This is a genomic window from Gordonia aichiensis NBRC 108223, assembly GCF_000332975.1.
Taxonomy (GTDB): Bacteria; Actinomycetota; Actinomycetes; order Mycobacteriales; family Mycobacteriaceae; genus Gordonia; species Gordonia aichiensis.
In genome coordinates, this window is record NZ_BANR01000010.1 from 1 (window position 1) to 57,671 (window position 57,671).

Genomic DNA, 57,671 nt, shown 5'->3' on the forward strand with positions numbered 1-57,671 from the left:
GATTGCGTCGTGATCGACGTCGACGAGACCGAGGTCCGCGTGATCGGCCTGGGGTCGTGGACCGACGCGGAGCAGAGCCGCGATTCGTTCGCGTTGTTCGGAAGTGAGGGGCGGTGCCTTCGCCAAGAGTTCGCGAACATGATCCTCGATGCGCGCAGCACTGAAATCTCTTCTGGCGCTAGCGACTTCATGGGATTCTGGACCGTATGTGCGCGTGGCGTAGGCCAGTTTGGCGCGAGCAGTTCGACTCGTGCGAGATGCACCAGACAAGGGAAGCCTCCAAAAGGCAGCAAGAAACTACCCTCCGATGAGAGGCTTAAAACGCGGTCGGCCTTTGCAGACTCAGGCGGCACTCAGAGGTGCGACACGCTAACCCGTTACTCCAACCCTAGCAGCAAGAGTGCGTAGCGAGATGTCGGTCAGATGGCGTGTTGAAGCCATATCGCACAGCGCCACGATGCGATCAAACGCTGCGGTCCCTCGGTGGACTTGAATGTTGACGCCGCACTTCCGCCACGAGCCTGCCGTATCCACCTTGCACGCACATTGCAAGCTGATGCGGTTGTAGTCGCTTTCATCTGGGTCCGGCCCAGAGACATTCTTGTGGTGTTGGCGGGATCGGAACTCGCGAGCGACAGTCCATCCGGATCGACCATCTGCATAGATTGTGCGCACCAATCGCGCGACGAACCACCTCTCGTGCGCTACACCGTTGCCTTCGCAATAGATCTCGAGAATATGCGTCATTTCCACTCCACATCAATAAACTCTGGTAGGAACCGCTTCTGCCCCCGCGGAGCCCTTTGAATCGTTACAGTCATGAGTGCGTCAATGACCTTGCCGCGCGCATCCGGGCTGAGCCGCTTCCACGCAGCAGTCAGGTCACTCTCACCGTCGAGTGGACTCACCTGCCTAGCTTCGGCGATCTGACGCTCAACCTTCTCGAGCTCAGCCCGAAGATCCCCAGTGCCGCGCGCCAACTGAGAGGCATCGATTACACCCGAGGCGAACAACGCGGCCAGTTCATCGAGACGTACACGAAGCCCATCACGCCTGGTACTCATCGCCGACGTGTCTGGTCGGCTACTGACCTCGACCCGCTGCGAACTCAAATGCCCAACCACAATTGCCGAAATGTATTCATCCAGCGCCCCTTGGTTGCGGCGCACGTGTCTGTCGAGACAGGCGTAGGACACCCTTTCTCCTGCGCGATGAACTTGCACACGTTTACCGCAGACACCGCAGCGATAGACCTGGGTGCCTTGGTATTTACGCTCGAAGGAGACGTTGTTTCGTCTGGCAGGGTCGCTAAGGATCGCCTCGACTGCGAGTTGATCGTCTCGGTCGACAATCGGTTCCCACTGCCCCCGCCCAACTACATCGCCGCGGTGGACAACCATTCCGGCGTGACGGGGGTTCAGCAGCACTCTCCTGACCGTAGTCCCGCCCCACTCCTGCCCTGTAGTGCGCGTGCGGTGGCCGGCAGCATTCCATTGCCGAGCAACACCTCGCAGTGTGCCGCCCGCGAGTATTTCTGCTGTTGCGGAGCGAATCGCCTGGGCCTCGGATTCGACGTGCAGGCCATCGGAGGTGAAGCCGAACGGAGTTTTTGTGGCGACCCACTCCCCCGCAGCGGCACGCTGGTCATTGGCCCGTTTGCGACGCTCCGAAGAGTGTTCGCTCTCTTGACGGGCGACACTTCCGAGGATTCGGGCAACCATTCGGCCAGCCGAAGTGGAGAGGTCGAGTGTGCCACTCGTGACGGTTCGTATCTCGACTCGTTGCTTGTCGACTAGCTCGATGAATCGCTCGAGCTCGATCGGCGAACGGTGTAGCCGGTCCGAGTGCCATGCAACAAGTCCCTGAATGTCGCCGGCCTCGATTGCGTTGAGCATCTCTTCGTACTGCGGGCGGCGCTTACCGGAGAAGGCCGAGGTGTCGTTGTCGACGAACACGCGGATGTTGTTCCATCCCAGGGTTTCTGCGAGCTTCCGGCAGTCTTGCTCTTGTCGGTCGACACCGAGCTCGGTACCTCGAGGGTCTGAGCTGATTCGGCAGTAGATGGCGGTCGACATACCAATGACGATAGCGCGTTTAGGTGTGTAACTGGACAAACAACACCCAGGAACGTTGCGCCGCCCTTGAAGTCGACGAGGACGAGGTTCAACTCGGCGGGTGAGTGCGTCGCCAGCAAGGACACGACGAGCGTGCGCAAGAACTCCGACTTCCCCGAGCCTGTTGCACCGATACATAATCCGTGCGGTCCTGTTCCGCCATGCGCGCTTTCTTTGATGTCGAGCTCGACCGGGGTTCCGTTCGGCTGAAATCCGATCGGCACACGCAGCCGTTCCCGGCCGACCCTTCCGCGCCACTCGACAGCGGGATCGAAGCGGGCGACGTCGTCGATGCCGAGGAGCGCGGGAAGACCCGGATCGCCCGCAGTGGCCTCGGAGTCCAGGTTGGCCATACTCGCAGCGGTCGCCACGTGGTATCGAGCCAGTTTGCGTGCGAGCGCGTCTGCCTCGGCGATCGTCAGCGCATCCATGTCGGCGAACTCCTCGACGCCGACAGCGCTTCGCGCACAGACTTTTTCGTCGCGGATTGCCAACTCGAGTCCGCGCCGCGCCGCGAGTCCGTCGGGTGGGGCGGACAGATCCAGAATCGTCACCTGCTCGGTACCCGCGTCGTTGAGGAGGCGTTCGTCTCCGACGACGTGCCCGTCGTCGATGATCACGACGAGGTGCACTCTTCCCGCAGTCGGCGGGGCGGACCGACTGAAACGACCGCGGTCGAGGAGTTCCGCGGCCAGTGAGGACTCGAGTTCGGCGAGCGACTCGTACACCATGCGCACTGCCCCCAGGCCGTCGCGCGCAAGTGGATGGCCCAGGTGAGGGAGCCATTTCGCCCAGTCCCACGCCTCACCGATCGGGTCGGCGGTGACGATCGCGATCCGCAGATGATCGGGGCCGTGAAAGACACACAACTCTGCCATCAGAGCGCGCACCGTACCGCGCGTCTCCTGCCTGGCGCCACCGATGTTGATCGCCGGAAATCCGCGAAGCGAGATCGACGTCGGCAACCGGTGTACCACCGAATGCGTTCGGACGAAACGGCGTAATGCCACCATCGACACGGGTTCAAGGTCTTCGGGCGGCCCGGTCTCGGGCGCCATCAGACGTGTCGCGAGCCCGTGTGCACCGACGCCGATCCGCACGTGCGCGAAGTCGGAGTCCGACGGACGTCGCTCCCACATCCTGCGGGTCCCGATCAACGCCGGTAGCGCACGCGGGTCGGGATGACTCCAGGTGAGCGCCGCACGCTGGTCATCGACGGTATCGCGAACCTGCTCCCGCAACTGCCCGAGATACCGGAAGTAGTCTTTACGCTCCTCGTTGAGTTCCGCGGCTCGTTTGCCCCCTCCCCGACCACTGGCGGCGAACATGCCGAACATGGACATGAGCATCATCAGCGGGAACATCATGAACAGAGGGTTGCTGAGGATGTTGCGGCCACCGGTCGCGAACATCAGAGCGAGCATCCCGATGACCGCAACGATCATGACCACCGGCAGCAGCTTCATCAGCAGGTTGCCGGGGACCACGCGCGGGACGTCGGGTGGCGGTGCGATGCTCAGCTCACCGCCGGGGGCGCGCGGTGCGGCGATCCGCGCACGACGCACGAATCCCTCGGTCGTCGAAACCAACTCATCTCCCCCACAGAACCCGGACACATGCTGCGCCTCATGGCTTCTAGGCCTGTTGAGACTTGGCTGGTCGTCGATGTCGTAGTTCGCTATGTTAGCTCCGAATCATCAGAAGAACGGACAAACATGACATCTGTGGATACGTCGAGGGTGGTCGGCCCGAACTCGGGCGGCGAGCACCGCGACAACCACGCCGCGCGGATCGAACCCGCCCTCGTACGCGTGTCCGTGCTCGGAGGAAACACGCAACTCGACGTCGGGCTCCCCGCCGCAGTCCCGGTGGCCCTGCTGATCGGCGAGGTCGTCGCGCAGATACAGTCACGTGTCCCCGTCCAGCGCGACCCCGACGTCGAATCCTCGACGCAACCTCCCGAACGAGCGCACCGTTGGACACTCGCGTTGGTCGGCCAAGAGCCGCTCGCACCGAACCGCACGTTGTCGGAGTCGGGTGTACGGGACGGCGATCTGTTGATGCTGCAGTCTGTCGACACCGGCGAGTCGCCGGTCTTGTTCGACGACGTCGTCGACGCGGTGGCTCGACTCAATGATTCGGTCTTCGCCGCGTGGTCACCTGTCGCCGCACGCTACACGGGATACGTTGCGACGCTTGTCGCCGCACTGGCCGCAGCTGCGTCGTTGACTCTCACTCGAGCGGGTGGGATGGGAAGCATTGCAGCCCTGTTCGGCGGTGTCGCGGCGTTGGTGTTCCTCGTCGCTGCGGCCGTTGTCGCCCGGCACTTCGACGACGCAACCTCCGCGACCGTTCTGTCGGCATCGGCCATGCCGTTCGCGTTCGCCGCGGGTCTTCTGGCGCCACCCGGCGCATTCGGTTCGGCCCACCTGGCGCTCGGGTGCGCACTGGTATTGCTCGCCGCGACCGTGTCATATCGCGTGACTGCAGTCGGTCCCATCACACACAGCGCGCTGACCACCGCGTCGCTGCTGGCAGGCGTCGGCGCGGGGGTGCAACTCCTCAGTGATATCGGTGTGGAGAAGGTGTCGGCGATCGTGGCCGCCATCGGCCTGCTGGCCGTCTGCATGGCCTCGCGCACGACCATCCTGCTGACCAAGCTGCCAGTTCCGCCCGTGCCCACGGCGGGTGCGCCGATCGATCTCGATGTGTTCGAACCAGCACCCGCGATCGAGGGAATCGGCGCCATCGGTGCCATCGCGCTTCCGAAAGTCGATGCACTCGAACGACGTTCACATCTCGCCAATGCGTATATGACCGGTATCGTCGGCGGCGCAACGGCCCTTACCGCGGCCGCAGCCTGCGGAACTGCTGCGCCGCTGGCCGGATTCCACGCCGTTCCGGTGGCGTACGCGATGGTCATCGGCACGGCCCTCTGCCTGCGTGGCCGTTCGCACAGCGATCTCACACAGGCCGCTACGCAGATTGCCGGCGGTGCGCTGACCGTGATCGCAGTCCTCATCGGACTGGCGGTCGGCAGCCCTTCGCCGTGGGCACTCGTCGGATTCGGTATCGGCACCGCACTTGCTGCGGGAGCCATGATCATCGGACGGCTTGCCGCCGTCCACGACTTCTCGCCGGTGCTCCGACGCAGCGCCGAACTTCTCGAGTACGCACTGTTGCTCACGGTCATCCCGTTGCTGCTGTGGATACTTGATCTGTACCGACTCGTGCGAGAGCTCTGACGTTGCCGCACACACGCCCTTCGTCGGTTGTGGCTGTGGTGATCTCATGTATCGCATTGCTCACGTACTCGAGTGAGGCTCCGGCGCTCGCGGTGACACCGCCGGTCATCGACGGCTCCGCACTTGTCAGGTCCGCACCGGTGGCACCGCCCGAGCCCACCGAACAACGCACGCTGTGTGCGACACCGATTGCTGCAGAGAGCTATTCGTCTGCGACGGGCGCACAGGCGATGATGCGATCAGCCGACATCTGGCGATTCGGCAGGGGTGCGGGTCAACGCGTCGCAGTCATCGACACCGGTGTGACGCCGAATCGACGGCTTCCCCGGCTGATCGCTGGTGGCGATTACGTATCGACGGGCAACGGGTTGTCGGATTGCGACTCGCACGGCACCCTGGTTGCCGGCATCATCGCGGGCTCGCCGAGCGATACCGACGCTTTCGCGGGTGTGGCACCCGATGCGTCGATCATCGCCATTCGCCAGTCGAGTACGGCTTTCGGCGCCAGGCGTTCTCGTGATTCGGATGATCCCCATATCGGCAGCGGCTACGGTTCGGTGCGCACTCTGGCCAACGCTGTGGTGCGCGCGGTCGATCTCGGTGCAACGGTCATCAACATCTCCGAGGTGGCGTGTGCCGCCGTGGGTACGAAGCTCAACGACCGCGCACTCGGCGCGGCGGTTCGGTACGCGCACACGCGAGATGTCGTTGTCGTCGTCGCGGCGGGTAATCTCACCCGTGACTCGGCGTGCTCGAGTCAGAACCCCATACCGAAGGGCGATGACCCGACAGGGTGGCGCTCCGTGTCGATGATCGCAAGTCCCGCTTGGTTTTCCCCATACGTGCTCACGGTCGGCTCGGTCGACGCCGCGAGCGGCGCGCCGAGCGACTTCAGCATCAACGGCCCGTGGGTGTCGGTGGCAGCACCGGGAACCGACGTCGTCAGTGTCGACGGCTCGGGACGAGTCGTATTTGCACAGCAGTCAGAGTCGGGTCCGGTCCCGTTGCGCGGCACCAGTTTCTCGACGGCCTACGTGAGCGGAATCGTCGCGCTCATCCGTGCCCGTTACCCGCACCTGACCGCCGCTGCGGTGATCGATCGTGTCACCAGAACGGCCCATGCACCGGGAACCGGGCGGGACACCCGCATCGGCTTCGGGGTGATAGATCCCCTCGCCGCCCTCACCGCGGAGCTCGACGATGCTCCACGCGCCGGAGCGGTCCCGCACGCGATCGCCGCACCGACGCGACCACCGGCTCCCGACCACACCGCTCGAAACGTCGCGGTGATCGGTGGTGGCGCGGCGATTGTGCTCGTCCTCGTCGTGCTCGCGCTCGCTCTGCCGCACCGTCGCGTACGCGCGCTCGACCCCGACGACTACTGAACGAAGCCCTACAGCGGTGGCCCTGCCGCGGGTGACCCGGCATCGGACCACCGCTTCCGATGACCTTCTGCTACTTGGCCGTTCGCGCGGGCCGCAGCTCGCGCGGCAACGCGAATGTCAGTGTCTCCTCGGCCGTGTTGACCTTCTCGACGGTGTCGTAGCCGCGCTCGGCCAGGTAGTCGAGTACGCCGCGCACCAGCACCTCGGGAACCGACGCGCCCGAGGTGACGCCGACCGTCGAAACGCCGTCGAGCCAGGCGTCGTCGATCTCGCGGGCGTAGTCGACGAGGTGTCCGTCCTTGGCGCCGTTCTGCACGGCGACCTCGACGAGGCGTACCGAGTTGGACGAGTTCTTGGACCCCACCACGATCACGAGGTCGCACTGCGGTGCCATGGCCTTGACGGCGACCTGCCGGTTCTGGGTGGCGTAGCAGATGTCGTCGCTGGGCGGATCGGCCATCTCGGGGAATTTCTCGCGGAGCCGACGCACGGTTTCCATGGTCTCGTCGACCGAGAGCGTGGTCTGCGACAGCCAGATCACCTTCGACTCGTCGCGCACCGTGACACCGTCGACGCTGTCGGGCCCGTCGACGATCTGGATGTGCTCAGGGGCCTCACCCGAGGTGCCCTCGACCTCCTCGTGGCCCTCGTGGCCGATCAGCAGGATGTCGTAGTCATCGCGGGCGAAACGCTTGGCCTCCTGGTGCACCTTGGTCACCAGCGGACACGTGGCGTCGATCGTCTTCAGGCTGCGCTCGGCGGCGGTCCGATGTACTTCAGGCGACACGCCATGAGCGGAGAACACGACGATCGCGCCCTCGGGAACCTCGTCGGTCTCGCCGACGAACACCGCTCCACGCTCGGTAAGCGTGTCCACGACGTGACGATTGTGGACGATCTCTTTACGCACATAGACGGGTGCGCCGTGCTTGTCCAGGGCGCGTTCGACGGTCTCCACCGCTCGGTCGACGCCCGCGCAGTAACCGCGCGGCTCGGCCAGCAGGACACGCTTGGATTCAGACATGGTTCCCAGGGTACGTGGTCGACGACCTACCGACCGTCGTGCGCCGGGTTGGTGTGACGCAGCCCAGATGGCAGAGTGTTGTCATGGTTCGCGCACCTTATCCTGCACGTATCGCCGCAGGTCTCATCGTCGTGGCACTCGAAGAGACCCGTCGACTACCGACTCGCCTGTTCACGCTGCCGATGACAGCGGTCAGTCAGACGCTGCAAGCCGGGATGCGGGCGCAGCAGCAGATCGCCGAACTCGCGATCAAGGGCGACGAGGCCCTGGACCTCATTTTCGACAAGGCCGACGAACAGCCCGAGTGGGCGCGTTTCGACGAGGACGAACTCACCGAGATCGACCCGGGGACACCCATCGAAAGCGCCGACAAACCCGGCGCCGAGGCCACGACCGCCAAGGTCACGACGCTGCACGCCGCGCCGGCGACCGTCACGAAACCCCCGACGACCGCGAAGTCCTCACCCGACACGCCTGCGACAACAAAGTCCGCTGCCAAGAAGTCCGCTCCCAAGAAGTCGACGCCCACGAAGGCGACACCCACGAAGCCCGCGTCCAAGGACTCGACACCCACTCCCAAGAAGTCAACGCCCACGAAGTCGACGCCCACCAAGTCGATGCCCACCAAGTCCGCGTCGACGGACTCGACGCCCGAGAACCCGGCACCGCGAGCCGACGCCGGGCGTTTTGCTCTCTACAGCTCGGCTCCGGCCGACCTGATCACGGGCGAGACGGCCACGCCCGGCGACGACCTTCCCGACGTCGACAAGCCCGAGATCGTCGAGTTCATCGAGTACGACACCCTGACCTTGGCGCAGCTGCGCGCCAAACTGCGTTCCGTCGATGTCGACGACCTCACAGCTCTCGTCGCCTACGAGACGGCGACCAAGAACCGTGCGCCGTTCGTCACCATGCTCGACAACCGGATCACCGCGCAGAACAAGCGCTCGCCCAGCTCGTGATCCCGGCGCAGGGGTCGCCGTCAGAAAATCCGGCGCAGGGATCGCCGTCGGGTGGCAGTTCCACGAGGACCGGAAATCGGGACAACGGCAACACCGCGGACAACCCGTGGCCGGTGCGCACCGTCAACCGCAAGATCGCCGAGTGGATCAACCGGCTCGGACAGATCTGGGTGGAGGGTCAGGTCACCCAGCTTTCTCGTCGTCCCGGAACACGCACGTCGTTTCTGACGCTGCGTGATCCGGCCGCCGACATCTCGATCACCGTCACCTGCAACCCCGATCTGCTGATGCGCACGGAGGTTCCGGTCACCGAGGGCAGCCACGTGGTGATGCTCGGCCGACCCGACTTCTACGCGGGACGCGGCACCATCTCGTTGCGCGTCACCGACATCCGTCCCATCGGCGTCGGCCAGCTGCTGCTGCGCATCGAGCGTCTCAAGCAACTGCTCGCTGCCGAGGGACTCTTCGATCCGCGGCTCAAACGTCCACTTCCGTTTCTGCCACGCGCGATCGGCCTGATCTCCGGGCGGGCGAGCGCCGCGCAACGCGATGTGATGTCAGTGGCGTCCGCCCGCTGGTCCCAGGCGCGTTTCGCGGTACGCGATGCACCCGTTCAGGGGCCGACGGCCGTGCCGCGCATTCTCGCGCACCTCGCCGAACTCGACGCCGACCCGGAGATCGACGTGATCGTCATCGCCCGCGGCGGGGGCAGCGTGGAGGATCTCCTCCCCTTCTCCGATGAGACGCTGCTGCGGGCCGTCGTGGCATGCACCACGCCGGTGATCAGCGCCATCGGGCACGAACCCGACAATCCGCTCCTCGACTACGTCGCCGACGTCCGGGCAGCCACCCCGACCGACGCGGCCAAGCGCGTGGTCCCCGACGTGACCGCCGAGCTGGCAGGCATCGCCGAGATGCGTCGACGCAGTGCCCACGCCCTCCGGAACTGGGTGCACCGCGAGGATCGGGTGATCGCGGGCCTGCGTGCGCGGCCGGTACTGGCCAATCCGTTCACCATGATCGACCGACGCGCCGACGACGTCGAGCGCATGCGACGCGACATCCGCCGTGACGTCACCCGGATGGTCGACGCCGAGGAGCGCCGCGTCGAGCATCTCTCTGCCCGCCTGGCCACACTCGGACCCGCTCAGACCCTGGCGCGCGGCTACGCCGTCGTCCAGCGCGTCGACGCCGGTGATCCCCATGTGGTGACCTCGACCGAACAGATGCCCGCGGGCGCCCGTCTCCGCATCCGTGTCGGCGACGGCGCCGCGTCGGCACAGGTCGCCACCCCGGCCGACGGACCCACAGAACCCGCCGAGAGCACCGACCACACGAAGAGGAGCACGAAGTGACCGGCCAAGCGAAAGGCACGTCCGCAACGCCGATTCCGGTGGAGCAGCTCGGCTACGAGCAGGCCCGCGACGAACTCGTCGAGGTGGTCACCGCGCTCGAACACGGTGGCCTCGACCTCGACGCATCGCTGGCGCTCTGGGAACGAGGCGAAGCACTGGCCACGCGGTGCGAGGAACATTTGACCGGAGCGCGCGACCGGATCGAGGCCGCGCTGTCGCACGAGGCCGACGATTCAGACGGTGGGGACTCAGACGTCGATGACTCAGCGGAGGACGAGTTCGACGACTGACCCGGCGCACGCCGCCGAGCCAGCAACTCGTTGTCGGGAAACCGCTGCCAGCAACTCGACGTCAGGAACTCGACGTCAGGAACTCGTCTTGGGCAACGGCTGCTGGGCCAACACCGACTGCGCCATCTGCGCCATCTCGGAATCGGGGCCGCGCGACATCACCGCGATCCGCACGTCTGACAGGTCGGTGATCCAGAACTTGTTGCCGTCGTGCGTCGAGTAGGCCACCCACGTGTGGCCGTCGATCTCCTTGGTGCCGGTTCCCGACGACACGTCGTCGCCGCCGAGTTTCTCGACGAGGTCGTCCTCTGACGCATTGGTCTGTGTGAGCTGGAGATACGCGCCGGTGCCGGTGACCCAACCGACGTTGCTCGACGTCGAGTTCGCGATCTCCTGGGTGCTGCCGGAGTTCGGTTTCCACCCCTCCGGGGTCGCCGGTCGTCGAATGGGAAACGGCATGATCCTGGCGTCGGCGGCCAGTCCGCTGCGGACGTCGTAGGCGGGTGTCTTGTCGTCCGACGCCGTGCCGGTGAGACCGACCGAGCAGTTGCCCGAGGCAATGGCGACGAGCGCGCAGACCGCGAGCAACGGGATCAGCGTCCAGATCATGTCCTTGCCGCTGGTCAGAATGCGGGGTTTGCTCGCCATGGGTCACGAGTATCCCAGTCGCCGAAGACACCTCGTGCCGCGCCCCTCGACGAGCGTGCCCGCCGCCACAACTCGCGTCCACGCCCGTGTCGTCGCCTCGCGGTACCGTTTCCTATGCGCGCGCTACAGCTCGTCGTGTCCCGTGTCGGTTGCATCGTCCGGTTCGGCGGCAGAGGTCGCATCGCCATCGCCGTGTTGTCGACGCTGATCGCGGCCGGAGCACTCGCCGCATGCGGCACCTCCGACGACCAACGCAACGGCATGGACGAGATCCGCTCGTCGGGAGTTTTGCGCGTCGGAACCGAAGGCACCTACGCCCCGTTCAGCTATCGCGATCCGACGACCGGTGAACTCGCCGGCTACGACGTCGACGTCGCGAATGCGGTGGCCGACAAGCTGGGGGTGCGTACCGAATTCGTCACCACCCCATGGGATTCCATCTTTGCCGGCCTCGAGGCAGGCCGATTCGACGTCGTCGCCAATCAGGTGTCGGTGACACCCGAACGCAAAGCGAAATACGACCTCTCCAAGCCGTACGCCGTGAGCGAAGGGGTCATCGTCACTCGCGCCGACGACAACTCGATCCGCTCGCTCGACGATCTGCGGGGCAAGACCACCGCGCAGTCGGCGACGAGCAACTGGGCCCAGGTGGCCAGGGACGCGGGGGCGAACGTCGAGTCGGTCGAAGGGTTCACCCAGGCGATCAAGCTGCTCAATCAGGGCCGCGTCCAGGCGACGGTCAACGACAGCGTCGCCGTCTACGCCTACTTCGCCGAGACCGGCGATACGAGTGTCAAGATCGCCGCCAAGACCGGGGACACGAGCGAGCAGGCATTCGCGGCCAGGAAAGACAGCGGCATCACCGGCGACATCAACAAGGCGCTCGACGAGCTCAGCGCTGACGGAACACTGTCGAGAATCTCGCAGAAGTACCTCAAAGCCGACGCGAGCGGCAGCGCGGCGGCCGGGCAACAACAGGCCGTTCCGCGAAGCACCTGGAAGATCATCGGCAACAACCTGTGGCCCATGGCAAAGGCCACGATCACCGTGACCATCCCACTCGCCGCGATCAGCTTCGTGGTCGGGTTGGTGATCGCATTGGTGGTGGCACTGGCCAGGCTCTCGGAGACGCGGGTGATCAACTGGCTGGCCCGGGTTTACATCTCGATCATCCGCGGCACACCGCTGCTCGTGCAGTTGTTCATCATCTTCTACGCGCTGCCCGAACTGGGCATCAAGGTGCCGCCGTTTCCCGCGGCCGTCGTCGCGTTCTCGCTCAACGTCGGCGGGTACGCCGCCGAGATCATCCGCAGCGCCATCCTCTCCGTCCCGAAAGGCCAGACCGAGGCGGCCCAGACGATCGGCATGAACTATCGCACGACGATGCGTCGGATCATCCTGCCGCAGGCCGCGCGCAACGCTGTGCCCGGCTTGTCCAATACGTTGATCTCGTTGGTCAAGGACACCTCTCTCGCGTCGACGATCCTGGTGACCGAGCTCTTGCGTGTCGCCCAGTTGGCCGCCGCACCGACGTTCGAGTTCTTCGCCCTCTACACCACGGCCGCGATCTACTACTGGATCGTGTGCCTCGTCCTGTCCGCACTGCAGAACAGACTCGAATCCCGACTGGGGAGGTTCGCGACACGATGACCGACCGTGACCAGAACACCAACCGCGGGCCGAGGACCGTCGACGCCGCGTCGCCCGAGCGCGTCGTCGACGTCGTCGGACTGGAAAAATCCTTCGGCGACAACCACGTCCTGCGCGGGATCGACTTCACCGTCGACCGGGGCACCGTGACCGTCATCCTCGGCCCCTCGGGGTCGGGCAAGACGACGATCCTGCGGTCGCTCAACGCCCTCGACATCCCCGATGCGGGCGTTCTCCGTGTCGGCGCGCGGACCATCGATTTCAGCGGGCAGTACACCAGGGCCGACATCGCCGCATACCGCGCGCAGAGCGCCATGGTGTTCCAGAACTACAACCTCTTCCCGCACAAGACGGTCCTCGAGAACGTCATCGAGGGTCCGGTCGTCGTGCAGCATCGGGACAGGGCCGACGCCGTTGCCGAGGCCGAACGACTCCTCGCGAGTGTCGGTCTCGACGACAAGCGCGACCAGTACCCGCACGAACTCTCCGGTGGTCAGCAGCAGCGCGCGGGAATCGTGCGTGCGGTGGCGCTCCACCCGCAGGTCCTGCTGTTCGACGAACCGACGTCGGCCCTCGACCCCGAACTCGTCGGCGACGTACTGAAGGTTCTCAAGGGTTTGGCCGAACAGAGCTGGACGATGGTCGTCGTCACGCACGAGATCCGGTTCGCACAGGAGGTCGCCGACCAGGTGTTGTTCGTCGACGGCGGGGTGATCGTCGAACGCGGCGGCCCCGACGAGGTGATCGCCCATCCCGCCGAAGACCGGACGCGTCAGTTCCTGCGGCGGATCCTCGACCCGCTCTGACCGACCCGCGACCCGCATGCGCTGCACCGACGGCTCCTGTGATCTTGCCGGGCGAGTGCGTTCGCCTCATCGCGACGTGAAAGGATGAGTGCCGAGTATCACGCACGCACCCCATGCCGAGGAGTCGATCGAACATGACAGCCGAGAACCACCAGGCACCCGACCGTAACCTTGCGATGGAGCTGGTGCGGGTCACCGAGGCCGCGGCACTCGCCGCGGGCCGCTGGGTGGGACGCGGCGAGAAGAAGAAGGGCGACGGCGCTGCCGTCGACGCCATGCGCGAACTCCTCTCGACGGTATCGATGCGCGGCGTCGTGGTGATCGGCGAGGGCGAGAAAGACGAAGCGCCGATGCTCTTCAACGGCGAGGAAGTGGGTAACGGGCAGGGACCCGACTGCGACGTCGCGGTCGACCCCATCGATGGCACCACCCTGATGGCCGAAGGCCGCCCCAACTCGATCGCCGTCATCGCGGTCAGCGAGCGCGGCACGATGTACGACCCGTCGGCGGTCTTCTACATGGACAAGATCGCCGTCGGGCCGGATGCCAAGGGCGCGATCAACATCGACGAGTCCGTCGAGTGGAATATCAACTCGGTCGCCAAGGCCAAGGGCATCGACGTCGGCGACCTGACGGTCGTCGTCCTCGACCGTCCGCGTCACGCCGACCTGATCGGCGAGATCCGCAAGGCAGGCGCCAAGATCCGTCTCATCTCCGATGGCGACGTCGCAGGCGCGATCGCCGCAGCGGGCGACTACTCGACCGTCGACATGCTGATGGGTGTCGGCGGCACCCCTGAAGGCATCATCACCGCGGTCGCGATGAAGTGCATGGGCGGCGAGATCCAGGGCAAGCTGTGGCCTCGCAACGACGAGGAGCGCCAGAAGGCGATCGACGCCGGACACGACCTCAACCGTGTGCTGGGCACCGACGATCTCGTCAGCGGCGAGAACTGCTTCTTCGCAGCAACCGGAGTCACGAACGGCGACATGCTCCGCGGCGTGACCTACCGTCCCGGTGGGGCGACCACCCGCTCGCTCGTCATGCGCTCGAAGTCGGGAACCATCCGGCGCATCGAGGCCGTGCACCGCACCACCAAGCTGCGCGAGTACGCCCGCCTCGACATCTAGTCTCCACCGCGATCGCCGCGCCCACCCGCGAAGGTGGACGCGGCGATCGCGCTGTTGGCTGGGTCAGCTCACCCGCTGCATCCCGATGGTCGCGTCGTCCGCCTGAGCGTCGGTGTCGCGTCCGAGCGCGAGTACCTCGTCGAATCCGGCGACAATACATTCGGCGAACAGTTCGGGGTCGGTGACCGACGCGGCGTCGCAGTTCAGTCCCAGGCAGGCCGTGGTGTTGTGAGTGATCATCGTGGCCATCACCGCGCAACCCGGCAACGGGCCGAACGGGAACAACCGCTCCACCTTGGCGCCGGCAACGTAGGTCTCCCAGGGGATTCCCGGTACGTTGCTGGCCTGCAGGTCGTTCATACTCGTTGCACCGCTGAACTGGCCGAGCAACTCACCCGGCATCCACGCGAGCACCGAACCCAGGGTGTTGAAGATGTCGACAGCGGGCTCGGTACGCGCCGCGCGCACCTGTTCGCGGATCGTCAGCACCCGCTCGAAGGGGTCGTCGATCCCGATGGGCCCGGCGAGTCTGCCCACGGCTATTCGGTTGCCGCCCTCGGGGTCCTCCGGTCGCCGCACCGAGATCGGGATCGCGACGGGAATCGCGTCGACCTGCTCCCCCATCTTCTCGTGATAGATGCGGAAGCCGCCGATCAGCCCGCCGAGATAGACGTCGTTGATCGACGCCTTCATCGACGTTGCGGCGGCTTTCAACTCGGAGAACGGCACCTCGAAAGCCAGGAACCGCCACGACAAGCTGCGCTGCGCCAGCAGTGGTGATCCCGGCGGACTGACCAGGCCTGCCACTCGCGGCACCGACCGCCCATACCGCAGCACCTTGCTGAGCGCACGTTTCGGGTCGGTCAGGGCCAGTGCGCCACGCACGACCAGGCCTGCCCGGTACGGGGTCTGCGCGAACTCGTGGCCGATCTGACGTGCCAGCACCTCCAGTGCCGACAACTCGGTCGGTGCAGGAGCAGGCGGCTGCGGCTTGTTGGGGATCGGGTCGCGCGAGGGTGAATGCAATTGCGCCAGAGCCAGAATGGCACCGAGCCCATCGGTCAACGCATGATGCGCCTTCAGAAAGTACGCGGTCTTGCCGTCGGCGAGCCCGGTGATCAGATAGCCCTCCCACGGAGGGCGAGCAGGGTCGAGTGCCGTCATGGCCAATTGCTCACACGTCGACAGCAGTTCGCGCATCGAGCCGTCGCCGGGCAACCGGATGCGTCGAACGTGATAATGAAGATCGAACTCCGGGTCGACGGCCCAACTCGGGGTGCCGGTGTGCAACGGCGAATCCACCACGCGCGAGCGGAATCTGGGAGCCATGCGACTTCCCCAATCGTGCGCGGCGATCAGCCGATCCCAATCGGGTTCGCAGTCGTAGATCTCGATCATCGAGATGGTTCCGCGGAGTCGACGGTCGGTGTCGCCGCGCCACATCAGCGCATCGACCGGGCTCATGTGCTGCTCGGTGCCCCACTCGAGGGGCTGGTCCTCACTCATCCGACAGTCTCCCCTGCATCGTCACCGATCTCGTCATCCTGCGAATCATTCAGGTGCCCGGCGTCACCCGGCTCCGGCCAGTCCGCCAACGCGGTGATGAACATCTGCCGCACCTCCTCCGCATGGTCGCCGATGGTCTCCGCCTCCCACGTCGTGGTGTCGACGGGCGGCAACACCCGCACCTGTATCGTTCCGGGCGCGACCAGTTGCGAACCGCGCCACATCAATTCGCCGACGTTGCGCAACACCACCGGCACCACCGGCACGCCGGCCTGCATGGCGATGTGGAACGGCCCCTTCTTGAACCTGCCGATCCGTGGTGTCGGTGAACGTGTGCCCTCCGGGGCCACCACGAGCGAGAAGCCATCCTCGCGCAGTTTTCGTACCGCGGGTTCGAGTTGATCGATCGCCTTACCCGCGTCTGCGCGGTCGATGAAGACCAACCCCGCCGCGTCGAGAATCTGACCGAACACGGGCAGACCGCGGATCTCCTTCTTGGCCACGCCGGTCGCCTCACGCTGCACCAGATGGATCATGACCGGCAGATCGAGTTTCGACTGATGGTTGAACGCGAAGACGCACGGTCGATCCGACGTCAGATACTCCTCGCCCTCGATCACGTCGACGTGCACGCCCGCGAGCGCCAGTCCGACGTCGTTGCCGGTGGCGATGCCGGTCTGAACGGTGGTCTCGAAACGGTTGCGCTGCACCATGCCTCCTGCGATTCCGGCCGCAGCGCCCGCGAGAAACGATCCGTACATGGCTCCGGTGCGTAGCGCCATACCGAGACGGTTGTGCGAGGGATTGCGCAGGTCGAGAATAGGCCAGCCACGTTCCTTCGCTTCCGCACGCAGAATCCGCCGCGGCGACACCGCAGCGGGATGCCCGACACTCTCCAGATAGGGGATGTCCTCGTTGCCGTCGCTGTAAGCGAACGACGCGTCGAGATCCATGTCGTATTCGCGTGCGAGCGCCCGCACAGCAGCCGCCTTGCCCGGACCCCACAGCGGCCGCCCCAGCACCTCTCCGGTGACGATGCCGTCGACCACCTCGACGTCGGTCGCCAAGGCGTGGTCGGCGTCGATCTCGCGTGCGATGGGCTCGATCTGGAAGCGGGTCGCCGACGACGCGATCACGATCCGATGCCCCATCTCGCGGTGCGCGCTGAGAATCTGCCACATCTGGGGACGCAGTTTTGCCGCGGTTTCGTGACGAAAGAGTCTGTCCCCCATCGCGAGGAGTTCGTCGTACGTCTTGCCCGCGAACGTCGGTTTGGTCGCCGCGAGCACTTCTGCGTAATCCTGTTCGGATTCGACGCCGCGCAGTCCGATGAGCGCGAAATCGGCAACCTCACCCCACCCGAACTCCAGGCTCCGGATGCGGGCGCCGAAAATCGCCGTGGCGGAGAAACCTTCGATGAGAGTGCCGTCGTAGTCGAAGAAGGCACCGATGTGTTTACCGCGCGGCGCCGAACGGATCTCGGCCAGCCGAGTCCCCAGCGCACTCATACCGCTGACACTCCCGTCTGCTCCGCCTCGATCTCGGCGATCCGGGCCAGGCGGTCACGCATGTCCTCGACCTCATGAAGCCACTCTTGCCGCGCCGCCGTCACGTCGCCTCCGTCCACTGACTCGATGAGACCGCGATTGTCGGCCAATTTGTATGCCGCGTTGTACAACTCGGTCGACACCGAGTCCCTGCTCTTGACGACGCCCTGCATCGAGAGCTGTGTACCCAGGCCGAGACAGTCGGAGACGATCTCCTCCTTCTCACGCGCCTCGCTGTTGAGCTCGACGAGACGGCGAGCCATCACCAGCTGCGCGTCGAAGAAGGGCTGCAACGTGCGTCGTGCGAACAACTCACCCGACATCGCTGCAAAGGTGTCGTGAAGCCAGGCGGGTGTGGGGCGCACGTGACGCCATTCCGGCGCGATGAGGTCCATTTCGGCGCCGAGTCGGTGCAAGAACTCCTGCTTCGTCGGGAAGAAGAACTCGAACTTCAACAGATCGCGGATACGCAGGGCTTCTTCTTGCGCTGCGGCCAAACGCGTTTCGCGGTCCGCGTCGATCTCGTTACGGTCGGCTGCGAACAGTGCCACCTCGACAATGGCCCGATCAACGAAGTGGTGGATCGCGCCGTTGCGGTAGTACGCGGCGATCGCGTGGTTCTCCTCGGCGATCGACCAGACATCGTCGACTCCCCCGGCGAAGTGTGTGAGCACGCCGGCGTCGGTGAGTTCTTTCAGCGTGGACTTCAGGCCGAGTCCACGACACATCGCGGGGTCCGGGCCGGGAAGTTCGCGACGCTCGATATAGGACAGCAACGGCCGCAAGATGTCTTCGATCTCCTTGGCCGTGTACGCGCGGTCACCAGCACCCAGGAGTGCGAACCCCGCCAGTGACGTCGCCGAGATCGGTGTGGCCGCGTTGATCTCGTCCATCACCTTGAAGGCGATCTTCTCCAGCCGCGCAGGGTCGTCGTCACTGAGCTCGGTGATCGACTCTCTCAATGAGAACGGCTCCCCGAAACGCACCCGCGCCTCACCGAGGTAAGAGCGTTGCGCCTTCGCGTACTTCAGTAGCCAGGCCATGTCCTCCGGCTTCTTCGTGCCACCGGCGGATTCACGCGCAATGGCGGAGATCTCGTGGAGTTGGTCGTAGACGATGGAGGTGGGCACGACCATCACGTCGGCGGTGTCGAGTTGCTCGATGGCGTCCACCACGTACGCCAACAATCCCATCATCGGCGGGCGGAGCTTTCCGGTGCGACTACGCCCGCCCTCGATGTACCACTCGAGATTGAACCGCTTCTCGACGATGAATGACAGATAGGCGCGCATCGCGAACTTGTAGATCGGGTCATCGCCGAACTTGCGCCGGATGAAGATCACACCGGCCCGCCGTGCGATCGCGGCGATCGGCCACAGTGCGAGATTGTTGCCTCCGAGCACCAGGTTCGGCGGAAAGTCGTGACGGCGCAATGCGTCTGCGAGAACCAACGTGTCGACGTAGGAGCGATGTGACGGCAGGAACACCAGGCCGTGGGTCTTGTTGAGAGTGCGTAGTTCGCTCAGTGTGTCCAGGTCTACCGACACGGTCCAGGTGCGCTCGTAGAGCTTTCCGAAGGTCGTGGAGAACACGTCGTCCATCAGGGGGCTCTGTGTTGCGACGAACGTCGACATCTTGTCGATCGCGTCGGAGATGACCGAGGCAACAGGGCGCCCGAGATCTGCGGCGAGCTTGGCCGCGTTGGCCTGAAAACGCGCCGACGACCCAATCTGCTGCGCGACGAGTTTGGGCACCTTGTAGCGATCACCGATCAACTGCCGCTCGGCACGTTCGGCCGACAGCGCCGCGGCCAATGCGACGAAGCCGCCGAAATCCTCACCTTCGGCCGACGACTGCTCGTGTCGTCGTCGCAGTTCCTCGACCGTTGCGGGTTCGCCCGCCACGACACGGGCGCGGTCGGGTGACCGCTTCTTGATCGCGCGCTGTCTGAATGCCGGAGGCCTACGCGGATTGGACAGCACCAGTACGTCTGCCACCGACACGCGGCGCTCGCCCTTGCGCATCGGGGGGAGCCAGACCACTCGAGCGGGGATCAGGGTCGTGTCGGGGTCGAGTGTCTCGGGGTCCACTTCGTCGAGCGTGCGGACCGGCGCGTCGGGGTGCCTGCTCGACGCCCACTCGGTGACGGCCTCGCGTTCGCAGGTCGTTCGAACCTCCGCCAGCACGATTGCAGCCAATGCGTTCCCCCTCCGTGTTGACGACGCTGGTGGTCGACGCCGCTGATGGTCGACCCGCGCCGATGAATGGCCGACATCACCGAACCGAATTCAGCGGCGTGAACTGTGACCCACCACACACTAATACCCCTTGTGTTGCATGCGCACACCGGGCAACGGTCACGTTCCGGCAGCGGTGGCATGGCCCACATACGGCGACCGGAGAATGTAAGGCCACTGACCGGCCGCGATAGGATCTGCCGCGTGAGCAAACCAGCCCTTGCTCCGGAGTTCCGCTATGCCGAATTGCTGCCCTCCGGCGCCGACGACACGCCCTATCGCCTCATCACCACGGAGGGGGTGTCCACAGTCGACGTCGACGGTCAGACCTTCCTGAAGGTCGCGCCGGAAGCACTCGAGCGCTTGACGTCCGAGGCGATGCACGACATCAGCCACTACCTGCGCCCGGCGCACCTGCGGCAGTTGCGCAGGATCATCGACGACCCGGAGGCATCGGGCAACGACCGCTTCGTCGCACTCGATCTACTCAAGAACGTCAACATCTCCGCAGGGGGCGTTCTGCCGATGTGCCAGGACACCGGCACAGCGATCGTCATGGGCAAGAAGTCGGAGGGGGTGCTGACCGGCGTCGACGACGGCGAGTGGATCTCACGCGGCGTCTATGACGCCTACACCAAGCTCAACCTGCGCTATTCGCAGCTCGCTCCGTTGACGACCTACGACGAGAAGAACACCGGCACCAATCTTCCTGCGCAGGTGGAGATCTACTCGACGCAGCAGGGACCGAAGGGCCCCGAGTACAAGTTTCTGTTCATGGCCAAGGGCGGCGGCAGCGCCAACAAGTCATTCCTGTTCCAGGAGACCAAGGCGATCCTCAACCCCGAGCGCCTATTGTCCTTCCTCGACGAGAAGATCAGGTCGCTCGGCACTGCCGCGTGCCCCCCGTATCACCTCGCCGTGGTGATCGGCGGGACGTCGGCCGAGTTCGCTGTGAAGACAGCCAAGTACGCGTCGGCCCACTACCTCGACACCCTTCCGACGGAGGGCTCGATGTCGGCGCACGGCTTCCGTGACCTCGAGTTGGAAGAGGACGTTTTCAAGCTCACCCAGTCGTTCGGCATCGGAGCGCAGTTCGGCGGCAAGTACTTCTGCCACGACGTCCGCGTGGTTCGTCTCCCCCGCCACGGAGCGTCGTGCCCGGTTGCCATCGCCGTCTCCTGCTCGGCCGACCGGCAGGCCCTGGGGAAGATCACCGCCGACGGCGTGTTCCTCGAACAGCTCGAAACCGATCCGGCACAGTACATGCCGGACGCCGGGGTCACCGAGGACATCGAGGGCGGTGAGGTGGTACAGGTCGACCTCAATCGTCCGATGCCAGAAATTCTCGCCGAGTTGTCGAAGTATCCGGTGAAGACCCGACTGTCCCTCACCGGACCGCTCGTCGTGGCGCGCGACATCGCCCACGCCAAGATCAAGGAACGACTCGACGCAGGCGAACCGATGCCGCAGTATCTGCGCGATCACCCCGTCTACTACGCGGGCCCCGCCAAGACGCCCGAGGGCATGGCATCGGGGTCGTTCGGACCCACGACGGCCGGCCGCATGGACTCCTACGTCGAGCAGTTCCAGGCCGCGGGCGGTTCGATGGTCATGCTGGCGAAGGGAAATCGCTCCCAACAAGTCACCCGGGCATGCGACGCCCACGGCGGCTTCTACCTGGGTTCGATCGGCGGTCCCGCCGCCCGTCTCGCCCTCGACTGCATCAAGAGCCAGGAGGTCATCGAGTACCCCGAGCTCGGCATGGAAGCCGTGTGGAAGATCGAGGTCGAGGACTTCCCCGCGTTCATCGTCGTCGACGACAAGGGCAACGACTTCTTCACCGACCCGTCGGGGTCGGTGACCGTGCCGCTGGGCGGCGTGCGGATCCGGTCAAAGGAGCGCTGAGCGAGCGGTCTTGCGGCTCGTACTCTTCCGGGCACGGACACCGCACCGCGGCGTCGAGTCGGGCCCCGTCATGATCCCCAGTGCCTCTGCCGTACACAGGTGCCGGATTCTGCCACCTGTGTACGGCAGACGCGGCCCCACAATCCGCTGCGAGTAGCGTTGATTGAGGTAGTCCTAACCCACCGTCGAGAACCGGAGGACGAGAGACAGATGGCGCAGCAGCAGTACCGCATCGAGCACGACACCATGGGCGAGGTCAAGGTCCCCGTCGACGCGCTGTGGCGCGCGCAGACACAGCGCGCCGTCGAGAACTTCCCGATCAGCCACCGTCCGCTCGAGCGGACCCAGATCCGTGCGATGGGCCTACTCAAGGCCGCCTGCGCACAGGTCAACAAGGATCTCGGACTACTCGACGCGACCAAGGCCGACGCCATCATCGCCGCGGCGAAAGAGATCGCGGACGGCAAGCACGACGACCAGTTCCCCATCGACGTCTTCCAGACGGGCTCGGGGACCAGCTCCAACATGAACGCCAACGAGGTGATCGCGTCGATCGCGAAGGCGGGCGGCGTCGACGTCCACCCGAACGATGACGTCAACATGTCGCAGTCGTCGAACGACACATTCCCGACGGCCACCCATGTGGCGGCCACCGAGGCGGTTGTCACCGACCTCATCCCCGCGCTCGACCATCTGCGACTTGCACTGCTCGCCAAGGCCGAACAGTGGCGTGAGGTGGTCAAGAGCGGCCGCACCCACCTGATGGATGCTGTTCCGGTCACGCTCGGGCAGGAGTTCAGCGGCTATACCCGCCAGGTGGAGGCCGGAATCGAGCGTCTGGTGGCGACGCTGCCCCGCGTCGGCGAGGTCCCCATCGGTGGAACGGCCGTCGGAACCGGGCTCAACGCGCCCGACCACTTCGGCACCAAGGTCGTCGACGAGTTGGTCAGACTGACCGATGTCGACTCGATCACTCTGGCCAAGAACAACTTCGAGGCACAAGCCGCACGGGACGGTCTTGTCGAGCTGTCGGGTCAGCTCAAGACGATCGCAGTGTCTCTGACCAAAATCGCCAACGACGTCCGCTGGATGGGCTCGGGTCCATTGACCGGCTTGGCCGAGATCCATCTTCCCGACCTCCAGCCGGGCAGTTCGATCATGCCCGGCAAGGTGAATCCCGTTCTGCCCGAGGCCGTGACGCAGGTAGCGGCCCAGGTTATCGGCAACGACGCGGCCGTCACCTGGGGCGGCGGTAATGGAGCGTTCGAGCTCAACGTCTATATCCCGATGATGGCGCGCAACGTGCTCGAATCGCTGAAGCTGCTCGCCAACGTCTCCCGACTGTTCGCCGACCGTTGTATCGCAGGGCTGCAGGCAGACGACGAGCGTCTGCGGACTCTGGCCGAGAGCTCCCCGTCGATCGTGACTCCGCTCAACTCGGCCATCGGCTACGAGGAGGCCGCGGCGGTCGCGAAGCAGGCGCTCAAGGAGCACAAGACGATTCGGCAGACCGTCATCGACCGTGGTCTCGTGCCCGACAAGCTCAGCGAGGAAGAACTCGACAAGCGCCTCGACGTGTTGAAGATGGCCAACCTCGACCACAAGCGTTGAGCCGTCGATAGAGTCGGGCCATGTCCGATCTGACACCCTTCCCGACAGACTGGCACACCGCGCTGGCACTCGTCGCACATCCCGACGATCCCGAATACGGGATGGCGGCGGCGGTTGCGAAGTGGACCGACGAGGGTAAACGCGTGGTGTATGCCCTCGCGTCGAGCGGTGAAGTCGGTATCGAAGGCATGAATGCGGCCGAAGCCGGCCCGCTGCGGGAGGGCGAGCAGCAGACGTCGGCCGCGATTGTCGGCGTCGACGAGGTCGAGTTCTGGGGCTTTCCGGACAGCAACATTCGCAACACACCGGAACTGCGCGCTGCGATCGCCGACACCATCAGACGTGTCGATCCGCAGGTGGTGCTCTCACTCTACGGGGGCGCGGAGTGGGCTCCGGGTAAGCCCAATCAGCGCGACCACATGGAGTTCTCGGCTGCGGTCCTCGACGCCTACGACTCTCTCGGCGGCGACGCCCCCCGGTGGCTGTTCGAGAACGGTCCGCACCCGACCCATGCGGTCGACGTCACCGACCAGGTCGACATCGCTGTGAAATCCCTTGCTGCGCATCAGGTGTACCTGAGCGTTCTCGATCCGGACACCCCAGTGGTGGAGCAGGCCCGCGCTCAGGTCGAGGCGATGACCGCGCCGCGCGACGACTTCGGTGGTCGCCGCGCGGCGTGCTTCGAGCTCAAGCGGGAGCGGGCGTAGTCCACACCGCCGCCCGACAGAGTTGGGTCGAATCCGAAAACGTGGGTGCTGTTGCACCCACGCCCTTCGATTCGACCCAACTTCAGGCCGGCTACTTCTCCAGAGCTACTTCGTACCCAGCAGCGTCGGGATGAGGTTGACCAGCTGGGTCAGCAGATCGCTCAATCCCTTGTCGCCCAGGATGTCCGATACTCCCGGAAGGCTCGGCGAGGCGGGTGTCGTCGGTGACGTCTTCGACGGCGCGGTCGTGGTAGGACCGTCACCCGTCGGGGCCGCTGCGTTCACACCGATGGTGATCTTCGGATGCTTGGCCGGGTCGAGCCACATGAGGATCTTGCGCATCACGTCACGGTCGATCGCCACACACCCCTGTGTGGGCTCGCCGTTGGTGACATGGAGGAACATCGCTGACGCCTTGCCGGGCGTGCGTTGCGGGTTGTGCGCGATGTTGACCGCGTAGTCGTACACCGGGCCGGAGTCGTACAGGTTTTCACTGTCACCCCCCGGACTCTTCGGTGAGTGAACGTGGGTGTTGTAGGTCGGCGACTTCATGTTGGAGTCCCACCAGTCCTGACGGGTCGCCTGGAAGTACGGCATCTTGGTGCCAGGGTTGGCCTGCCTGCCGAACGCCTGGTCGAGCGCGAAGGTGCCCTCGGGGGTGCGGGGAACGTTGTCCTTCGGTTCGCCCATACCCTGCGACCCGAGGAACGCCTTGGTGGGACCAAAGGCGGGCTTCCACGTCTTGTCCGCGCCCTTGTCGAACGCGGTCAGCGTCGCGGTGGTGTCGCTGGCCCTAGGCGCTGTCACCACGATCATCTGGCTGGTGTCCGACGAGGTGGTCCCCGGCGCCGTCGAGCCGTTGCCAGCCAGTTTGTCGAGGAGCCCGTCCACCGCCGGGATGCCAATCGACGGAAGTGTGGGTGTCGCCGGTCTGGTCGGACTCGTCGGTGTGGTCGGGCTGGTGGGGTTAGTCGAGGTTCCCGGCGCGGCCAATGCCTGGCCGGTACCGGCAACGATTGCAGCCATCACCGCAATCGCTACAAGTCCCAACAGTCTCATCCGCCTCATCAGTAACTTCTGCACCACACAAGTGTGACAAATGGCAAGGACTCGTGAGTCTCAGGGGGATTACGGTGCTGCACTGATCGGATGACACCGACTGAGAAGACAGCTACTTGAACATGAACTCAGCCTCATCTACTGTCCTTGGTGACGTAGCGCACACCGCCTGATCCTGGCGCCGCTCACACACCTCGAAGGGGAACACAGATGAGCACTGTCAATACCGTCACCGGACCGGTGGACTCCGCGGACCTGGGAAGAACGCTCATCCATGAGCACATCTTCGTGGTCGGCGAGGAGTACCGGCAGAACTACCAGGACGACTGGAACGAGGATCAGAAGATCGCCGACGCGGTTCGCGACCTCACCGAACTCAAGAGTCTCGGCATCGACACGATCTTCGATCCGACCGTCCTCGGGCTCGGGCGCTACATTCCGCGCATCAAGCAGATCGCCGAGCAGGTCGATCTCAACATCGTCGTGGCAACCGGCCTCTACACGTACAACGACATCCCCTTCCAGTTCCACTACACCGGGCCCGGTCTGCTGTTCGACGTGGACGAACCACTGGTGGATCTCTTCGTCCGCGACCTCACGAAGGGCATCGCCGACACCGGGGTCCAGGCATCGTTCCTCAAATGCGCGATCGAGGAGCCCGGCCTGACGCCCGGCGTCGAGCGCGCCATGCGCGCGGTCGGCGCGGCCCACGTACACACCGGCGCACCGATCACCGTGCACACCAACCCGCACACCGGGTCCGGACTCGTCGCCCAACGTATTCTCCGCGAGGAGGGCGTCGACCTGACAAAGGTGGTCATCGGACATTCCGGCGACTCCACCGATCTCGACTACCTCATGAAGATCGCCGACGAGGGATCGATTCTGGGCATGGACAGGTTCGGACTCGACGTACTACTGCCCTTCGACGACCGCATCAACACCATCGTCGAACTCACGAAGCGCGGGTACGCCGATCGAATGGGACTCGCCCACGACGCGTCGTGCTTCATCGACTGGTTCGATCCGGAGGCCAAGAAGCAGGCCGTCCCCAACTGGAACTACCGGCACATCAGCGAGGATGTCCTACCCGCACTGCGCGAGCGCGGAGTCAGCGACGCCGACATCGACACCATGCTCGTCGACGTCCCGCGCCGCTACTTCGAGTGATCGACGCCTCCGCCAGATCTCGACCAAGGACAACCATGGCCAATCCCGTTGCCGCCCTGTGGAAGGGCGCAGATACCCATCCCGACCGTATCGCCGTGCGCAGCGGCGATCGTATCCTCCGATACGGCGAACTACGCGACCGAATAGCGCGCAGCGCAGCGCATTTCGCCGGTCTCGGCATCACTCCGGGCGATCGGGTTCTCCTCGTGGCCCCGTCGATTCCCGAGTTCGTCATCGCGTACTACGGACTCCACACGATCGGTGCCACCGTCATCACGGTCAACACGATGTCGACCACTCACGAGATCGACTACGTGGTCGACGATTCCGGAACGTCACTGATCGTCGCGTGGCAGGAGTCCGCGGCAGCAGCCGATCTCGTCGCGACCGAGCACGGCATACCGTTCGTCGAGGTCCGACCATTCGAAGACGATGCGAGCGCGGATGGACCGTCGGTCGACACATTCGTCGAACGCGACGAGAACGACACCGCGGTCATCCTGTACACCTCCGGAACGACCGGGAAGCCCAAGGGTGCACAGCTGAGTATCGCCAACGTCAACGCGGCGCCGATCGCGTTCCGACCGGCACTGCGCCTCGGGGACGAAGAGCGCTGGGCCACCGCACTTCCACTGTTCCACTGCTTCGGCCAGGTTGTCGTCATGCACAATGCGCTATCGTGGGGCGGCAGTTTGTCCCTGCTCTCCCCTTTTGCGCCTGTCGAGTTCATGAACCGCCTGCGCGACGAACGTGTCACCATCGCCTGTGGCGTCCCGACGATGTGGAATGCGATGCTGCAGAGCGCATCCGGATATGCTCCGACGGATTTCGAGGACCTACGGCTGGCGTGTTCGGGCGGGGCGTCGATGCCCGGAGAAGTGATCCGTGCGTTCGCCGACAAGTTCGGGTGTGCGATCCTCGAGGGCTACGGCCTCACCGAGACCGCAGGCACCGCCACGTTCCGCAACCTCGACGGTGCGCCGAAGGTCGGGACAGTGGGAACAGCGTTGCCGGGCTTCACGATCGAGGTACGTGACCCTGACGGCACACCGCTGCGCGACGACGAGGTCGGTGAGATCTTCATCAAGGGACCGACGGTGATGACGGGCTACTGGAACCGACCGGAAGCCACGGCTTCGGAACTGATCGACGGATGGCTCCGGACAGGCGACATCGGCTCGATGGACACTGAAGGCGACGTTCGGATCATCGACCGCGCAAAGGATCTCATCATCCGCGGCGGGTACAACGTGTACCCGCGCGAGGTCGAGGAAGTGCTCTACACCCACCCCGACATCGTCGAGGTCGCCGTGGTGGGTGTGCCAGATTCTCATTACGGCGAGGAGATCGCCGCGGTGATCGCTGTTCGGTCCGGCGCCACTCTGACCACCGATACCCTGCGAGAGTGGGCGAAGGAACGGCTCAGCGCCTACAAGGTGCCGCGCATCGTCCACGTCGTCGATGAACTCCCGAAAGGTGCGACCGGCAAGATCCTCAAGCGAGCGATCGACCGCGATTCGCTGCGAGAACTCAGCTCGAGCGGCTCGGGTACACCACGACGTCGATGAGATCCTCGTCGAGATCAATCCAGTAGTGCAGGCACCGTTGCCGGGCGGGGCTACGCGCGATCGGGGCGTCGGACTCCGATCGCATTGACCCACAGCCGCGTGGCGGTGTCGACCATCGCGTCCACGTCGGACGGTTCGCCGCCGACGATGAACGCCTGGTAGGCCATTCGCGACACCATGCCCGACAGCGCCGCTGCGGCGGCTACTGCGTCGAGATCGGGATCGGCGATGCCACGCTCCTGCAGTTCCCTGATGTGCCGTGCGTTGCGCTCGACGAACACCAGGCTGCGTTGCCGGCGCTTCTCGCGGAACTCCGCCATCGTCGACGACACCTGCTCGAGGACCAGTCGCAATCCCGCGTTGCGCCGGTATGCCTCGAAATACGCCCGATTGGCGGCAGCGAGGATCTCGGTCGGGTCGTCCTCCGAGCCGGGCTCCACATGGGGAAAGCCCGGATGCAGCATGTCCTGATGCGCCTCGGCGAGCACCGCGTCGAGTATCTCTTCCTTGCTGTCGAAGTAGGTGTAGAACGATCCGATCGAGCACTGCGCCTCGGTCGTGATGTCGGTGAGCCTGGAGTCGGCGAACCCGTCACGCTCGAACACCGTGCGCGCCGCCGACACCAGGGAGGCGCGCGTCCTCTCCCCGCGTGCGGTGAGCGGCTTGCGCACGGTGGAACCAGACGCGACCGACGGCACCTCCAGCGCGGTGTCGGGCGCGGCCTTCTCGTCGGTCTCGGCGCTCATCGGATTCTCCTCGGCGATCTCGGGGCTCACCTCGCGGTTGGCCCGACAGTCGGATCGATCAACGGTATCGGTTCACCGCAGTCCTGCCTCATCGGCCATCGCGGACGCCTTCGCCACGAAGCGATCGACCACTGCTGCGGTCGGCACACCGACGGCGGCACGATTGGTCGGGTCATCCTGCACCCGACGCACAACGCCTTCGACGATGATCGCGACCTTCCACAGCCCCAGCGTGCGCCAATACTTCAACGCCTGCGGATCGCGACCGGTGATCCGCAGATAGTCCGCAGCGACGTCCGACGGGGACGGGAACCCATCCATGGTCTCCGCACTGAAGCGCCCCGGGATCTCCTCCCCCACTTCGGGCCAGTACGCGAGCGTGCTGCCGATGTCGGCGAGCGGGTCACCGAGCGTCGACAGTTCCCAGTCGAGCGCGGCCTGCACCTCGCCGGTCTCCGGATCGACCATCACATTCCGAATGTGGAAGTCGCCGTGCACCAACGACGTCTCGTGCTGCTCAGGAGCATTCTCGGCGAGCCGTCGGGTCAACGAATCCAACTCGGGGATCTCGCGCGTCTTGGAGTGCTCCCACTGCGCGGCCCATCGTTTCAGCTGGCGGTGCGCATACGGTTTGTGGCTGGCGAGATCGCTCAGACCCGTCGCGTCGAGATCGACGGCATGGATGTGCGCAAGCGTCTGCATCATCGACGTGCCGACGTTCCGGCGCGCCGCCATGGGAAGCATCTCCGCGCTCTCCCGCTTCTCCAGCGACACACCGTCGACGAATTCCATCACGACGAGCGGAACCGGCGTCACCGCCTCGTCGGTGCACACGCCGTACACCGCGGGCACCCGAACGTCGGTCGGTGCCAGGGCGGACAGGATTCGCGCCTCGCGGGCGACGTCGTGCGCGGAGGCGAGCAGGTGCCCGACGGGAGGTCGACGCAGGACGTATCGCCGACCCGATTCATCGGAGAGCAGGTAGGTCAGATTGGACTGCCCACCACCGATTCTCGTCGCATGCACCTGATCATCGAACTCGATCCCGTTGTCCGACAACCATCCTCGCAACGCTTCTGCGTCGACCTCGGGAATGTGGAGACCAGCCACCGACGCGCTCACCAGCGCGCCGCCAGTGCCTGATCCGATACTCCCGCAACCGTCTCGGGAGCCGGTGAGGTGCGGTACGGCCGCAGTTCGCGCCGCGCGATAGCCCGCTTGTGCACCTCGTCGGGGCCGTCGGCGAGCCGCAGGGTACGAATGTGTGCGTATGCCATGGCGAGTGGGAAGTCGTCGGTGACGCCCGCACCACCGTGCACCTGGATTGCGCGGTCGATGATCTTCAGTGCGACGTTGGGGGCCGCCACCTTGATCGCGGCGATCTCGGTCGCCGCCGCCTTGTTACCGACGGTGTCCATCATCTCTGCAGCTTTCAGAGTGAGCAGGCGCACCATCTCGATGTCGATGCGCGACTCCGCGATCCAGTCCTGGATGTTCGCGCGGTCGGCCAGAGGCTCGCCATAGGTCACGCGCGTCGCTGCTCGCGCACACATCAGCTCGAGCGCGCGTTCGGCCATCCCGATGGTCCGCATGCAGTGATGGATACGTCCCGGCCCCAGGCGCGCCTGGGCGATCGCGAAGCCCTCACCCTCGCCCTTGAGCACATCGGTGGCCGGCACCCGAACGTTGTCGAATACCAGTTCGCCGTGGCTCTCGCGATCGACGTAGCCGAAGACCGGCAGGTTACGCACGATGGTGACACCCGGCGCATCGGTGGGGACGACCATCATCGACTGCTGTTTGTGCGTCGGCGCAGTGGGATCGGTCTTGCCCATCACGATGAGTACCTTGCAATCCGGACGAACCGCGTTGGACGCGAACCACTTCCGTCCGTTGAGGACGTACTCGTCACCATCGCGCACCATCGACAACTCGATGTTGGTGGCGTCCGAACTCGCCACCGCGGGTTCTGTCATGGCGAACGCCGAGGAGATCTCCCCGTTGAGCAACGGCTTGAGGTAGCGCTCCTTGTGCTCGTCGGTGCCGAAGAGCGTGAGCACCTCCATGTTCCCGGTGTCGGGAGCGTTGCAGTTGAACACCTCCGACGACCAGACGACGCGGCCCATGATCTCCGCGAGCGGCGCGTACTCGAGGTTGGTCAGCCCCGGCCCCCACTCCTTGTGCGGATGGAACAGATTCCAGAGTCCCTCCGCTCGTGCCTTCTCCTTGAGCTGGTCGAGAATCGGCGGGTTGGCATGCGGATTGTCGAGCTCGCGCATCTGCTGCTCGTACACCGCCTCGTTGGGGTAGATGTACTGGTCCATGAAGTCCAGCAGGCGCTGGCGATATTCCGCTGCGCGCGGCGACATCTCGAACAGGCTCATCGGGTTCTCCTTACGGTGGAAGGCTGTGGGTGAATGGGTTGTCAGGCGTCGGCGAGTTGATCGCGCAGTGTGTGCTGGTACCGGCGCATCCCGCGCAGCCAGCGGTCGTAATCGGCGCCCTTGTTGCGATACATCTCGAGGACCTCGGGGTGCGGCAGGATCAAGAAGTGCTCGTCGGCGATGGCGGCAAGCACGACCTCGGCCACCTCGGTCGGTGTGAGTACCCGGCCGGCGGTCTCCACGGCCGCCTGCATCAGCAACTCGTCGCGGTCCTCCGACATCGCGCGCGGCCGGAGCAGGGGCGTGTCGACGCCCATCGGGCACAGACAGCTCACCTTGACCCCATCGTCGCCATAGGCGACGTTGAGCCACTCGGCAAAGCCGACCGCCGCATGCTTGGTGGTGGAGTAGATGGCCGATCCGAGCTGCGTCAGCAGCCCCGCCGCCGACGCGGTCGACACGAAGTAGCCGCCGCCGCGTTCAACCCATTCGGGAACGAGACGCCGAGCGGCACGCACGTGCGCGAGCAGGTTGACGTTGAGCGCGACGTCCCAGTCCGCATCGGATGCAGCCAGGCCCGGTCGGCCCGCGATGCCCGCATTCGCCACATAGATGTCGACGGCACCGAAACGCGACTGCGCGAGCTCCACCGTCGCGTCGATGTGCTCTGTCGATCCCGCATCCCCTGCGAGCGCGGCGATCCGTTCGCCGGTCGGGTCGATCGCGGCAGCCGCGCTGGTCAGCGCCGCGTCGTCGAGGTCGGTGACGACGACGCGAGCGCCACCGTCCACGAGAGCACGAGCGACTGCGGAGCCGATTCCACCCGCCGCACCTGTGACGATCGCTACACTTCCGTCGATGTTCATAGACGGAACCGTACTTGAACCCAATTTCAGGTTCAAGTACGGTTCCGCTCTTTTCCGACGTCGGTTCGTCAGCCGAGCATCTTGACCATCGAGTTGGAGTCCTCACCGCTGCGCCGAAGGATCGCCGCGGAGATTGCGAGCACCACCAGGGTGAGAGCGAGCATCAGCGTCGACATCGCGGCGACCTCCGGGCGTAGTGCGACGCGGACGTTGGAGAACACGTAGACCGGCCACGGCGTGTACCCCGGCTGCTGCACGAACGTGGAGATCACGACGTCGTCGAGGCTGAAGGTGAACGCCAGGAGCATGCCTGCGATGATTCCCGGCATGGCCGCCGGGAGGATGACGTGGCGCAATCGCGCGAGCGGCGAGGCATAGAGGTCGGCGGCCGCTTCCTCGAGGGCAGGATCGAGGGAGGCGACCCGGGCACGCACGATGAACGTCACCACCACCATCGAGACCACCGCGTGCGAGATGACGAGACGGAACAGTCCGTTGTTGAACGGCGTCAGTCCACCGTCCACGCCGAGGGTGACGTACCAGGGCAGAAAAGCCACCGCGTCGGCGATGTCCGGGGTGACGAGTGTGACCGTGAGCAACCCCAACAGTCCGATCGACCACCATCGGGGCCTGCGCGAGATACCGATTCCGATTCCGGCAAAACCGCCGAGAACGGTTGCCAGCAGAGCTGACAGGATGCCGACCTCGAGCGAGACCTCCACCGAGCGCACGATGGTGTCGTTGGTAAGGGCGTCGGAGTACGCGGTGAACCCGAACGAATCGAACTGCTGCAGAAGACGGCCTGTGTTGAACGAGTACACGACGATGACCGCGATGGGCAGAAACAGGAACACGAACACGATGACGGCCCATGCCTTGATCGCGAAGGTGTACCAATCAAACTGTGTCCGTAGCGGTTTCATCGTCAACGGCGGCAGCGAACCCGACTTCTCGCCCGAATGTGCGGGAAGCCGGACGTCGAAGACCCTCCTGTCGAGGTACGCGGCGATGGCTTTGACGATCAGCCCCGCGAGAACCACGCACGCCAGCACCACGAGCATCAGCGAGACGGTCATGGCCGAGCCCAATGCCCAGTTCTGCGCCGTCTCGAACTGCGCGGCGATCATCTGGCCGGCCATCGTGCCCTTGGCGCCGCCGAGCACCGAGGGCGTGACGTAGTCACCCATCAGCGGGATGAACACCAGCAGCACGCCCGACGCGATGCCGGGTGCGGCGAGCGGAAGCGTGATCCGGAAGAACGTCGTCCACCGGTTGGCGCCGAGGTCTCGGCTCGCCTCGCGCAGCGACAACCCCGCCCGGTCCATCGCGACATAGAGCGGGAAGATCATCAGCGGCAGGTAGTTGTAGACGACGCCGATCTGCACCGCGGCGCGGGTGTAGAGGATACCGACTTCGCCGAGACCCATGCCCTGCATCGCGCTCGACAACCACCCCGACGGCGCAAGGGTGATCTGCCAGCCGATGGTGCGGACGAGAAAGTTGGTGAAGAACGGGATGATGATGAGCGCCAAGTAGAGCGGCCGACGCCGTGGATTGCTCTTCACCGCAAGCCAATACGCGAACGGGATGCCGATCAGCAGCGTGAGGACCACTCCGATGACGGCGATCTGAAGCGTGTTGGAGAAGGTCGAGCGGTAGTCGACACCGAACGCTTCGCCGTAGTTGTCCAGCGACAGACGATCGGTCGCATAGGTGGTGAACTGGTCGGGCTTGTAACCGAAGCTGTACCAGATCACCAGCGCGAGCGGGATCACGAAAAAGAAGACGATATACGCCCACGCCGGGAAGGTCATCCCGCCCGCACCGAAAAGACGCTGTCGGAGTGGGGGTTTGGGGGTACGAATCGGCCTACTCTCCGGCTCGGAGTGCTTCGGTACCGGTGCGAGTGTGTCTGTGGCGGTCATCGGGCGCTCCTCGCCTGCATCTGATTGAGGATCTCGGTACGCTCCTGCGTCGCCGAGTCGACGGTCGCGACGACGAGACGGTCGACGATCTCGTCGGACGGGAAGAGCAGCTCGGGAAACGGCAGGTCGGCGGCTTTCGCCTTCTCGACCATCCCCTTGACTCCTGTCTGGTATCCGATGTACTGCAACTCGGTGAACGAGACGTCCGGATCGAGCATGTGATTGATGAACGCGTATGCAGCGCCGGGGTGTTGGGTGCCCCGGACGATCGCGAAGTTGTCGGTGAACAGATTCGCCGTGGGCAACGGGTACACGAACCCCCACTTGTCGGGATCGCTCTCGTTCGACAACGTCAGTCGCGCATCACCATTCCATGCCTGGAGCAAGGTGTAGGCGCCGCCGGACACGATCGACGTGATCGACGAGTTGTAGCCCTGGATGGTCGGAGCGAGCTGATTTACCAGGATGTTGCGTGCTGCGGCAAGATCTTTGGCGTTCGTCGTGTTCGGGTCGATGTTCATCGATCCCATCGCGATCGACACGACCTCCCACGGGTCCTCGAGCACGCTGACCTTGCCCTTGGCGGGCCCGCGTGCGAGGTCGATGAAATCCTTCCACGACGTCGGGGTCTTGTCGGTGAGTGACTTCTGGTACATGAACCCCGTTGTGCCCCAGTTCTTGCACGCAGCGTGGCGCGAGTTCGGATTCCACGGCGGGTTGAAGAACCGCTCTTCGAGGTTCTTCAGGTTGGGTATCCGCGAGTGGTCGAGTTCGTCGAGCAACCCGTGCTCCACCATCTGCGGGATGTACACCCCCGTCGGAACCACGACGTCGTAGCCGGAGGTACCGCGCGCCGCAGCGAGTTTCGCGATCATCTCCTCGTTGGAGCCGAACGAATCGACCTGCAGCCGCACGCCGAACTTGTTGCGGTAAGCATCGAGATCACCCGGGTCCTCGTAGTCGCCCCAGCTGTAGTAGTTGAGTTGGCCTTCGATGTCGCCGGACACGGGTTTCGACGCGGCGATCGTCTTGTCCCCGCCACACGCCGTCACGGCAAGTCCTGCGACTGTCACGCCGATCCCTGCGAGAAAGCTACGCCGGGTGATCCGCGATACGGCCGCCTGCGGAACAAGAGCACGCACCGCCACCGGATCGTCGTCGATCCGCTGCTGCCGGCTCACTTGACGAACACCCGCGTGTCGGCTCCGGCAAACGTACAGGTGACGCGTTGACCGTCACGGAGTTCGGGGAAGTTGCGCGTTGCTCCACGCACCAACACCTCGGTGCCCGCATCGGTGGTGACCACGACCTGTGTGAGGTCGCCGAGGAAGGACACGCCCGCGGTTGTGCCGGAAATGACGTTGTCGGCGCTGTCGATGTCGACCTGGGTTTCGGCAAACCAGATCGCCTCCGGCCGGATGGCGACCACGAGGTCGCCTGACAGCCCCGTCGGGTCGTCGGCGACGGCGAAGGGTCCGTCTGTGGTCGGAAGCCGCCCGTCGGTCATGGTCCCGGTGACCTCGAAGAACGTCTGTTTGCCGACGAAGTCGGCAACGAACCGATTCACGGGCTCGGCGTAGATGTCCCTGCCGTCTCCCACCTGCGCGACGCGTCCCTCACTCATCACGACGATGCGGTCGCTCATCGAGAGCGCCTCCTCCTGATCGTGTGTCACGAACACGAAGGTGGTGCCCAGATCCTTCTGGAGCAGTTTGAGTTCGATCTGCATCTCCTCGCGTAGCTTGCGGTCCAGAGCACTCATCGGTTCGTCGAGCAGCAGAACGTCCGGACGGTTCGCGAGCGCGCGAGCGAGTGCCACGCGCTGCTGCTGCCCACCCGACAGCATCGCCGGTTTGCGGTCGGCGAATCGGGTCATCTGCACGAGCTCGAGCGCTTCGGCGACGCGCTGCCCGATCTCTTTCTTCGCCACCTTGCGTTGCCGCAGACCGAATCCGACGTTCTGTGCAACCGACATGTGCGGGAACAATGCATACGACTGGAACACCGTGTTCACGGGTCGACGTTCCGGTGGGACGTCGACGATCGATGTTCCGTCGAGCGTGATGTCGCCTTCGGTGGGACGTTCGAAGCCTGCAAGCATGCGCAGGAGCGTCGTCTTGCCGCATCCCGATGGCCCGAGGAGGGAGACGAATTCGCCCGCGGCGACGTCGAGATCAATGTTCGTCACGGCAATGTGGCCGTTGTCGTACACCTTGGTCACGCCGTGCAGTGAGATGGCACCGCGCTGCTCGGTGCTCTCCCCCGCCGGCTTCGTGGTGGTTGCGACTGCCGTCATGGATGGGTCCTCTCGTAAACGATCTGGCCGTCGGCGACGGTCATATCGGCTCGGGTTTGCCAGAGCGATTCCGGTTGCTCGGCAAAAGGATTGCGGTCTTCGACGACGAGGTCGGCGCGCGCCCCAGGCCGAATGACACCGGCTTGGTCCCGTCTGTTCAGGTGCGCCGATCCGCGTGTGTACGCGGCGAGCGCGGTGGTCAGGCCCAGCGCCTCGTCGGGTAGAAGCGGCTCGACCGATTCGCCGGGTGGAATACGGTTCACCGCAACGGAGATCGCCGCCCAGGGATCTGGGGTGCTCACCGCCCAGTCGCTGCCCATCGCGAGGGCGGCGCCCGACCGCTCGAGTGAACCGAAGGGGTAGTGCCATCGATAGCGCTCGTCGCCGATGGCGGGGTACACGAGCGCCAGCATGGATTCGTCGTTGCACGCCCAGAGCGCCTGCATGTTGGCCGTCACACCCAGACGGGCGAACCGCACGAGGTCGGTGGGGCGCACGAGTTGAAGATGCGCGATGTGATGTCTTCCGGTGGTCAGACCGTTGGCGATGCGCGCGGCCTCGACAGCATCAAGTGCTGCGGTGACGGCGGCGTCGCCGATCGCGTGGAAGTGGATGTCGAGTCCTGCTGCGTCACAAGCGATGACCGCTTCTGTCAAGATCTTCTGGTCGAAGTACGCCAGCCCGGTGTCGACCGGAGCACAGGCACAGTCGCGGCAATAGGGTTCCGACATCGCCGCGGTCCGATTCTCCACCACGCCGTCGACCATGATCTTCACCGAATGCACGCTCCACCGCCGACCGGCGGTGTGCGTCCGGCGCGCCGCGAAACCCGCGACGACGTCGTCGATGGCCCACCTGTCGAGGTCTCGCGGAAGCCACGATGCGCCCACCACCTGCGCGGTGAGATCGCCGGCCGCCTCCGCGGAGGAGTACACCGAGTCCAGGTCTGCCATGCCCGGATACTCGCCGACGATGGCCTCCTGCCATCCCGTGACGCCGAGCGAGTGGAGATATTCCTGAGCGGTGAGCAGGCCCGAATACTGCTCCTCGACACCGGGCTGCGGCACGTGTCGGGCGACGAGGTCCATCGCGCCCTCGTGCAAGGTCCCGGTGGGCGATCCGTCGGCTGCGCGCTCGATGCGCCCGTCCGACGGGTCCGGAGTCGCCGCGTCGATCCCTGCCAGCTGGAGGGCACGCGAATTGACCCAGGCGTCATGGTGATCACGGTTGAGCAGGAACACCGGACGATCGCCGACAACGGCATCGAGAGCGGTCGCCGTCGGGCACCCGCGGTCGAAGTGACTCATCGTCCAACCGGAGCCGACGATCCAGTCGCGGTCGGTCGCTGAGGCGTACGCCGCGATCTCGTGAAGTGTCTGCGCGGCAGTGTCGGCGTCTGTCAGGTCGCAGGCGTTGCGGTCGACGCCTGCCGACAACGCATGAACGTGGGCATCGGTGAATCCCGGGTGCAGCAACCGTCCGGCAAGGTCGACGCGTTCGGCAGAGGGCATCTGCGCCACCACATTCTCGGTGTCGCCCACTGCGACAATCCGGCCCGACCGCACCCCCACCGCGCAGTCGTCGTGAAGTCGATACCCGTCGAAGACCGGGCCCGAATGAAAAACGGTGTCCGGAAGAGGTACAGCCACGTGCGTTGCGGTCCTTCCGTGCCGACAGTCGAAGTCGACGGTCCGATGACTGCGACCAGCTCCCCCGAGCAGTAGCTCAACTGCCGAAATTCGATGTTCTTGCGGAGAATCGTCACTGATTCCGCAAACATTCTCCATCTGAACGACTGCTTCTTAATCTGCTTGCAACATTGAGTGGCCTACCGTCTTCGTCATGCGCAATGGAGACGTCTCGTTCTGGTACTCGACGATCGGCCCTGTCCGCCGTCGCCCGCCCCTGGTCGGCGATCTCGACGCCGACGTTGCCGTGGTCGGCGGCGGACTCACCGGACTCTGGTCTGCCTACTACCTGGCGGCCGCACTGCCCGACGCACGCATCGTGGTCCTCGAGAAGGAGTTCTGCGGCTTCGGGGCGTCGGGGCGCAACGGCGGCTGGTTGTCGGCAGAGGTGCCGGGAAACCGGTCGCATTACGCACACATCGCGCAGCGACGTGGTCGCGACGGTCGTGAGGCGAATCGTCGGCTCACCGCGGCCATGCGCGCAGGCGTGGACGAGGTCCTGTCCCGTATCGACGTCGAGGGCATCGACTGCGACGCGGTGAAGTCCGGTGTGCTGCACATCGCGCGGTGCGCCGCACAGGAGTCCCGCCTACGTGAAGAACTCGACGCCGAGCGCCAACTCGGTGCCACCGACTGGGAACTCCTCGACGCCGACACCCTCGGCCACCGCCTGTCGATCCCACACGCCCGGGCCGCAATGTTCTCGCCCCAGTGCGCGCGGGTCAATCCGATGAAGCTCACCCGTGGCGTGGCCGACGCGGTCGAACGTCGAGGAGTGACGATCCACGAGGACACAGCTGTCGAGGAGATCAGCCCACGTGCGGTCCACACCGCGCGCGGAACCGTACGCGCCGAGACCATTCTGGTCTGCCTCGAGGGGTTCACCTCGACGATGCCCGGGCAGCACCGCGCGTTGCTTCCGCTCAACTCGTCGATGATCGTCACCGAGCCACTACCGGCGACGATGTGGGACGAGATCGCCTGGGCAGGTGCGGAACTGCTGGGCGAGACCGCGCATGCCTACACCTACTCCCAGCGCACCGCGGACGGTCGAATCGCGCTCGGCGGGCGCGGAGTGCCCTACCGATACGGTTCCGGAATAGACCACGAGGGCACCACCCAGCCACGCACCGCACAGTCACTGATCCGAGCGCTACACGAGTTGTTCCCGGCGACCGCCGACGTCGAGATCGCCCACGCGTGGTGTGGCGTGCTCGGGGTGAGCCGCGACTGGTCGGCATCGATCGACTTCGATCAGTCCACTGGAATCGGTTCGGCGTCAGGCTATGTCGGGTCAGGCCTCACGACGACCAACGTCGCTGCACGCACACTTCGCGACCTGGTCGTCGGGCAACGGACAGAGCTCACCGAACTGCCGTGGGTCGCACACCACGCGAAGAAGTGGGAGCCCGAACCCCTGCGCTGGTTGGGGGTTGCGACCATGTACGGAGCGTACCGGTCGGCGGACCGACGGGAAATGGACTCGACCTCCCCGACGACGAGTGTGATTGCACGCGTTGCGGATCGGATCTCGGGTCGGACGGGGTGAATGTGTGCCAACTCAGGAAATGTGTGTGCTGCAGTGACCAAGCCCTGGGATACGACACACATCTGCCCTGTCCGCCGGCACGGACCTCCGCCCGCGCACCGTATGAGTGCGCGGGCGGAAGTCGTTGTGCGGAAGGGCTTGTGAGTAGCTGTCAGTAGGTCGCGCCCGGCGCGAACTCCTCGAGCATGTCGGTGACCAGTGCCGCGATAGGCGAACGCTCGCTGCGGGTCAGTGTCACGTGCGCGAACAGCGGGTGGCCCTTGAGCTTCTCGATGACGGCGGCGACGCCATCATGACGTCCGACGCGCAGGTTGTCGCGCTGCGCGACGTCGTGGGTGAGCACCACCCGCGATCCCGTACCCAGTCGTGACAGCACCGTCAGCAACACATTTCGTTCCAGAGACTGCGCCTCGTCGACGATGACGAACGAGTCATGCAGCGATCGACCGCGAATATGCGTGAGCGGCAATACTTCCAGCATGCCGCGGCTGAGCACCTCCTCGATGACCTCCGGCGAGGCGAGCCCTTCGAGGGTGTCGAACACCGCCTGCGCCCACGGCCCCATCTTCTCGGCCTCACCGCCGGGGAGATAGCCGAGCTGTTGTCCGCCAACGGCATACAGCGGACGGAACACGACCACCTTGCGCTGGGTGCGACGTTCCAACACGGCCTCGAGGCCGGCACACAGCGCGAGCGCCGACTTTCCGGTGCCCGCCTTGCCGCCGAGCGACACGATCCCGACACTGTCGTCGAGCAACAGGTCGAGCGCGACCCGCTGCTCAGCCGAACGCCCGTGCAGCCCGAATGCCTCACGGTCGCCCCGCACCAGTTGCACCTGCTTGGCCTCGTTGACCCGGCCCAGAGCACTCGCCGAGCCGTGCCCGAGCAGCCGAACACCCGTATGACAGGGCAGTTCTCGTGCAGCGTCGAGGTCGACGACCCCGTCGGCGAACAGCGTGTCGATGACCGACTGATCGACGGTCAGCTCCGCCATGCCCGACCATCCGGAGACGACGACGTCCTGTGCGTGGTATTCGTCGGCGTCGAGGCCCACCGCACCGGCCTTCACGCGCAGCGGCGTGTCCTTGGACACCAGCGTGACGTCCTTGCCCTCGGCGCGCAGGTTCAGCGCGCACGCGAGGATGCGTGAGTCATTGGTGTCGGTGCGAAAGCCTGCGGGCAGCACGGCCGGGTCGGTGTGATTGAGCTCGATCTGCAGGGTGCCGCCGTCATCGCCGATCGGCAGCGGGACGTCGAGTCGTCCGTGTTCGAGACGCAGGTCGTCGAGCAGTCGTAATGCCTCACGTGCAAACCAACCGAGCTCGTGGTGGTGACGTTTGCCCTCGAGTTCGCTGATGACGACCAACGGCAGGACGACGTGGTGTTCAGCGAATCGTGTGACTGCCCAGGGATCGGAGAGCAGCACGGAGGTGTCGAGGACGTAGGTGCGTGTGGTCACGTGGGCTCCTACGTTTGTGCGGCACCCGCACAAACCAGTTCTTCGATGACCGGCTGGTTCTTGTCCGTTTCCCGGCGTCAGCCGAGGTGGACGAGGACCGGGGCCGGCCCCCTCGTGCTGCTGGTGCAACCCACGATGTGAACCTCCCGGACGAACCGCTTCCCCGCGGCCCGTCATTGGTCAACGTACGCGGATACCGACGTTCCGGCGCGACGTAAACGGGTGTGTCTACGTGAAATATGCGTAAACGGACGTATCGTCGAACCACGACGCGCAGAAGCGATGCCGTGGTGACGATACGTCCGTCAGCAGGGAGAATGCGCTGTTCAGCGACCGGCGCGCGCGAGGATACGAGCCTTTGCCGCGGCCGCCTCGTCGTTTAGCCCGTCGACACTTTCAAGCTTCAACTGATCGACGATCGACGCCGCGATCGCGTCGATGGTGCTCTCGTCCTGGTAGTCGGCGATCAGTGCGCGCTGCTCGTCGAAGTCGACGATGTCGAAGCCGATCGGCTCGTCGAGTCCCCGTGCGAGCGCTTTGTCGAGGGCGATGACAGCCGTGTCCTGGTCGGCGACGAGCCCGGCGCCGAGCAGGTTGACGAAGGTGCGCGACGACGTCTCGTCGTCGCCCGCGACCTTGTGCAGGATCTGGGCGAGGATGTCGTCGGTCACCGATGCCTGCATCTTCTCGATGAACTTCACGCTCTGTGCCTCGTGTACGGCCATGAGTGCCAGCACGTCGAGCGGCTTGAGCTCGTCGACCTGCGCCTCGTTCTGCCGGTAACCCGCGGTGACGTGAACTCGACGACGCTCCTCGGCATCGACCGGGTCGATCGCGCGACGGACGACGAGGTAGTCGCGCAGCACCACCGCGTGGCGGTTGTCCTCTGCCGTCCACACGCCGACGAGCTGACGCCAGTCGGAGAACGCCGGGAAGTACTTCGCGAGAATGCGGTGATACGACGGCAGGTTGTCCTTGGTCAGGAGGAGCGCCAGCAGCCCCGCCGCCGTCTCGTCGGACAGCGTCTGCTGCGAGGGATCCCAATCGTCGCCGCCCATGAAGGCGAAGTTGCGGCCGTCGTCCCACGGCACGTACTCGTGCGGATTCCACACGGTGGAAGCGAGCTGGTGATCCTCGGCGACCTCGGGGAGGGCCTTCTCCAGCGCGATGATCAGTTCGTCTTCGCTCAGTACGTTCATCGCGCCAAGGATACGGATGCCGGGGTGGCGATTTCAAACCGCCCCGACCTCCCCGATTCTGGCCAGATGTCCAGGTCAGACCCGGCTCATCAGCCCCCACTCCTCGAGTCCGTCGTACAGCGGGTGGTCGAGCGCCAGTCGCGACACCCGTCCGCGCAGCGCGGACACGTCGGCGTCGGACCCGGCCGCGAGCGCGGTGGCGATGATGTCGGCGACCTCGGTGAACTGCTCGTCGCCGAAGCCGCGCGTCGCGAGCGCAGGGGTGCCGATCCGCAGACCGGAGGTGACCATCGGCGGGCGCGGATCGAACGGCACCGCGTTGCGGTTGACCGTGATACCCACCTCATGGAGAAGGTCTTCGGCCTGCTGGCCGTCGAGCGGGCTGCTGCGCAGGTCCACCAGGACCAGGTGGACGTCGGTACCGCCGGTGAGGACCGAGACACCGGCCTTCTCGACGTCGGAGCCGGTCAGCCTCTCGGCGAGGATCTTGGCGCCCGAGAGCGTGCGGCGCTGGCGGTCGGCGAACTCCTCGGTGCCCGCGATCTTGAGTGCGACGGCCTTGCCCGCGATGGCGTGCATGAGCGGTCCGCCCTGTTGTCCGGGGAAGACCGACGAGTTGAGCTTCTTGGCCCACTCCTGCTTGGCGAGGATGATGCCCGAGCGTGGACCACCGAGGGTCTTGTGCACCGTCGAGGAGACGACGTCGGACGCAGGGACCGGGTTGGGGTGCAGACCGGCGGCGACGAGTCCGGCGAAGTGGGCCATGTCGGTCCACAGGTAGGCACCGACCTCGTCGGCGATCGACCGGAACGCGTCGAAGTCGAGTGTGCGCGGGTATGCCGACCAGCCCGCGACGATCACCTTGGGCTGCACGTCGAGGGCGATCTTGCGCACCTCGTCCATGTCGATCCGGAAGTCTTCCTTGCTGACACCGTAGAAGTGGTTCTCATACAGCTTGCCCGAGAAGTTCAGCCGCATCCCGTGGGTCAGGTGGCCGCCGTGCGCGAGGTCGAGGCCGAGGAGCTTCTCCCCCGGGTTCATCAGCGCCATCAGCACCGCGGCGTTCGCCTGCGCCCCCGAGTGGGGCTGCACGTTGGCGAAGTCGGCACCGAAGAGCTCCTTGGCACGGTTGCGCGCGATGTCCTCGACGACGTCGACGTACTCGCAGCCGCCGTAGTACCGGCGTCCCGGGTACCCCTCGGCGTACTTGTTGGTGAGCACACTGCCCTGGGCCTGCAGCACAGCGCGCGGAACGAAGTTCTCCGAGGCGATCATCTCGAGGGTGTCGCGCTGACGACTCAGCTCTCCGTTCATCGCGGCGGCCACGTCGGGGTCGAGCTCGGCCAGGGACATCGAGTTCAGACTCGCGGTGTTCGCTGAGATGGGGTTCTCGGTCATGGCGAACAGTCTATTGGCCCAGTTCGGCTCGGAGCAGCGCTGGGGTCAGTGGCTCATCGAGAAGCCTGCCGAATCGCTCGAGCCGTCCCTGCGCGGGCACCTGTTCAAGCCATTCCTCCAACAGTCGGTATCCCTCGACGTAGGTAGAGATGTAGGCCCGCCACAGCGGTGAGGTGAGGAATCGCAACATCTGTCGCGCCCGTTCCGGAGGAGCGAGCAGCCAGCGTTCCAGGAAGCCCGCAACGACGTCGACGTCGGCATGCTGGTCGTGCAACATCAGGGCGGCGTCCTGTCGCACGGTCAGCAGGCCCGACGACGCCCTGCCGACTCGCTGGGCGCGCTCACCGTCGAATCGCAGCCCGAGGTCGGCGTAGATCTCCTGCGCCCACAACCCCCAGTCGTCGCCGATGGCTGCATGCAGCGCGTGGTCGGCGAGCCCCTCCGCCATCAGACACTGCGGCGTGTTGACCAGGAAGATGGTCTGCTCGGCCTGCCCACCGCCGACGAGGATCTGCTCCTTACGGCAGTGCTCGGTGTGGTGCCCCGGGTACGCCTCGTGTGCGATGAGATGCGGCAGCGACGACATGTATTGCGTGAGGTCGGCGTTGATCGCGACCCGCGAGCGGTAGTTGCCGAGGTAGTAGTTGAAACCCGACCACGGCTTGTCGGTCACCACCTCGAACTCGACTATCTCGTTGTCGGACAACGGAAACTCGTCCCTGACCCGCTCACGCAGTGCACCGCTGAACGCACGCACGCATTCGTCGACACGCTCGGGCGGGATCTCGTCTGCGCGTCGGTACGCCGCGTAGGCATCGCTGAGCACCGGTCCACTCGCGTCAGGTACGCCGAGCGCAGAACCCAACTCGCCGTGCGCCTTTCGATAGTCGTCGGTGTCGGCGAGCGAGATGTCGACGTCGAAGTAGGCACGGACCTCGTCGACGAATCCGATCGGTTCCCCGGCGAACTTGCGTGCCGAACACTCCAGCGCGCGTAGATGGGCGTCGACGAACGCAGCCCGGTCGGCGGGGAGTCCCGCGGGAAGTTCGCCACGCAGCCCGCGCGCGCGATCGGCGAGCCGGGCGGGGTCGGGAGCCGGTCCCGAGGCGACCTCGGCACGCAACGCAGGATCACCGGTGTATGCATCGACGAAGCCCTCTTCGAGCCGGTCGAAGGCGAGACCGAGCCGCAGATAATCGGTGGTGAGATCCATCTCCGGGGTAGCCGACTCGCTGTACGACGTTGCCATGATGGAAGGCTACCGACAGCGACTTCGACGCGCCCTTCTAAGCTGTAGGCCATGACGACGAGGTGTGACTCGCGATCGCCCATGGGACGAGCCCGCTGATGGCGCGCGACACCACCGGCCGCGATCCCAGTCTGTATCTGGAGCTCGATCGCAAGCAATGGCGTGACCTGCGTGAATCCATGCCGATGGTGCTCAACGAGAACGAGCTCGACCAGCTCGTCGGCATGGGCGAGAACGTCGATCTCCGAGAGGTGGCCGAGGTCTACCTCCCGCTGTCGCGTCTCATCCACCTCCAGGTCGCCGCCCGACAACGACTCTTCGCAGCGACGTCGACCTTCCTCGGCGACCGACAGACCACCAAACAGGTTCCCTTCGTGATCGGGATCGCCGGAAGCGTGGCCGTCGGCAAGTCGACGACCGCCCGAATCCTCGCCGCGCTACTCGCCCGCTGGGAGTCGCACCCGAAGGTCGACCTCGTCACCACCGACGGATTCCTACTCCCCACGAGGGAACTCGAGCGTCGAGGCATCATGCACCGCAAGGGCTTTCCCGAATCCTACGACCGTAGGGGCCTGCTGCGATTCGTCACCGAGGTCAAGTCGGGCGCGCGCGAGGTGACGGCACCGGTCTATTCACACCTCACCTACGACATCGTCCCCGACGTGATGCACTATGTGCATCAACCCGACATCCTCATCCTGGAGGGTCTCAACGTGCTTCAGACGGGTCCGACGCTCATGGTGTCGGACCTGTTCGATTTCTCCATCTACGTCGACGCGAAAACCGCCGATATCGAGAACTGGTACATCTCGCGATTCCTGCAGATGCGGTCGACGTCGTTCGCCGACCCCAACTCGCATTTCCACCATTACTCGTCGCTGACCGACGACCAGGCCAAAGCCGCCGCACGCGACATCTGGACGTCGATCAACCTGCCGAATCTCCGGGAGAACATCCTGCCCACGAGGCCACGGGCGACGCTGGTGCTCCGCAAGGACGCCGACCACTCGATCAACCGGGTTCGGTTGCGCAAGTTGTAGATCGCACGCGGATGTGGGCCCAATCGAAGGATGTGGGTGCTGCAGCAACCACATCGACCGATTCGACACACATCTGGCTGCGGTCGACTCTGCGTCATCCGCAGCCCCGTCACCTGCGTACCCCACCCAACCTGATCACGACACCCACGCCGATCACTGCACCCACGGCGGGCTGATGCGACCGCCATCCCTCGTCGAGGCAGTCAGGCCGGGCACCGAGGTCACCCACACTTCGGCCTCGACGTCTCCCGGATTATCCAGTAACACAGAGCTTCCCGCAGGCACGAAGATCACCGAGCCCGGCTCGGCGTCGACTTGCACGCCGTCGAGCGCAAGCCGCGGCGCACCGGAGAGCACGAGCATCACCTCCTCGGAATCGACGGTGTGCTCGGTCCCCGACTGACCGGGACACAGCGTCGTCCGCCAGGCGCAGAGATCACGGCTTCCTGTGCGCGGCGATACGAATGATTCGAACGACGCCCCGTGCATGTCGTATGTGGTCGAACGGGTGACGAGTGGCATGACAGCTCCTATATATAGACAGTCTGGCTGTCTATATATAGACAGCTAAACTGTCTATATGTCAAGCCTCACCCCTCCCCGCGCACAGTTGCCGTTCCTGCTGATGCGCGCACAGTCCGCAGTGAGCGAACGCATCAACGACCGGATCTCACGCCGGGGCCATCCGACGCTTCGCCCGATTCACGGACTCGTGTTCACCCGAATCTCGCAGGCGGGCGCCTCGATCAACGACATCGCAGCCTTCATCGGCGTCACCAAGCAATCCGCAGCGGCCATCGTCGACGCACTGGAAAGCGACGGGTACGTGACGCGCAGAACAGATCCCGACGATCGGCGTGCCCGTCTGATCGAACTCACCGAGCGTGGGCGCGCCGTCACACGACTGGCAACGGCGGCAGCGGCGGCCGAGGCCGACGCCCTGGCCGACGCAATGGGCGACGGCGTACTCGCGGAGGTCCTCGACGCCCTACGGGTGCTGGCGGACATGCCGTCGCACCCGCAGACCTAACCCGTCTCAGCCGTGTCTCGTGCGCGTTGTCGCATCGAGCCACTCGTCGAGCGTGGTCGGGGCCTGGTCGACCACCCCGCGCGGCATCAGCCCGCCGTCGCGAAACGCACTGCCGCCGAAAGGTAGTGCCACAACCCACCTCGGTGACCCGTTGCGTTGCGCAACAACACGCGCCAGGTCGGCGAGATCGTGCTCCTGCGGTCCCGCGATCTGCCTGTCCGACGCTTCATCGGACAACACGGCGTCGACAATCAATCCTGCTGCGTCGGCCGCAGCCAGCGGCCGGCACACCATATGCGGCACGGCGGCGACGGGGCCGAATGCGGCGCGAGAGAGCATCTGCTCGGCGAGTTCGTACCACTGCGCTGACCGGATGATCTGCAGATGGTCGGCGGCGACATTGTCGGAGTAGGTCCGCTCCTGCGCCGCCTTGCCCTGGTAGTAACCGAATTTCGCGTTCACTGCCCGGTCGGCGGCATTGACGATCGACACGCAGACGACCCGCTGCGCAGCCGCCGCTGTGGCCGCCTCAGCGATGTTGCGCGCGACCGTCGAGAAGAAGTCAACGGCCTTCGAGCCGCGCGTTGTCGTCACGTTGGTGCAGTCGATCACCGTGTCGGCACCAGCGCACGCCTCGCGCACACCGGTGCCCGCATACGCGTCGACTCCCGACGACCGTTGCGCACGAACCACTGTTTCGCCCCGCCGTTCGAGTTCGTCGGAGAGAAGCGCACCGAGCACACCACTCGCACCGAACACCACCGTCGTCATCAGCCCTGCCTCTCAGGAATCGTCGCGTCGCCGGACCACTGTTCGATCGACACCGTCAACGCTAGAGCCAATTGATTCAGAAATGAGGTTCAATCAAGTCTCGGTGTTGTATGTCAATGTGGGAGGCGTTCGATGACGAGTGATCCGTGGTCGGCGGTCGCCGAGCGGCTCGGGACCGATCTCTTCCTCGACCTGCGGATCGAGTCCGACGCACCGACCCGAGGGCGCAGCGCCCAGCTTCGCGCCCGCCTCGCCGACGAACTGCGCGGCGCAATCGCGGACGGGCGCCTCACCCCCGGCATGCGCCTGCCTCCCTATCGGTCACTGGCCGCAGATCTCGGCCTCGCTCGCGGGACCGTCTCATCGGTGTACTCAGAACTCGTCGCAGAAGGTTGGTTGACCGCGCGGCAGGGAGCGGGCACCGCGGTCGCGACAGGTTTCGGGTCGCCCGGTCCCGCAGGTCTCCCGCCCGCGACCGCGGTGTCCGCACCACACATCGCTCACGACTTCTCTCTCGGACAACCCAACACGTCGCAGTTCCCGCGGTCGGCATGGATCAGGTCGATGCGGCGTGCCGTCTCGACCGCCGACGACGCGGCATTCGGCCCGACGCTGCCCAACGGCAGCGAACAGTTACGCGTTGCGCTCGCCGGTTACCTCGCACGTGCACGTGGCGTCCGTGCGCACCCCGACCAGATCGTATTGACCACATCAGTACTCTCGGGATTGGAGTTGTTGGCGCGCACTCTTTTTCAAGAATCAGTCGCAGTCGAGGCATACGGTCTCCCCTTCTTTCGGGACGCGTTCACCCGACACGGCGCCGCAGTGTCGGCCATTCCGGTCGATCATGACGGCGCTGACGTCGGCGCGCTGGTCGATCTCAACCCGAAGCCCCAGACCGTCTTGCTCACGCCAAGCCACCAGTCCCCTGTAGGAGTGTCGCTTGCTCCGAAGCGTCGCTCGACTCTGGTCGAATGGGCCAGGGCTACAGACACTTTCCTGATTGAGGACGACTACGACGGAGAGCTGCGCTATGACCGTGAGCCAGTAGGCGCGCTTCAGGCACTGGCACCGGAGTCGATCATCTACACGGGCTCCGTCAGCAAAAGCCTCTCACCGTCGGTCCGGATCGGCTGGCTCGTCCTGCCTCCTCAACTCGTGTCGACGATCATGTGGGCCAAGGGAATGCGCGAACCCGATGCAAGCATCGTCGATCAGCTCGCGCTGGCAGACATGATCGAGTCTGGCTCATACGACAAGCACATCCGCAGCAGTCGACAGTTCTACCGGAAGCGTAGACAGGTTCTGATCGAGAGCCTGGACGCACACGGAATCGCGACATTGGGTATCGCCGCAGGACTCCATGCGGTGATACCGGTTCCCCTCGACGTCGAGGCGTCGGTACTCGCGGCAACCTACGAGCGCGGCTTCTCGCTCGGCGGACTCGACGTGTTGCGCCATCGCGATGCGCCACGACTCCGCGGCACCGACGGCGAGCCGACCGGGGGAATTCTCGTCGGGTTCGGCACACCGTCGGTCTCCACCTTCGACGAGGACGTGACCGCGCTGATCGACCTACTCGACGATTATTTGCCGAAGCGTCGACTGCGCGCGGAGTAGTCGCGCAGCGCACGCAGGAAATCGACACGACGGAACTCCGGCCAGTAGGCGTCGGTGAACCAGATCTCCGAGTACGCGCTCTGCCACAGCAGGAAACCCGACAGTCGCTGCTCGCCTGAGGTCCTGATGACCAGGTCCGGATCGGGTTGCCCCTTGGTGTACAGGTTCTCGTCGATCGCCTCGACCGTGACCGCATCGACGAGTTCCTGCATCGTGGCCCCTGCTTCGGCCTTCTCGACCAGCAGCGCACGCACGGCGTCGGCGATCTCCTGCCTGCCCCCGTAGCCGACGGCGACGTTCACGTTCATGCCGGAACGATCACGTGTGCGCTCTGCAGCCTGCCGCAACCGCTGTGCGGCAGCTTCGGGCAGTTGATCGAGGGTGCCGACGATCCGAACCCGCCACTGTCCATCGGGAGTGGCGATCTCGTCGACGATGTCGGGCACGATCTCCATCAGCGCATCGAGCTCATCGGAGGCGCGTTGCAGATTCTCCGTCGACAACAGGTAGATGGTGACGGTCTCGATGCCGAGCTCCGCACACCACTCGAGCATCTCGGCGATGCGCTGGGCGCCCACCCGATGGCCGTGGCTGACGTCCTCGAAGCCGGCCTCTCGCGCCCATCTCCGATTACCGTCGCAGATGATCGCCACGTGCTGTGGCAGTCGGGTCTCGTCCGTCAGCTGGATCAGCCGACGCTCGTATACCGAGAGCATCGGCCGACGCAGGCGATCGGGTAGGAGTTTCATCGCGAACCAGATTAGACCTCACCGGTGAGGGTTCACTGAGTCAGGCCACGACGTCCTCGGCGAGTTCTTCCGACTCGGCGTCGGTGAGCTGGTCGCGCTCATGGCGCCCGCTCGGCAATGGCGCTTCTTCCTCGACATTGCGACGCTCGCGCAGGGCGACGAGCCCGACCAACGCCGCGCCGACAATCAGCCAGCCGACGATCTTGGCGATCTCACCGCCGTTCGACACATCCGGGAAGTAGGCCAGATTGCGCGAGGCCTCGTTCAACCCTGCACCGATCCAGAAATCGTGCAGCACCGCGAAGAACTTCGGTTGCAGAGCGGGCGCGAAGACACCGCCGCTGGTGGTGAAGTTCAACCCCACGAAGATCGTGACCATGGCCAGTGTGGTGAACCGGCCGATGAACGGATGCAACCCGATCGCGAACAGCATGGTCGCGAGGGCATACAGGATCGAGAGCCCGAAAATCTGCCATTGCGCACCCGGGAGCGCATCGAACACCCACACGGCGATTGCCGTGGTCACCGCTGCCGAGATCACCGAGCAGACCGCAGCAAAGCCGAGCCGCACGCGAATCCTGCGTCCGCCTGCGGCGACGGCGATCGCGATACCGCATCCGTACGAGCCGACGGTGAGCGCCACCAGGAAGAAGAAGATGCTCTGACCCGAGGGATCACGCTGCGGATCGGCCTGCACGACATCGACGATCTTCAACGGCTGATTCTCCGCAATCGTGATGCCGTTGAAGATGCGTTCGATCGTCACCGCTGTGGGGTCCGACGCTGCCGTGGACACGTACAGCACGGGGGTCTCGGCGTCGGGCTCGAACGCTGCCGCGATCTCGCGGTGCTCGATCGCCTCTCGGGCCGCCTCTGGTGTGGCGACAGTGCGGATCGACACGTGATCGTCGAGCTTCTGCTGGAGCGTCTGCGCGACCAGCTGCGTGGACGTTCCGGTGCCGACGACGTCGACCCGTAGGTCGTGCGGGTCGGGCTTGTGGAAGCCACCGAGATAGGCCAGGGCCATGACGGCACCGATCACGAGGGGAACAGCGACGTGTGACGCGATCGTCTTGATTGACAACGCGTGAGTAGGAGCAGCGGACATCGGTTACCTTCTGGGCTAGTGGAGAACAGCTGATAGTTGCAGAATGCAACACGGATAGGTTGTAATATACAACTATGGATTCACCCGGGCAACACGACGCCGCACAGGTGGTCGGGCAAGAACTCGTGACCCTTTCGCGCAGACTGCGCAACGGCGCGCGCGACATCTATGCCGAGGGCGGCCTGACGTTCGTCGAGTTCTCCCTGCTGGCGCTGATCTCCGACAATCCGGGGATCAATGCGGCGTCGTTGGCACGGGCAGCGAACATCGACAAATCCACAGCCAGCCGTCAACTCGCGGAGCTCCGACGCCGTGGCCTCCTGCGCAGGTCGCAGGAATCGACGTCATCGAGATCGCAGGCCCTGGAGCCGACGCAGGAGGCCGTCGACGTTCTCGGCGACATCCGCCGACGTAGCGGGGAGGCCATCGCGGCCAGGCTCGAGTCGTGGACACCAGAGGATCTCGAATTGTTCGCCACCCTGCTGCGCCGCTACAACAACGCGGATACCGAATGAGTCAGGACACTGAATGGGCCGGGGTTACTGAATGAGCCGGGTTGCGGTCACGACGGCACTGTTCGATCCGGTCGACGCGGCACAACGCGCCGCGGCACTGGCCGAGGCGGGAGCGTCGGGCGTCTTCACCTTCGAGGGACCGCACGACGTGTTCACGCCACTGGCCGTGGCCGCATCGGTACCCGACCTGCGCCTGCTGACCAATGTTGCGATCGCTTTCCCGCGCAACCCGATTCACCTCGCTCACGCCGCGAACGATCTCCAACTCCTGTCCGGTGGACGGTTCCGTCTGGGTCTCGGTACCCAGATCCGCCCACAGATCGAGAAGCGGTTCGGCGCGGAATTCGACGATCCCGTCGGCCGCATGGCGGACAAGGTCGGCGCGATCAACGCAATCTTCGATGCCTGGGAGACCGGCGCCCCGTTGCGTTACGAGGGCACCTATCACCGGCACACGCTGATGACGCCGACGTTTGATCCCGGCCCGAACCCCTTCGGCAGGCCACCGGTGTTCGTCGGTGCACTCGGACCGCTGATGACGCGCGCAACGGCGACCTATGCCGATGGTCTGCTCGTGATGCCGTTCAACACCGCGGACTTCCTCGCCTCGACCACGATCCCCAACATTCGACGCGGCCTCTCCCGACGAGCGCGCATCTCCCCGCGCGGCTTCACGGTGATACCCGAGGTGATCGTGTCCGTCGGCGACGACCACACCGCAGCACGCCGTCTACTCGCCTTCTACGGATCGACACCCGCCTATCGCCCGGTCCTCGCAGCGCACGGGGCAGCACATCTACAACCCGCACTGAATGCGCTCTCCAAGCAGGGACGCTGGAGCGAGATGCCCAAGCTGATCGACGACGACCTACTGCACACCATCGCCGCGTGTGGCAGCGCCGAGGACGTGGCACGCGGTGTCCGCGCGCGCATTGACGCCTTCGACGCCCTGCGCGATCTCGACGTCCTGGTCGACGAGGTGTGTGTCTACCAGCCGACGCCCATCGACGTCGAGCATCTCGCAGCCGTGATCGACGCGCTCGCCTAACAGCCTGCGCACATAAAGTTACGGTACCGTAGCCTCGTGAACCCCCTCCTGGTGACTGCTGTCGCCGACAGACCTCGATTCCGAGGTGTCATTCATCAGTGGTCGGCGTTCATCGCGCTCGCCGCAGGCCTCGCCCTGGTCATCGGTGCGGCATGTGTACGCGGCCCCGGGGCCGCGATCGCCTGTGCCGTGTACGCGATCAGCGTCGTCGGCTTGTTCGCGGTCTCCGCGTCGTATCACCGCGTCGCCTGGAAGTCGCTACGCGCCCAGATCCACATGAAGCGGGCAGACCACTCGATGATCTTCCTGTTCATCGCGGGCACCTACACGCCGTTCTGCGCGATGGGTCTGTCTGCTCCGACGAGCTGGTGGGTGCTCGGCATCGTCTGGGTGGGCGCACTCGCAGGTGTCGTGCTGAAGATCGCGTGGCCGGCGGCGCCGCGCTGGCTGGGCGTCGTGTTGTATCTGATTCTCGGCTGGGTGATCGTGGCCGTTGCCCCGGCACTGGTCGCGCATGTCGGGTGGCTCGTGCTCATACTGCTCGCCGTCGGCGGGGTCTTCTACAGTGTCGGCGGGGTTCTCTACGCCGTCCGATGGCCGAATCCATGGCCGGGAGTCTTCGGCCACCACGAGGTCTTCCACGCGTGTACGGCCATCGCTGCGCTACTGCACTACGTCGCGGTCTGGCTGGTCGTCGCCGCCTGAGGGCGCCTCACCACGAACCGCCCGCCTGCCGACGACACACTCAGAACCCCTGCGATCGCAAGTAGTGGGCAAGGTCCGTGATGGTCTGAGGGTTGCGCGGACCCTCGACGAGCGCCGCATACGGAAACGAGATGTAGCGGTGCTCTCGGACAGCGGTTGTCTGCGCCATCAACGGTTGTGACTCGAGTTGTCGGATCTTGGCCTCGACGGTGTTCTGCGGCCCCGCGCCGTAGTCGACGATGACGATGACCTGCGGATCGCGCTGCGCAGCCGCCTCCCATGATGCCGACGTCCACGAGTCGTCGATATCGCCGAAGATGTTTCGCCCACCGGCTTCGGCGATGATCTGATCCGGTGCCGCATTCCTTCCCGCGGTGAACGGCGTCGGATCGGCGCTGTCGAAGAGAAAGACCCGGGCCGCTGCAGACGCCGCAGGCGCCCCCGCACTCGCCGCCTGGACCTGCTTGCGATAGTCGGCGGCCAGCGTCGCGGCCCGATCACTCACGCCGAAGATCTGCCCGAGATTCGACAGGTCCGCGTACAACGCATCGAGAGGTCGTACGACGCCGCGCCTGGTGGTGCCTGCCTGGCGACAGGCTTCGGTCAGCTGGTACGGCGTGGCACCGGTCGAACGCACCCAGTCGGGGGTGACGCCAGTCGATTCCTTGAACCCGTAGTTCCAGCCGGCAAAGACGAAGTCGGGCCGCGCAGCGGTGATGATCTCCCGGGTGAACGCCGTGCCGAGAGATCGTGTCTTCTCGAAATCTGCTCGCCACGGGGATGATTCGATATCGCGCTCTTTGCCTTCGTACGTGGTGTAGCCGGCCATCCGGTCACCCAACCCGAGGGCGAACATGAGCTCTGTGATCCCTGTGTCGTTCGTCAGCGCACGATCGGGTACGCCACCAACCGTGAGCGGAGCACCGCAATTGGTTACCGTGACCTGCTCTCCCGACGATTCGGGAGTCGACGACTCGACGTCGGCGCCGCAACCGGAGACCACTGTCATCGCGGCAAGCGTAGACACGACGAATGCGCGCGGTCTGCTGAGTGCTGTCGTGGTCATGGGTGCTCTTCCTCGGAGATGGCTTGGGGGACTTGGTCGTCGAAGATGATCTGTGGAACGCCTGTGCGGGGGTGGGCGACGACGTATGCACCAACGCCGTACCACTCGGCGATGTTCGCCGCGGTGAGGAGTTCGTCCGGCGGCCCGATGCATGCGATCGTCCCGTCGAGCACCACAGCGAGCGTGCTGCAGTACTGTGCCGCCATGTTGAGGTCGTGCAGCGCCGCAATGACGGTGACCCCGCGTCCGCGCGCCGCACCGAGGATGTCGAACTGGTGGCGGATATCAAGGTGATTGGTCGGCTCATCGAGGATCAGTACGGTGGGCTCCTGCGCGAATGCGCGCGCGATGAGTACGCGTTGCGCCTCTCCGCCGGAGAGCGTGGTGAACACGCGATCGGCGAACATCTCGACGCCAGCTGTCGACATCGCCGCCGCGCACACCTGGCGGTCGCGGGCACGGGCCGCCGCACCCAGTTCGCGGTGCGGTAGCCGTCCCGTCGCGACAACCTCTGCTGCGGTGAAATCGAAGTCGAGCGAGGTTGATTGGGTGAGCGCGGCTACTCGCCGTGCGTTGTCCCGCATACTCACCACACGCACATCTCGGCCGTCGACTCGCACACTGCCACCCGACGGCGCCAACGCACGGTACACGCATCGAAGCAGGGTCGACTTTCCGCTGCCATTCGGGCCGATCACGCCGAGGAACTCTCCGGAGTCGACCGAAAACGATGCGTCCCGAACGATGACGGTGCGATCGATCTCGACGGTGACGGACTCGTACTCGACCGCACTCATGAGTCGATCCTGGTACGCCGACGTTGCATCAGCCCGAGGAACACCGGCACACCCACTGCGGCCGTGATCGCCCCGAGCGGAATCTCCTGCGGCGGAACGACAATCCGCGCCATCAGATCGGCAACCACAAGGAACAGCGCCCCCAGCACGGGGGCAACGAGAATGATCTTGCGGTGATCCGCACCGACAATCATGCGGGTCACATGCGGCACGACGAGGCCGACGAATCCGATGGCGCCGCAGACAGAGACGATGAACCCCGTCATCAGCGCGGCGATGACGAAGAGCTCGAGCCGAAACCGTGACGCCCGAATGCCGAGCGACGCGGCGACCTCGTCGCCCATCGCCAGCGCATTGAGTTGTCGTGCTCTCAATGCGACCACACCTATCCCGATGACCACCACGACCGCGACCAGCGCGACCGAGTGCCATGTTGCCGCAGCAAGACTGCCGAGCAGCCAGAACATCACACTCCGCGCGGCATCACCCACCGGACGCAAGAAGATGAGCACGGTGGTCAGAGCCGAAAACCCGTACCCCAGAGCGGTTCCCGTCAACACGAGCCGCAATGGTGTGAGACCTCCGCCACGCTGTGCGATCCCGAAGACGAGCAACGTCGCCACCAGTGCGCCGAGGAACGCCGCGGTCGGCAGCGCATAGAGACCGAGACCCGAGAAGACCCCGAACAGCACGACGGCGGTGGCTCCGACCGACGCACCCGAGGAAATTCCGAGCACGTAGGGATCCGCCAGCGGATTGCGCACCATCGCCTGCACGATCACGCCGACGACCGCCAAACCGCCGCCCACCAGCGCTCCCGTCAGCACCCGTGGCAGACGCGAGTCGACGACGATCCAGTACGACGCAGCGTCGACCGAGGAGACCGACCCTCCAGTGAGTGCCGCCCACACCATCCGCAGCGATACTGACCAGCCGATCCCCACTGTTCCGTATGCGACGCCGCACGCTGCGGCCACGACGAGCGCCACACCGCAGACGATGGCCACCGAGACCGGCCGCGCCCAGGTAGCGCGAGGGTCCGCACTGCGCGTCGACATAGCCCGCCCTCCTGATCAGTCCGGAGCGGGTACGGCAGATGTCGCCACGCGGGGTCGACGAGGACCGCGCGAGTTCAACACCGACCATGTCCCGCGAAGCCGATGGGACCGCCTATGCCCGGCGGCCACGTCGGCAGGTCTTCGGACTTCGGACACGGCACGTGATGTACCACCTACCGACGATCGCTTCCCGAGCCGCGGGCCCAGTGCTGTTGAACGCCTTCGTTTCCATTACCGCTGCGGGGCAGTTCTGGATTCTCACCAGATTCCCTCTTGGCTCTCACCGACGATCTCGGCTGGAGAACCGACGCCGCTGCAGTGTAGCAACAGCCCCGAATCGGACATATGGCGCATGCGGTTTCGCGAACTTCACCATCCCATCACCGCGAGGCCGACAGCGAGTAGGACAACGTCCATCCTCTCTTGGTCGGGTGAGGTGTGCCGAGCCATCAGCTACGTGACCTCCGCATCGACGCCGACAAGACCCTGCACGCAGGCACCACCCGACGTCGGTTCCTCACCTGGGCGGGAGTCGCCGCGGGTATCGCGACCGTTCCCTGGATGTTCACCACCGACGCCGCGTCGGCGCCACCGCCTCGGCGCGGCAGCGAACTGTTCACTCTCGGAGTGGCATCGGGAGATCCGCTTCCCGACGGGATCGTGCTCTGGACACGCCTGGCAGCCGATCCACTCACGCGTGCCGGTGGGATGGGCATGCGAGCAGTACCTGTTGAATGGGAGATCGCCACAGACCACGCGATGAGGCAGGTCGTGGCGCGCGGCGTCGAACTGGCAACGCCGGAGAACGGACACAGCGTACATGCCGACGTCCGTGGTCTGCGTCCGGCGGCCGACTACTTCTATCGTTTCCGTGCCGGGGCCTCGATCTCGCCAACGGGCCGCACCCGTACCGCACCACCCCATGGAAGCCGGTTGAGTGCACTGACATTCGCGTTCGCGTCCTGCCAGTCGTGGGCCGATGGACACTACCCCGCGTACGCCGACATGGCCGCGCATGCGCCCGACGTCGTGTTCCACCTCGGCGACTACATCTACGAGAAGCCCATCCCCACGAACGGCGGCCGACGACGAACACGGGCTACGCCCACCTCCGCACACCGTGAGTGCGCCACCCTCGACGATTACCGCGACCGATACGCCCTCTACAAGCTCGACGCGAATCTGCAGGCAGCACACCGGGCCAGTCCATTCATCACGATCTTCGACGACCACGAGGTCGACAACAACTGGGCCGCACGGATTCCCGAAGATGATCAACCGATCCCCGAATTTCTCGCTCGTCGCGCCCAGGCGATGCGTGCCTGGTGGGAGAACACTCCGGTCCGTGTCGCTCAGCGTCCCCACCCCACCACGACACCGGATCTCTACGATCTGCGCGCCTATCGGAGGTTCAGCTACGGCGACCTCATCGAATTCAGTGTTCTCGACACCAGAACCTTCCGCAGCGACCAGGCAAACGGTGACA

The 57,671-nt window shown here is 65.1% G+C and carries 47 protein-coding genes, 1 pseudogene and 1 riboswitch (1 of these 49 running past the window's edge); of the genes and pseudogenes, 21 read left to right on the top strand and 27 right to left on the bottom strand.

Features of this window, described 5'->3' with window-relative positions; translation table 11 throughout:
• Nucleotides 1-743: 743 nt before the first annotated feature.
• Entirely contained in the window at nt 744-2,075 is a 1,332-nt protein-coding gene (locus GOACH_RS11770; protein ID WP_005174845.1) for a recombinase family protein, read from the bottom strand.
• Nucleotides 2,069-3,703 (bottom strand): annotated as a pseudogene (gene eccCa / locus GOACH_RS11775) (type VII secretion protein EccCa); the annotation flags it as partial. The pseudogene eccCa and the gene GOACH_RS11770, both read right to left, overlap by 7 nt.
• A 126-nt stretch (nt 3,704-3,829) precedes the next feature.
• Between eccCa and eccD the strand changes: the two are divergent.
• Together eccD and mycP are read left to right on the top strand one after the other, a co-directional pair.
• Complete coding sequence (eccD, locus tag GOACH_RS11780) at nt 3,830-5,359, top strand: type VII secretion integral membrane protein EccD (RefSeq protein ID WP_040518485.1); 1,530 nt, start codon at nt 3,830-3,832, stop codon at nt 5,357-5,359.
• Between the two features lie 35 nt (nt 5,360-5,394).
• Nucleotides 5,395-6,744 carry a type VII secretion-associated serine protease mycosin gene (mycP, locus tag GOACH_RS11785; protein ID WP_005174849.1) on the top strand — a complete coding sequence of 450 codons (1,350 nt, stop codon included), beginning with the start codon at nt 5,395-5,397 and terminating at the stop codon, nt 6,742-6,744.
• Nucleotides 6,745-6,814: 70 nt separating this feature from the next.
• Here mycP and GOACH_RS11790 read toward each other — a convergent pair whose 3' ends face one another.
• Nucleotides 6,815-7,768 (bottom strand): 4-hydroxy-3-methylbut-2-enyl diphosphate reductase, encoded by a 954-nt coding sequence (locus tag GOACH_RS11790; protein ID WP_005174850.1) that lies wholly within the window; start codon nt 7,766-7,768, stop codon nt 6,815-6,817.
• Nucleotides 7,769-7,851: 83 nt separating this feature from the next.
• On the opposite strand from GOACH_RS11790, the gene GOACH_RS11795 reads away from it, so the two are divergent.
• The 3 genes from GOACH_RS11795 (at nt 7,852) to GOACH_RS11805 (ending at nt 10,375) form a co-directional block, all read left to right on the top strand.
• A complete protein-coding gene (locus GOACH_RS11795) occupies nt 7,852-8,730 on the top strand; it encodes a lipid droplet-associated protein (RefSeq protein ID WP_040518527.1) in 879 nt (292 codons plus the stop codon).
• A 113-nt stretch (nt 8,731-8,843) separates the two neighbouring features.
• Nucleotides 8,844-10,085 carry an exodeoxyribonuclease VII large subunit gene (xseA, locus tag GOACH_RS11800; protein WP_005174854.1) on the top strand — a complete coding sequence of 414 codons (1,242 nt, stop codon included), beginning with the start codon at nt 8,844-8,846 and terminating at the stop codon, nt 10,083-10,085.
• A complete protein-coding gene (locus tag GOACH_RS11805) occupies nt 10,082-10,375 on the top strand; it encodes an exodeoxyribonuclease VII small subunit (RefSeq protein WP_005174857.1) in 294 nt (97 codons plus the stop codon). The genes xseA and GOACH_RS11805 overlap by 4 nt, the downstream gene beginning before the upstream one ends.
• 75 nt (nt 10,376-10,450) lie before the next feature.
• Here the strand turns inward: GOACH_RS11805 and GOACH_RS11810 are convergent, their stop codons facing one another.
• Nucleotides 10,451-11,023 (bottom strand): DUF4245 domain-containing protein, encoded by a 573-nt coding sequence (locus GOACH_RS11810; protein ID WP_005174858.1) that lies wholly within the window; start codon nt 11,021-11,023, stop codon nt 10,451-10,453.
• 114 nt (nt 11,024-11,137) lie between these two features.
• On the opposite strand from GOACH_RS11810, the gene GOACH_RS23335 reads away from it, so the two are divergent.
• From GOACH_RS23335 to glpX, 3 genes are all read left to right on the top strand, one after another.
• Nucleotides 11,138-12,673 carry an ABC transporter permease subunit gene (locus GOACH_RS23335; RefSeq protein ID WP_005174861.1) on the top strand — a complete coding sequence of 512 codons (1,536 nt, stop codon included), beginning with the start codon at nt 11,138-11,140 and terminating at the stop codon, nt 12,671-12,673.
• Nucleotides 12,670-13,479 carry an amino acid ABC transporter ATP-binding protein gene (locus tag GOACH_RS11825; RefSeq protein ID WP_005174863.1) on the top strand — a complete coding sequence of 270 codons (810 nt, stop codon included), beginning with the start codon at nt 12,670-12,672 and terminating at the stop codon, nt 13,477-13,479. Before GOACH_RS23335 ends, GOACH_RS11825 begins: the two co-directional genes overlap by 4 nt.
• A 134-nt stretch (nt 13,480-13,613) precedes the next feature.
• Nucleotides 13,614-14,609 carry a class II fructose-bisphosphatase gene (glpX, locus tag GOACH_RS11830; protein WP_005174867.1) on the top strand — a complete coding sequence of 332 codons (996 nt, stop codon included), beginning with the start codon at nt 13,614-13,616 and terminating at the stop codon, nt 14,607-14,609.
• A gap of 63 nt (nt 14,610-14,672) precedes the next feature.
• Here glpX and GOACH_RS11835 read toward each other — a convergent pair whose 3' ends face one another.
• From GOACH_RS11835 to GOACH_RS11845, 3 genes are read right to left on the bottom strand one after another with little or no spacing between them, the layout of a single operon-like run.
• Nucleotides 14,673-16,115 carry a wax ester/triacylglycerol synthase domain-containing protein gene (locus GOACH_RS11835; protein WP_005174868.1) on the bottom strand — a complete coding sequence of 481 codons (1,443 nt, stop codon included), beginning with the start codon at nt 16,113-16,115 and terminating at the stop codon, nt 14,673-14,675.
• Entirely contained in the window at nt 16,112-17,623 is a 1,512-nt protein-coding gene (locus tag GOACH_RS11840) for an HAD-IB family hydrolase (RefSeq protein ID WP_005174870.1), read from the bottom strand. Before GOACH_RS11840 ends, GOACH_RS11835 begins: the two co-directional genes overlap by 4 nt.
• A complete protein-coding gene (locus GOACH_RS11845) occupies nt 17,620-19,860 on the bottom strand; it encodes a glycerol-3-phosphate 1-O-acyltransferase (protein ID WP_005174872.1) in 2,241 nt (746 codons plus the stop codon). The genes GOACH_RS11840 and GOACH_RS11845 overlap by 4 nt, the downstream gene beginning before the upstream one ends.
• A gap of 243 nt (nt 19,861-20,103) precedes the next feature.
• On the opposite strand from GOACH_RS11845, the gene GOACH_RS11850 reads away from it, so the two are divergent.
• The 3 genes from GOACH_RS11850 to GOACH_RS11860 all read left to right on the top strand — a co-directional run bounded on the left by GOACH_RS11850 (nt 20,104) and on the right by GOACH_RS11860 (nt 24,122).
• Nucleotides 20,104-21,804: a fumarate hydratase gene (locus GOACH_RS11850; RefSeq protein ID WP_005174873.1), complete on the top strand. Its 1,701-nt coding sequence runs from the start codon at nt 20,104-20,106 to the stop codon at nt 21,802-21,804.
• A gap of 210 nt (nt 21,805-22,014) precedes the next feature.
• Nucleotides 22,015-23,415 (top strand): class II fumarate hydratase, encoded by a 1,401-nt coding sequence (locus tag GOACH_RS11855; RefSeq protein WP_005174874.1) that lies wholly within the window; start codon nt 22,015-22,017, stop codon nt 23,413-23,415.
• Nucleotides 23,416-23,435: 20 nt separating this feature from the next.
• On the top strand, nt 23,436-24,122 hold the full coding sequence (locus GOACH_RS11860) for a PIG-L deacetylase family protein (RefSeq protein WP_005174875.1): 687 nt from the start codon (nt 23,436-23,438) through the stop codon (nt 24,120-24,122).
• A 105-nt stretch (nt 24,123-24,227) separates the two neighbouring features.
• Here GOACH_RS11860 and GOACH_RS11865 read toward each other — a convergent pair whose 3' ends face one another.
• Nucleotides 24,228-25,181, bottom strand: a complete 954-nt coding sequence (locus GOACH_RS11865) for a L,D-transpeptidase family protein (protein WP_040518492.1) — start codon at nt 25,179-25,181, stop codon at nt 24,228-24,230.
• Between the two features lie 210 nt (nt 25,182-25,391).
• On the opposite strand from GOACH_RS11865, the gene GOACH_RS11870 reads away from it, so the two are divergent.
• Together GOACH_RS11870 and GOACH_RS11875 are read left to right on the top strand one after the other, a co-directional pair.
• A complete protein-coding gene (locus GOACH_RS11870; protein WP_005174877.1) occupies nt 25,392-26,351 on the top strand; it encodes a phosphotriesterase family protein in 960 nt (319 codons plus the stop codon).
• Between the two features lie 35 nt (nt 26,352-26,386).
• Nucleotides 26,387-27,919 (top strand): AMP-binding protein, encoded by a 1,533-nt coding sequence (locus GOACH_RS11875; protein WP_005174878.1) that lies wholly within the window; start codon nt 26,387-26,389, stop codon nt 27,917-27,919.
• A 50-nt stretch (nt 27,920-27,969) separates the two neighbouring features.
• Here the strand turns inward: GOACH_RS11875 and GOACH_RS11880 are convergent, their stop codons facing one another.
• The 8 genes from GOACH_RS11880 to GOACH_RS11915 form a co-directional block, all read right to left on the bottom strand.
• A complete protein-coding gene (locus GOACH_RS11880; RefSeq protein WP_005174879.1) occupies nt 27,970-28,665 on the bottom strand; it encodes a TetR/AcrR family transcriptional regulator in 696 nt (231 codons plus the stop codon).
• Between the two features lie 72 nt (nt 28,666-28,737).
• A complete protein-coding gene (locus GOACH_RS11885; protein ID WP_040518538.1) occupies nt 28,738-29,775 on the bottom strand; it encodes a phosphotransferase family protein in 1,038 nt (345 codons plus the stop codon).
• An 8-nt stretch (nt 29,776-29,783) separates the two neighbouring features.
• Entirely contained in the window at nt 29,784-31,049 is a 1,266-nt protein-coding gene (locus GOACH_RS11890) for an acyl-CoA dehydrogenase family protein (RefSeq protein ID WP_005174881.1), read from the bottom strand.
• Nucleotides 31,050-31,090: 41 nt separating this feature from the next.
• The gene (locus GOACH_RS11895) at nt 31,091-31,915 is read right to left on the bottom strand and encodes an SDR family NAD(P)-dependent oxidoreductase (protein WP_040518495.1); all 825 of its coding nucleotides are present in this window, start codon (nt 31,913-31,915) and stop codon (nt 31,091-31,093) included.
• Nucleotides 31,916-31,983: 68 nt separating this feature from the next.
• On the bottom strand, nt 31,984-33,840 hold the full coding sequence (locus GOACH_RS11900) for an ABC transporter permease subunit (RefSeq protein WP_005174884.1): 1,857 nt from the start codon (nt 33,838-33,840) through the stop codon (nt 31,984-31,986).
• Entirely contained in the window at nt 33,837-35,021 is a 1,185-nt protein-coding gene (locus GOACH_RS11905) for a polyamine ABC transporter substrate-binding protein (RefSeq protein WP_005174886.1), read from the bottom strand. The genes GOACH_RS11900 and GOACH_RS11905 overlap by 4 nt, the downstream gene beginning before the upstream one ends.
• Entirely contained in the window at nt 35,018-36,136 is a 1,119-nt protein-coding gene (locus GOACH_RS11910) for an ABC transporter ATP-binding protein (protein ID WP_005174888.1), read from the bottom strand. The genes GOACH_RS11905 and GOACH_RS11910 overlap by 4 nt, the downstream gene beginning before the upstream one ends.
• Nucleotides 36,133-37,785 carry an amidohydrolase gene (locus GOACH_RS11915; RefSeq protein ID WP_005174890.1) on the bottom strand — a complete coding sequence of 551 codons (1,653 nt, stop codon included), beginning with the start codon at nt 37,783-37,785 and terminating at the stop codon, nt 36,133-36,135. The genes GOACH_RS11910 and GOACH_RS11915 overlap by 4 nt, the downstream gene beginning before the upstream one ends.
• A gap of 193 nt (nt 37,786-37,978) precedes the next feature.
• Here GOACH_RS11915 and GOACH_RS11920 point away from each other — a divergent pair, with 193 nt between their 5' ends.
• Nucleotides 37,979-39,373 (top strand): NAD(P)/FAD-dependent oxidoreductase, encoded by a 1,395-nt coding sequence (locus GOACH_RS11920; RefSeq protein ID WP_005174892.1) that lies wholly within the window; start codon nt 37,979-37,981, stop codon nt 39,371-39,373.
• 151 nt (nt 39,374-39,524) lie between these two features.
• Here GOACH_RS11920 and phoH2 read toward each other — a convergent pair whose 3' ends face one another.
• From phoH2 to GOACH_RS11940, 4 genes are all read right to left on the bottom strand, one after another.
• A complete protein-coding gene (gene phoH2, locus GOACH_RS11925; protein ID WP_005174894.1) occupies nt 39,525-40,832 on the bottom strand; it encodes an RNA 5'-3' helicase PhoH2 in 1,308 nt (435 codons plus the stop codon).
• A 326-nt stretch (nt 40,833-41,158) separates the two neighbouring features.
• Nucleotides 41,159-42,031, bottom strand: a complete 873-nt coding sequence (locus GOACH_RS11930; RefSeq protein ID WP_005174896.1) for an acyl-ACP desaturase — start codon at nt 42,029-42,031, stop codon at nt 41,159-41,161.
• A gap of 75 nt (nt 42,032-42,106) precedes the next feature.
• Nucleotides 42,107-43,384, bottom strand: a complete 1,278-nt coding sequence (glyA, locus tag GOACH_RS11935) for a serine hydroxymethyltransferase (protein WP_040518542.1) — start codon at nt 43,382-43,384, stop codon at nt 42,107-42,109.
• Nucleotides 43,385-43,439: 55 nt separating this feature from the next.
• The gene (locus GOACH_RS11940; RefSeq protein ID WP_005174900.1) at nt 43,440-44,678 is read right to left on the bottom strand and encodes a hypothetical protein; all 1,239 of its coding nucleotides are present in this window, start codon (nt 44,676-44,678) and stop codon (nt 43,440-43,442) included.
• A gap of 98 nt (nt 44,679-44,776) precedes the next feature.
• Between GOACH_RS11940 and coaA the strand changes: the two genes are divergently transcribed.
• Nucleotides 44,777-45,718, top strand: a complete 942-nt coding sequence (gene coaA / locus GOACH_RS11945; protein WP_005174902.1) for a type I pantothenate kinase — start codon at nt 44,777-44,779, stop codon at nt 45,716-45,718.
• Between the two features lie 153 nt (nt 45,719-45,871).
• Here the strand turns inward: coaA and GOACH_RS11950 are convergent, their stop codons facing one another.
• Nucleotides 45,872-46,240 (bottom strand): cupin domain-containing protein, encoded by a 369-nt coding sequence (locus tag GOACH_RS11950; RefSeq protein ID WP_005174905.1) that lies wholly within the window; start codon nt 46,238-46,240, stop codon nt 45,872-45,874.
• A gap of 58 nt (nt 46,241-46,298) precedes the next feature.
• Between GOACH_RS11950 and GOACH_RS11955 the strand changes: the two genes are divergently transcribed.
• Nucleotides 46,299-46,748, top strand: a complete 450-nt coding sequence (locus tag GOACH_RS11955) for a MarR family winged helix-turn-helix transcriptional regulator (protein ID WP_005174907.1) — start codon at nt 46,299-46,301, stop codon at nt 46,746-46,748.
• Between the two features lie 6 nt (nt 46,749-46,754).
• On the opposite strand, the gene GOACH_RS11960 is transcribed toward GOACH_RS11955, so the two are convergent.
• Nucleotides 46,755-47,519, bottom strand: coding sequence for an SDR family oxidoreductase (locus GOACH_RS11960; RefSeq protein WP_005174908.1), 765 nt, complete (start codon nt 47,517-47,519; stop codon nt 46,755-46,757).
• Nucleotides 47,520-47,651: 132 nt separating this feature from the next.
• Here GOACH_RS11960 and pdxR point away from each other — a divergent pair, with 132 nt between their 5' ends.
• Nucleotides 47,652-49,139 (top strand): MocR-like pyridoxine biosynthesis transcription factor PdxR, encoded by a 1,488-nt coding sequence (pdxR, locus tag GOACH_RS11965; RefSeq protein ID WP_005174909.1) that lies wholly within the window; start codon nt 47,652-47,654, stop codon nt 49,137-49,139.
• Here the strand turns inward: pdxR and GOACH_RS11970 are convergent.
• Both GOACH_RS11970 and GOACH_RS11975 read right to left on the bottom strand, forming a co-directional pair.
• Entirely contained in the window at nt 49,106-49,888 is a 783-nt protein-coding gene (locus tag GOACH_RS11970; protein WP_040518502.1) for an isoprenyl transferase, read from the bottom strand. The two genes, pdxR and GOACH_RS11970, sit on opposite strands and share 34 nt — an antisense overlap.
• 40 nt (nt 49,889-49,928) lie before the next feature.
• On the bottom strand, nt 49,929-50,996 hold the full coding sequence (locus tag GOACH_RS11975; protein WP_005174911.1) for an ABC-2 transporter permease: 1,068 nt from the start codon (nt 50,994-50,996) through the stop codon (nt 49,929-49,931).
• 74 nt (nt 50,997-51,070) lie between these two features.
• Here GOACH_RS11975 and GOACH_RS11980 point away from each other — a divergent pair, with 74 nt between their 5' ends.
• Genes GOACH_RS11980 through trhA form a run of 3 tightly spaced genes read left to right on the top strand, consistent with a single transcriptional unit; the run spans nt 51,071 to nt 53,264 of the window.
• A complete protein-coding gene (locus tag GOACH_RS11980; RefSeq protein WP_005174912.1) occupies nt 51,071-51,511 on the top strand; it encodes a MarR family winged helix-turn-helix transcriptional regulator in 441 nt (146 codons plus the stop codon).
• Nucleotides 51,512-51,542: 31 nt separating this feature from the next.
• Nucleotides 51,543-52,559 (top strand): TIGR03617 family F420-dependent LLM class oxidoreductase, encoded by a 1,017-nt coding sequence (locus GOACH_RS11985; protein ID WP_005174913.1) that lies wholly within the window; start codon nt 51,543-51,545, stop codon nt 52,557-52,559.
• A 36-nt stretch (nt 52,560-52,595) separates the two neighbouring features.
• Nucleotides 52,596-53,264 carry a PAQR family membrane homeostasis protein TrhA gene (gene trhA, locus GOACH_RS11990; protein WP_005174914.1) on the top strand — a complete coding sequence of 223 codons (669 nt, stop codon included), beginning with the start codon at nt 52,596-52,598 and terminating at the stop codon, nt 53,262-53,264.
• Between the two features lie 40 nt (nt 53,265-53,304).
• Here trhA and GOACH_RS11995 read toward each other — a convergent pair whose 3' ends face one another.
• The 3 genes from GOACH_RS11995 to GOACH_RS12005 are packed head-to-tail and all read right to left on the bottom strand — an operon-like array spanning nt 53,305 to nt 56,185.
• Nucleotides 53,305-54,330, bottom strand: coding sequence for an ABC transporter substrate-binding protein (locus GOACH_RS11995; RefSeq protein WP_005174915.1), 1,026 nt, complete (start codon nt 54,328-54,330; stop codon nt 53,305-53,307).
• Complete coding sequence (locus tag GOACH_RS12000; RefSeq protein WP_005174916.1) at nt 54,327-55,127, bottom strand: ABC transporter ATP-binding protein; 801 nt, start codon at nt 55,125-55,127, stop codon at nt 54,327-54,329. The genes GOACH_RS11995 and GOACH_RS12000 overlap by 4 nt, the downstream gene beginning before the upstream one ends.
• A complete protein-coding gene (locus tag GOACH_RS12005) occupies nt 55,124-56,185 on the bottom strand; it encodes a FecCD family ABC transporter permease (protein ID WP_005174917.1) in 1,062 nt (353 codons plus the stop codon). Before GOACH_RS12005 ends, GOACH_RS12000 begins: the two co-directional genes overlap by 4 nt.
• Before the next feature lie 115 nt (nt 56,186-56,300).
• Nucleotides 56,301-56,509, bottom strand: a riboswitch (cobalamin riboswitch).
• Nucleotides 56,510-56,623: 114 nt separating this feature from the next.
• Between GOACH_RS12005 and GOACH_RS12010 the strand changes: the two genes are divergently transcribed.
• On the top strand, nt 56,624-57,671 hold the 5' portion of the coding sequence (locus GOACH_RS12010) for an alkaline phosphatase D family protein (protein ID WP_005174919.1). The gene runs 593 nt beyond the window's last position; 1,048 of the gene's 1,641 nt are visible here — the first part of the coding sequence; its start codon is at nt 56,624-56,626; the stop codon falls past the right edge of the window.

Excerpts from the sequence above, each read along its gene's own strand:
- GOACH_RS11790 (WP_005174850.1), bottom strand. The coding sequence starts at position 7,768 with ATGTCTGAATCCAAGCGTGTCCTGCTGGCCGAGCCGCGCGGTTACTGC.
- GOACH_RS11930 (WP_005174896.1), bottom strand. The coding sequence starts at position 42,031 with ATGAACGTACTGAGCGAAGACGAACTGATCATCGCGCTGGAGAAGGCC.
- GOACH_RS11960 (WP_005174908.1), bottom strand. The coding sequence starts at position 47,519 with ATGACGACGGTGGTGTTCGGTGCGAGTGGTGTGCTCGGTGCGCTTCTC.
- GOACH_RS11855 (WP_005174874.1), top strand. The coding sequence starts at position 22,015 with ATGGCGCAGCAGCAGTACCGCATCGAGCACGACACCATGGGCGAGGTC.
- GOACH_RS11875 (WP_005174878.1), top strand. The coding sequence starts at position 26,387 with ATGGCCAATCCCGTTGCCGCCCTGTGGAAGGGCGCAGATACCCATCCC.
- GOACH_RS11870 (WP_005174877.1), top strand. The coding sequence starts at position 25,392 with ATGAGCACTGTCAATACCGTCACCGGACCGGTGGACTCCGCGGACCTG.
- GOACH_RS11910 (WP_005174888.1), bottom strand. The coding sequence starts at position 36,136 with ATGACGGCAGTCGCAACCACCACGAAGCCGGCGGGGGAGAGCACCGAG.
- GOACH_RS12005 (WP_005174917.1), bottom strand. The coding sequence starts at position 56,185 with ATGTCGACGCGCAGTGCGGACCCTCGCGCTACCTGGGCGCGGCCGGTC.
- GOACH_RS11825 (WP_005174863.1), top strand. The coding sequence starts at position 12,670 with ATGACCGACCGTGACCAGAACACCAACCGCGGGCCGAGGACCGTCGAC.
- GOACH_RS11980 (WP_005174912.1), top strand. The coding sequence starts at position 51,071 with ATGGATTCACCCGGGCAACACGACGCCGCACAGGTGGTCGGGCAAGAA.
- GOACH_RS11895 (WP_040518495.1), bottom strand. The coding sequence starts at position 31,915 with ATGAACATCGACGGAAGTGTAGCGATCGTCACAGGTGCGGCGGGTGGA.
- GOACH_RS11860 (WP_005174875.1), top strand. The coding sequence starts at position 23,436 with ATGTCCGATCTGACACCCTTCCCGACAGACTGGCACACCGCGCTGGCA.
- GOACH_RS11890 (WP_005174881.1), bottom strand. The coding sequence starts at position 31,049 with ATGAGCCTGTTCGAGATGTCGCCGCGCGCAGCGGAATATCGCCAGCGC.
- GOACH_RS11985 (WP_005174913.1), top strand. The coding sequence starts at position 51,543 with ATGAGCCGGGTTGCGGTCACGACGGCACTGTTCGATCCGGTCGACGCG.
- GOACH_RS11795 (WP_040518527.1), top strand. The coding sequence starts at position 7,852 with ATGGTTCGCGCACCTTATCCTGCACGTATCGCCGCAGGTCTCATCGTC.
- GOACH_RS11970 (WP_040518502.1), bottom strand. The coding sequence starts at position 49,888 with ATGAAACTCCTACCCGATCGCCTGCGTCGGCCGATGCTCTCGGTATAC.
- GOACH_RS11950 (WP_005174905.1), bottom strand. The coding sequence starts at position 46,240 with ATGCCACTCGTCACCCGTTCGACCACATACGACATGCACGGGGCGTCG.
- GOACH_RS11835 (WP_005174868.1), bottom strand. The coding sequence starts at position 16,115 with ATGAGTGAGGACCAGCCCCTCGAGTGGGGCACCGAGCAGCACATGAGC.
- glpX (WP_005174867.1), top strand. The coding sequence starts at position 13,614 with ATGACAGCCGAGAACCACCAGGCACCCGACCGTAACCTTGCGATGGAG.
- glyA (WP_040518542.1), bottom strand. The coding sequence starts at position 43,384 with ATGTCCCTGGCCGAGCTCGACCCCGACGTGGCCGCCGCGATGAACGGA.
- GOACH_RS11810 (WP_005174858.1), bottom strand. The coding sequence starts at position 11,023 with ATGGCGAGCAAACCCCGCATTCTGACCAGCGGCAAGGACATGATCTGG.
- GOACH_RS11975 (WP_005174911.1), bottom strand. The coding sequence starts at position 50,996 with ATGTCCGCTGCTCCTACTCACGCGTTGTCAATCAAGACGATCGCGTCA.
- GOACH_RS11840 (WP_005174870.1), bottom strand. The coding sequence starts at position 17,623 with ATGAGTGCGCTGGGGACTCGGCTGGCCGAGATCCGTTCGGCGCCGCGC.
- GOACH_RS12000 (WP_005174916.1), bottom strand. The coding sequence starts at position 55,127 with ATGAGTGCGGTCGAGTACGAGTCCGTCACCGTCGAGATCGATCGCACC.
- GOACH_RS11940 (WP_005174900.1), bottom strand. The coding sequence starts at position 44,678 with ATGGCAACGTCGTACAGCGAGTCGGCTACCCCGGAGATGGATCTCACC.
- GOACH_RS11995 (WP_005174915.1), bottom strand. The coding sequence starts at position 54,330 with ATGACCACGACAGCACTCAGCAGACCGCGCGCATTCGTCGTGTCTACG.
- GOACH_RS23335 (WP_005174861.1), top strand. The coding sequence starts at position 11,138 with ATGCGCGCGCTACAGCTCGTCGTGTCCCGTGTCGGTTGCATCGTCCGG.
- GOACH_RS11865 (WP_040518492.1), bottom strand. The coding sequence starts at position 25,181 with ATGAGACTGTTGGGACTTGTAGCGATTGCGGTGATGGCTGCAATCGTT.
- eccD (WP_040518485.1), top strand. The coding sequence starts at position 3,830 with ATGACATCTGTGGATACGTCGAGGGTGGTCGGCCCGAACTCGGGCGGC.
- GOACH_RS11955 (WP_005174907.1), top strand. The coding sequence starts at position 46,299 with ATGTCAAGCCTCACCCCTCCCCGCGCACAGTTGCCGTTCCTGCTGATG.
- pdxR (WP_005174909.1), top strand. The coding sequence starts at position 47,652 with ATGACGAGTGATCCGTGGTCGGCGGTCGCCGAGCGGCTCGGGACCGAT.
- GOACH_RS11880 (WP_005174879.1), bottom strand. The coding sequence starts at position 28,665 with ATGAGCGCCGAGACCGACGAGAAGGCCGCGCCCGACACCGCGCTGGAG.
- GOACH_RS11900 (WP_005174884.1), bottom strand. The coding sequence starts at position 33,840 with ATGACCGCCACAGACACACTCGCACCGGTACCGAAGCACTCCGAGCCG.
- GOACH_RS11770 (WP_005174845.1), bottom strand. The coding sequence starts at position 2,075 with ATGTCGACCGCCATCTACTGCCGAATCAGCTCAGACCCTCGAGGTACC.
- coaA (WP_005174902.1), top strand. The coding sequence starts at position 44,777 with ATGGCGCGCGACACCACCGGCCGCGATCCCAGTCTGTATCTGGAGCTC.
- GOACH_RS11920 (WP_005174892.1), top strand. The coding sequence starts at position 37,979 with ATGCGCAATGGAGACGTCTCGTTCTGGTACTCGACGATCGGCCCTGTC.